A 57,671-nucleotide genomic window follows, 5' to 3' on the forward strand; every position below is an offset into this window, starting at 1 on the left:
CGCGTTGTCGGCGCGGACCTCCTGCACCACCCCGACAGTGGTGTTGAACAGGACGACCACGCCGATGATGACCGCGTCGGCGTAGTCCGCGGTGGCGAGAGTGAGTGCCACCGCGGCCAGCAGCACGACGACCAGCGGGTCGCGGAGCTGCGCAAAGACCCGGGACCACAGGGAGATCGCGGGGGGCGGGGCGAGCGCGTTGGGGCCGTACTCGGCCAGGAGCCCGGCTGCCTGCTCCCGGCTCAGGCCCTCTTCACGGGTCGGTTCGGGGCGAAGACCGGACGATACGGGCATGGCGGCTCCGGCTGCTCTGGTTCGGCGTCACGGTTCCGTGACGTGGTGCGGTGTCCCCTGGCGACGGGCGGGGACGCGGAATCCGCGTCCTCGTCGGTTTCCGGGCCTCAGCCGGCCCAGGTCCAGTCGCTGACCTCGGGGAGATCGGTACCGTGTTCGCGGATCCAGGCGTGGTGGCGCAGGCGGACGTCCGCCATCTCCTGGCGGATCGTGGCCGCGCGGACGGCGAGGCCCGGGACACGGTCGATGACATCCATGACCAGCCGGTAGCGGTCCAGGTCGTTGCGCACCACCATGTCGAAGGGAGTGGTCGTGGTGCCCTCCTCCTTGTATCCACGCACGTGCAGGTTCGCGTGTCCGGTGCGCCGGTAGGTGAGGCGGTGGATGAGCCACGGGTAGCCGTGGTAGGCGAAGATGACGGGCTTGTCGGGTGTGAACAGGGCGTCGAAGTCCGCGTCCGTCATGCCGTGCGGGTGCTCCTCCCCCGGCAGCAGACGGGCGAGGTCGACCACATTGACGACCCGGACGGCGAGGTCGGGCAGGTCACGCCGCAGGAGCTGGACGGCGGCCATCACTTCCAGGGTGGGTACGTCCCCCGCGCACCCGAGTACGACGTCGGGCTCTCCGGTGTGGTTTCCGCTGCCGGCCCAGTCCCAGATTCCCGCACCGCGGGCGCAGTGGCCCCGGGCCTCCTCGAGTGTCAGCCAGTCGAAACAGGGCTGCTTACCGGCCACGACGACGTTGACGTAGTCACGGGAGCGCAGCACATGGTCCGCCACGGCCAGCAGCGTGTTGGCGTCCGGCGGCAGATACACCCGTACGACCTCAGGGGACTTGTTGAGGACGTGATCGATGAAACCGGGGTCCTGGTGGGAGAAGCCGTTGCTGTCCTGCCGCCACACATGTGAGGTGAGCAGGTAGTTCAGCGAGGCGATGGGACGCCTCCAGGGCAGGCGGCGGGAGGTACGCAACCACTTGATGTGCTGGTTGACCATGGAGTCGACGATGTGGACGAACGCCTCGTAGCAGGAGAAGAGACCGTGCCGGCCGGTGAGGAGATAGCCCTCCAGCCACCCCTGGCAGGTGTGTTCCGAGAGGATCTCCATCACCCGGCCGTGCGGGTCCAGGTACTCGTCGGTCTCCAGGGTCTGTGCCTGCCATGCCTTGCCGGTCGCCCCGTACACGGCCTGGAGCCGGTTGGAAGCGGTCTCGTCCGGTCCCACCAGCCGGAAATCACGCCGCTGCGCAGTGTGCTCCATCACCCCTTCGAGCAGATCACCCAGGATGCGGGTGGGCTCGTGCAGGGTGGTGCCGGGTTTGTCGACGACGACTGCGTACCGTTCCAGCGGCGGGATCGGCAGGTCGCGGACGAGCAGTCCTCCGTTGGTGTGCGGGCTCGCGCCCAGCCGCCGTGCACCGGCGGGCACGCACTCCAGCACGGCCTCCACCGGCCGCCCGGCCGAGTCGAAGAGCTCCTCGGGCCGGTACGAGCGCAGCCACTGCTCCAACTGGCGCAGGTGGTCGGGGTTCTCACGCACGCCGGTCAGCGGGACCTGGTGGGCGCGCCACGTTCCCTCGACCGGCAGACCGTCGACCTCGGCCGGTCCGGTCCACCCCTTGGGTGTCCGCAGGACGATCATCGGCCAGCGGATGCGTCCGGTCACGCCTTCCTCGCGGGCCTTGTGCTGGGCGGTTTCGATCCGGTCGAGCGCGATGTCCATCGCGTGCGCCATGGCGCTGTGCACCTGCAGCGGGTCGTCGCCCTCGACGTGGAGGGGGTCATGCCCCACGCCGCGCAGGAAGGCGTCGAGTTCCTCCCGGGGCAGACGTGCTAGCACGGTCGGGTTGGCGATCTTGTAGCCGTTGAGGTGCAGGATCGGCAGGACGGCTCCGTCGTGGAGGGGGTCGAGGAACTTGTTGGAGTGCCACGAGGCCGCCAGTGGCCCGGTCTCCGCCTCACCGTCACCGATCACACACGCGACGAGGAGATCCGGATTGTCCAGGGCCGCACCGTAGGCATGGGCCAGGGAGTACCCGAGCTCGCCCCCCTCGTGGATGGAGCCCGGCGTCTCCGGCGCCACGTGGCTGGGCACGCCGCCGGGGAAGGAGAACTGGCCGAAGAGCCGGGCCATGCCGTCGGCGTCCCGGCCGACATCGGGATAGGTCTCGGAGTACGTGCCCTCGATCCAGGAATTCGCCAGGACGGCCGGACCGCCGTGGCCGGGCCCCCAGATGCAGACAGAGTCCTGGTCGCGTTCTCGCGCTGCGCGGTTGAGGTGGGTGTACACCAGGTTCAGGCCGGGTGAGGTTCCCCAGTGTCCCAGCAGGCGCGGCTTGATGTGCTCGGGCCGCAGCGGCTGATCGAGCAGCGGGTTGGACATCAGGTAGATCTGGCCGACGGCCAGATAGTTCGCAGCCCTCCAGTGCGCGTCCAAGGACGCGAGTGCGGCGTCGTCGAGGTAGTGGTCGTCCGACCGGACAAGGGTGGGCATATCTGGCTCCTTGACTGAGACCGAGCCGAGCCGGCCCTACGTTCCGCACGCCGGTGTCTCAACAGCCGCCGCACGGCGACAAGCGTCGCCCCGCCGAAACTTCCAGCCGTGGTGACCGTCGGCGGCGGCCTCGGGCTGTTCGCCATCGTTGTCGCATCGGCGAGCGGGAGGAGAGGGGCCGGTCGGCCCTGTGCGGGAGCCGGGCGACCCCTCTTTCGTCGCGGCTGCCGCTGCGAGGCTTGAACTCGTTGAGCCACGACCTCGATCTGTTCAGATGAGCGTCCACACGCCCTGTATCGCACCTTTCTGTTGAGGAACACCCCGGAGAAGGGTTCGCTCCGAGCGTGCTCCTCGATGCGTCGGTCCTCGATGCGTCGGCCGACGGGGCACTCCTGGTCCTCGGACCGAGGAGTCGCGGCGGGTCCGCCGGCTACCTCGCGGGATCGATCGCGCTGTACCTCACCACCCGGTCCACCATCCCGGTCGTCCTCGTAGGAGCAGGAGAACTGGGCGAAGACGCGCACCAGTTGGACGCGGAGAGCCGCAGCTCGACGGAGACCCCGTACCGGAACATCGTGCTCGGGGGGATCGACCTGGCACACCCTGCGACGAGGCCGTCGCCTTCGAGTCGGCCCGGCCACGAAACGCCCCCTGCCTGTCCTCCATGGCTACTGCTCCTCGCCGATCGCGGCGGCGGTATCCGGGGCCGTGGTCGACTCCGAGGTGGCCGCGGAGCACGAGGCGGGCGCGACCGGCTCCGGTCACGACCGCGCACCGGGCCTGTGACCCAGGCTGCCGTGCATCACGCCCGGTGCCCGGCAGCCGTGGTGCCACATGCCCGAACCGGCCGTCGGCGTCTTACCGACCTACGGAGTACCGCGCTCCGCGGGCTCCCGCCCGGCGCGGACCGCACACGATCCGCTCCACCGAAAGGGACCGGGTCCGGACCACACCGACCGGAGAGGGGGGCGAGCCGGTTGGGGGCCACCCTTCGGCCGTCTCCCAACCGGCTCGCCAAGCAGGGACCTTCGGCACCGTTCGAGGACCGACAGGACCGGTGCCAGCGCCTGCCCCGGCGGACAGCCTGGACGGGCACACGCATTCACGCGTGGCATGAGCGAGGGCGAGAAACCATGGCGCTGCAACAGAACCCCCGCCCCGTCACAGGGACCCACTCCTCTGCCTCACACAGAGGCACGGCGGAGCGAGCGGCCGCCGGCGGAACGGCCCCCCGCGACGAAACGACCGGCATCACTCTCCTGCGTACCGCCGCTGTGCTCCGCATCCTCACTGCGTTCACCTTCCTGTGGGCGTTCTTCGACAAGGCTTTCGGCTGGGGCTACGCGACCGGATCCGGTAAGGGGTGGGTGGACGGCGGCTCACCGACCATGGGCTTCCTGAGCGGCGTCTCGGCCGGACCGATGGAGAGCACCTTCCATGCCTGGGCCGGCGACACCTGGGCGGACTGGGCCTTCATGCTGGGACTGCTGGGCATCGGCGGGGCGCTGCTGGGCGGGATCGCGCTACGGCCTGCCGCACTCGCCGGCACGGCCATGATGGCGCTGATGTGGGCGGCGGAATGGCCTCCGGCCCGGCACCTGTCCGACGGTTCGCCCAGCATGTCGACGAATCCGATCATCGACTACCACGTGCTCTACGCCGCCGTCCTCGTCCTGCTCGCCGTGGCACTCGCCGGGCGCGCCTGGGGCCTGGGCCAGGCATGGGCTCGCCTCCCCCTCGTACGCGAGAACCGCTGGCTCCTCTGAGCCGATGCCGACGCCTGCCGTCAGCGCCCCCGGGGTCCTCGCGTCACCACCTCGTTCGCGTGTCCGCTCGGGGCCGTCCGCGTCCGCCCACCCTGCAGGACGCGACAGCCGTCGTATGCGACACCGACGGCGTCATCACCGACTCCGCCGGAATCCACGCGGGAAGCGGCGCGCAGGCTCACGACCCCCGTCGAGCGCATCGCCGTGATCGAGGATGCCCTGGGGATCGAGGCAGGGCATCGCGGCGGTTTCGGCCTCGTAGTCGGTGTGGACCGCACCGCGGGCCCGGGCACCGACGGCGCGCTACTGCACCACGGCGCCGACCTCGTGGTCAGGGGCCTGGCCGAGTTGACCGGCAGTGACAGCCGGGGCCGTTCGGGGGCGTCCATGGGACCAACGGCCCCTGCTGAGCGGCCTCATGGCCGAGGGAGAGTGGGGGCATCCCGTAAACGACCCCTCAACAGGAGGCTTGCATGCCCTGTACCGTGACCGCAGGCGCCGACAATTCGCGCGAGAGTCTGGCGGCAGTGGAATGGGCCGCCGGTGAGGCATCGCTGCGAGGGCTGCCGCTTCGGCTGCTCCACGTCCGGGAAGCCTCACCGGCGATGAGCGCCTCGCTCGCCGGATCCGCGAGGGCCGATTGGCCCTACGGCAGTCCGCAGTTGGCGGTCGAGGCCCTCCGAGCTCGCCATCCGCGCCTCGAAGTGGCAACCGACGACGTTCTCGGCAAGCCGGCCGATGTCCTCTGCACGGCGGCGAAGGACCAGGAACTCCTCGTACTCGGCTCGCGAGGGCTTGGCCGGCTTACGGGCTTCCTCCTCGGCTCCGTCTCGCTGGCGGTCATCGCCCGCAGCACCACACCGGTCGTCCTCGTGCGTGCGGAGGACACTTCGTCCGCACGGGAGTGGCAGACGTCCGGCGACGTCGTCGTCGGTGTGGACACCTCCCAGCCGTGCGACGCCGTGCTGGAGTTCGCTTTCGCCCACGCGGAGCGGCACGGTATCGCGTTGCGGGCGCTGCACAGCTGGCGGCTGCCGCCCTTGTACACCGGCGATCCGACAGGAGCGATGCTGACAGTCCGGACCGAACTGGACACGTTGACGAACGAGTCCCTGACGGACGCTCTCGCGCCCTGGCGGGAGAAGTTCCCCACCGTCCGCGTCACCGAGCGATGCCGGCCGGGCCAACCCGCACACGACCTCGTGGAAGCATCGCACGATGCCGGTCTTCTCGTCGTGGGCCGCAGGGAGCGCGGGTCGGCCCCCGGCATCCACATCGGTTCCGTCGCGCACGCGGTGCTGCACCACTCCAAGACGGCGGTCGCCGTAGTACCTCACGCCTGACCAGGCGCCATCTCGCGCGAACCCGAACGGCCGACGCCAACTCGAATGCCGCACGGGGAAGATACATCGCTCCACCTCACCGAAGCAGCGCCTCATGCCAACGAAAGGCAGGCTGCCCCATGCCGCACACATCAGCACTCGGTCCCCCCTCCACCGCGTCCCACCTCCGGCAAGGAGACCTGGGCCGACGCCTCACCATGCGTCGAGAGCAACTCGGACTCTCTCACCAGGAAGTCGCAGCGCGATGCCGCTCGGCGGCCGGGTACATCAGCTACTTGGAAGAACAACCGGTCACCTCACCGAGCGCCGGGTTCATGATCTGCCTCGCCAACGCACTGGAGACAACGGTGGCCGAACTGACGGGAGGCAGCGCCGCCCTCCCGCCGGGAAGGGGGAGGGCGGCCCACCATCCGCAGTTCACCGAGCTGGGTGCCGGAGAGTGCCGTCGGCTGCTGGGCACGCACGGCGTCGGGCGGGTGGGCATCTCCACACCCGAAGGGCCCCTCATCCTGCCGGTCAACTACACCTTCCTGGAAAGCGCGATCGCCTTCCGCACAGCCCCGAACGCCCCACCCGCGGCAGCCGCGGGAAACCGGATCGCCTTCGAGGTGGACCGCATGGACGACGCCCTCAGCCAGGGCTGGAGCGTCCTACTGGTGGGCGTGGCACGAGCGGTCACCGACATCGTCCAGGTCAGTCTGCTCGACGAGAAGGCGCTCTCCCTGCCGTGGGCAGGCGGCGACCGCAGCCTGTGGATCACGGTCGTGCCCACCCGGATCACCGGCCGCCGGATCGCTGCGCGCGACACCCATTTCTCGTCCACCGTCACGGCGCCCGAACTGCAGTGACCGGCTCACATATCGGGCCGTGGTGGAGCGCAGGACGTGCCCGGACATCTGGCACACGCTGGTCACCCGCCTGCCGCCGGTCCGCTCCTCCTCGAGGGGGCGGGACGGGACTCCGGTCCCTAACATCCCAGCGCGGGAACACGCCACACCAGGAGTGTTCCGCCCCCCTCCGGTGAGGACAGCTCCATTGTGCCGCCGCATTCTTCGGCACGGTCCGTCAGGTTCCGCAGGCCGCTGCGGCGGCTGCCCGCGCCGATTCCGACGCCGTTGTCGGCGACGGTCAGGGTCACCTGACGGCCGTCGGTCTGAAGGATGACGTCCACCCGCGTCGCATGTGCGTGGCGGGCGACGTTCGTCAGGCTCTCACCGAGGACGGCCAGGACATGGTCGGCGACGGGCCGGGAGACCTGCGTGTCGAGCAGGCCCTCCTTGCGCAGAGACGGCGAGAAGCCGAGGGCCGCGGCCGCGCCGGCGACGGCCCGCACGGTACGGGCCCGCAGACTCTCGCCATCTCCGCTCACGTCCGATCGGAGACCGAAGATCGTGGATCGGATGATCTTGATGGTTTCGTCCAGGTCGTCGACCGCGCGCTCCACCCGTTCCGACGCCTCGGGATGGTCGATGAAGCGCCCGGCACTCTGCAACGTCATCCCCGTCGCGAACAGCCGTTGAATCGCCAGGTCGTGCAGGTCCCGGGCGATACGGTCACGTTCCTCCAGGAGCACCATCTGCTCGGCGTCCCTACGACGTTCGGCCAGCTCCATGGCCACAGCGGCCGTACCGGCGAAACCGAGGACGGGGCTGGTCTCCTCGGCGGTGAAGGGCTCACTCCCCTCGGTGCGGACAAGCAGCAGAACACCGCGTACTCCGGTGCCGGTGCCGATGGGGACCGCCACGGCCGGCCCGAGATCGACCGGCCAGGCCGGGTCTGCCGCGACCCACAGGGCGTCCGCGTCCTCACTGGTGACTGCTACGGCCCGGGCGAACGCCTTACCGATCAATCCGCCGGTCATCACGGGGCGCGGGCCTTGGAAGGTTTCGGCCTCCAGCCCGCTGGCCAGTTCCACGACGAAGTAATCCCGCTCGGCCGTGGGCAACGCCACCACGACCAGGTCCGCACCGGCGATCTCACGCGCCCGGTCGGCGATGAGAGCGAGCACCGCGGCGCGCGGGCTCCCGGAGAGCAGACTGTGCGTGACCTCGGCCGTCGCCTGAACCCACAATTCCCTCTGCTGTGACCTCTCGTACAGACGAGCATTGTCGATGGCCACCCCGGCCGCCACGGCGAGCGTGGTCAGGATCGACTCGTCCTCGGCATCGAACTGGGCGCCGCCCAGCTTCTCTGTGAGGTACAGGTTGCCGAATACCTGGCCGCGTATCCGGATCGGCACTCCCAGAAAGCTGTCCATCGGGGGATGACCCGCGGGAAATCCGTACGAGGATTCGTGCTCCGAGAGCTTCCCCAGACGGAGGGGTTCAGGGTGCGCGATCAGCTCGCCAAGAATGCCGTGGCCCGACGGCGACGACCCGATCGAGGCGACATCCTCGTCGTCCATACCGACGGTCAGGAACTGGACGAGTTTCTCGTGATCGGGTCCGATGACACCGAGCGCGCCGTACCGCGCCCGGACCAACGTCGTAGCCGCCTTCACCACGTGCCGCAGTACCTGTTCCAGATCCAGGTCGCGGCCGACGGACATCACCACTTCCATCAGGTCCTGGACCCGGTCACGGGTGCTGTGCGCCGCGTCCAGCCGATGCTGTAGGAGGGCGAGTCGCTCCGCGCAGTCCTTCAGGTCATCCTGCGTGCAGCCGTCCTGGGTGTGCGACACCGAAAACACTCCTCGGGCTGCGGTAGAAAACTCATCATCGGGACTGCGGGGCCCCGAAAGCGCTCAAAGGCTGCTCGGCTACGGGACGAGAGAACCGACAGGTCAGCGGTACCGCTCGGCCCCCGCCATGGCTAAGCCTCTCTGGGTCGGCTCTCGCCGTGGCGTACCTCGCCATCCGCCCCCCTGGGTACCTGGGCAGCTATGACAGCTGCCTGCACCCGTCGTTCCACCCCGAGCTTCGCCAAGAGGCGAGAAATGTGATTCTTGACCGTCTTCTCGGCGAGATAGAGCCGCAAACCGATCTCACGGTTGGTCAGGCCCTCGCCGATCAGCGCGAGGACGTCACGTTCCCGGTCGGTGAGACCGTACAGCGCATCCCCTTCGGACTTCACGCGGTCGTCACCCCGTAGCCGCGACATCAACCGGGCGGCGGCGCTGGGGTCCAGCATGGACCGGCCGGATCCCACCGTACGCACCGCAGCCACAAGGTCACCACCCTGGATCAGCTTGAGCACATACCCGGACGCCCCGGCCATGACGGCGTCCAACAGGGCTTCCTCGTCGTCGAAGGACGTCAGCATCAGGCAAGCAAGGTCAGGCATGCGCGAGCGCAGTTCGCGACAGACATCCACGCCGTTGCCGTCGGGAAGCCGTACGTCGAGCACCGCCACGTCCGGGCGCAGAGCGGGGACTCGCATCAGCGCCTGTTCCGCAGTCCCCGCTTCCCCTACGACGCTGATGTCGGGTTCGTCACCGAGAAGATCACGTACACCCCGTCGGACCACTTCGTGATCGTCGAGAAGGAAAACCCGGATCGGATTCTCAGCACTGCGTGAACCGCTGTCCGGCATGGACCGCTCCCAGCGAATGTCGGTCGCGCAGTCTGCGGGGCCAAATGCCTCCGCAGAGTCAATAGTGCAGTATTCATGACTCCACGGCCAGGGCCTCTCGTCCCTGACTGCGAGCTTCCGGAAGCCCAGGGGCCGGGTAGCACCACGATCGAGCGTCAAGCATGCCCGCCCCGACCGGAAACGGTCACTGTCGCCGGCCCTGCCGACGGGTGAAGGCCAGGTCGGGCCGCTCCCGCAGCTATGCCGCCCGCTCGACCTGTTGCTTACGTGGAGACAGGGCTTGCACATCGTCAAGCTCCGAAGATCCGGTCAGGCGCCCTTTGTTGCAGGTTCCGGCATCGCCACGCACCCGACGTGGGAAGTCATCGGCAACACGTGAAGCCCCGCAGTCGGTCTCGCCGCTCCGGTCCGTGAGGGCTCCATCCCCTGAGGTATGGCTTGAGTTCCTCCGGCGTGGGTCCGTGTGTGCGGCATCTCTGCGAGCCTCCTCAAGGGGTCGATCGACCTCACGTACCCCCTTGCCCATTGCAGCCGGCGTCGGGCCGAGTCCAGAGCCGCCTCGTCCACAGCACCTTCCAACTCGCCGATACGGCGTTCCAATGCCGTGCGGTACGCACTGAGCACAGCGGCCTCTGGCCAGCTCCCGGCCTGTTCACGAAGTACCTGGGAAAGTTGTTCGCGAACAGCCTGTGCCCCAGCTACGTCCATGACCACCTGCCAGCGGACTTCACGTTCGGCCCTGGCCTGCTGTTCATCCTGCCTGCGCCGAGCGCCCTCCCCCGCTCGTGCCTCGATCTCTTCAAGGATCACGCCCAGGGCTTCTTCAAGGTCCGGGTCTTTCGATCCCGCCGGCGACCGGGCCGATCAGACAGGCGATGGGCGGTCTCTACGACGAGCCGAGCGGAGCGTCATCAGGGCCCTTCGATCCCGCAAGGCATCGGCTGAGCGCCAGTACTGCCATATAGATGCGAAAGACGCCCGTCAGCAGTGGGAGTCCCCCCTGGAACTTTTCTGGGACTTCCATGCTCATCAACCGGCACGAGCGTGAGAGAGCCGAAAGGTCATTCGCGCCGGCCAGCGTCCATCACACGCCCATCACAGCAGGTCACCGCCTACGGCGCCCCCATCGGTGGCCACGCTGCGAATGCTCAAGGAAACGTACCCCCCGGAACAACCGAGGCGCTTTGCGTCATGACCAGACGAGTCGCCCTTCGTCGACCTCGCAGACCGGATGGTTTCCCTCGGCGATCCTCGTCAGCATCTCCGCCACGGAGTCGAAATAGTGAGCCAGTGATTCGTACTCGCCCGTTTTCGTGATCTCACCCACGAACCAACTGCCGATACGCCCGTCCCGCGCGTCGATGAACATTCCCGTCCAGCCGTCCAGGTCCGACAGGAACGGGATCCACTCATTACGCCAGAACGGATTATCCGGCTGGTCCGGAGGGTCGAATCCACCGGGCCTGGAGCGGTTCGCATAGAGGTTCTCCATCGCCCGGATGCCCAGAAAGAAGCTGCCCTCATCGGGGAACCCGGCGAAGCCGCAACATGCCACGTCGTCGTCCACATCTTCCTCAGGGCGATCCAGATTGTTCTGCAGCAGCCACGCCCGCAGATCCTGAGGGAGGGGGATACCCATCCTTTTCTCGGCGGCCGCGAGCATCTGTTCCGTAGCGGGCCCAGGCAGATCCGCGTGTTCGGCCGGGGCGTGCTGCTCAAGGAGACTCATCACGCGGGACCAGCTTTTCCCCACAGTCATTCCCCTCTCCCCTCTGCGCGGATGCCTCATACGACTGCGCCACTGCGGGGACTACCGTTCGAAGGGTCGATGCCGGGCGCCGTAGTCCCGAAGCGTGTGCACAAAAGCCATGTTGGTGGGCGCCGACCGGAAAACCTCGCACGGATGGTACTCCGAGCAAGCCTCCCGCCCCACCCCACGCCCACGCCCACGCCCACGCCCACAACCATTTGGCACCTTCCGGCCCGAAGTGCAGGACCGGCCGCTCGGCGAGGCGACCGCCCGCCAACTCCTCCCGGACACGGCCGCTGTTCCTCGGCGGACCCGGCCGAGAAACCTGCGCGCATGCGGGCACCGCCGTCCCGTGAGCATGGTGGGCAGGTGAGAAGAACGGTGCGCGCCGTGGGCGCGGCAAGCGCGGAGACGGTCTGGCAGCGGTACGTACGGACGGCGGCCTGGCCCCTGTGGGCTCCGCAGATCCGGGCCGTGGAGGCGGAGGCCGAGCTGCGAGCGGGCATGCGCGGCCGGGTGGTGCCCGTGGTGGGGCCACGCGTCGCCTTCGTCGTCGAGGCCGTCGACCATCAGGCCCGCACCTGGCGGTGGCGGGTCCGGGCGGGCCCGGTTCGGATGCGCCTGTGGCACGCCGTCCGGACCCGCACCCCGGCTGCCACGGAGACCGAGCTGTGCATCGACGGCCCCACCCTGGTCGTGGTGGCGTACGCGCCGCTGGCCCGGCGCGCGCTACGCCGTCTGGTCCACGACTGAGACGACGGCATCACCCTTGGGAGGGATCTCCCTGGGATCTCGTAGGGGCTTCTCCCGGGCCTCTTCCCCCGGGCCTCCGGCCGGAGGCCCGGGGCGGGCAGGAAGGCGCCGAAGGTCCTTCCTGCCGATCGGATCCACGTCCCTCCTGACGACCGCACGACGTGGCGGGATCCCGAGCTCCGTCGGCCCCGGCCTGACCGTCCTCGCTTGTTTGCGCCTCCCTGGGGTAGCAGCGGTACACCGTACGAGGAGAGGAGCTTGTGGTGTCCGAAGCGCGTGACGTGGTGGCCGTGATTCTCGAGGACCATCGCACCATGGAGGAGCAGCTGCGGAGGATGCGGAGTGTCGAGGAGGACCGGGAGGCAGCTCTCCGGGACTTCGCCGCGCTTCTGATCGCCCACGGGGAGGCGGAGGAGGCCGAGGTGTACCCCGCGCTCAAGCGGTTCCGGAACGTGGACAACGAGGAAGTCGAGCACGGGGAGGAGGAGCACCATGAGGGCAACGAGGCGCTCCTCGCCCTCATGGAAGTGGACGAGGTCGGCTCCGACGAGTGGGACGAGAAGCTGGAGGAGCTCGCGACGGCCGTCACGCACCACATCGACGAGGAGGAACGCACGATCCTCAACGGCGCCCGGGAGAACGTGCCGGACGCGCGCCGCGCCGAACTCGGTGCGGTCTTCCTCCGCGACCGGGAGAAGCACCTGCGGGCCGACTGCGGGAGCATCGACAGTGTCCGCGCGGTCGTCCGGGCGCACTGAATCCACAGTCACGTACGTCACAGCAGGTCACAGCTGTATAGGTCACAGCAGCGACGCGGGCACCCATCCGGACATGCCGGACGGGTGCCCGTCGGCTGACCCCCGGCCTTCCGTCGGTGCCCGCCGGGGGAGCCCCGGCCGAGGAGGAACAGCACGCAGCCGGCCGGCCGGACCGAGGTCCCCGGGACCGCTCGGCTCCTGCTCACGCTCCCCGTGCCGTCAGCCTGCATTGACGCGTGTTGACTTCCGCGCCTAGTGCAGATTCACTAGACCGACACTGATGTCCTCGCACTACGAGGCTAGTGATGCGGAAGCTGGCAACGAGGGGCCCCTCCACGGAAAGGGGCCGCGGAACCGTACTGCCCGGACACGGCAGTACGTGAGCACGGAGAGGTGCGGGACGCTGTGACCGTCTACCCGTTCACATCGCATGCCGTGGTTCATTCGGGCGTCGCGCGAGTGACTCTCGCCGGCGAACTCGACCTGGACACCGCTTCCTACGTCCGGGAGGCGGTCACGGCTTCCCTCGAAGAGCGGCCGACGGGTCTCTGCCTCGATCTGACCGGTGTCTCCTTCTGCGACTGCGCCGGCCTGAGCGCGTTGCTCAGGGCACGCTCGTCCGTTCTCCGGGCAGGCGTGGAGTTCGTCGTGGAAGGGGTCGGACCGCAGCTGGAGCGGCTGCTCTCCCTGATCGGGGCGGCCGGCCTCTTCACCGGGACGAACACGCCGGCGAACGCGGAGCCTGCTCGCCGCGCCCCGGGCACGGTCACCATCCTCCTCGGCACAGAGGCGGCGGCCACCGCGGACTCACCGCTCCCGGACCTTCTGGCATGATCGTGCGGTCCGCCACCTGCAAGGATGCACCGATGCCTTCCTCTTCCCCGCCCAGTCGACCGGTCAGGATCCTGTTGGTCGAGGACCACGACATGGTGGCCGAGGCGATCTGCCTTGCCCTGGAGCGCTCACCCGATCTGCAGATCGTGGGGCGCGCGGCGTCGGTGGCATCGGCGCTGGCCGACACGGAGCGACATACGCCGGATGTCGTACTGATGGACCGGCGCCTGCCGGACGGTGACGGGGTGAACGCCATCGGCGATCTGCTGGCGCTCGTGCCGGGCGTGCGCGTACTCATCCTGGCGGGCGAGGGCAGCGGGTCGGTAGCCGCACGCGTCGCGGAGAGCGGCGGAGCCGGCCTGATCCTGAAGGCCAGCGGTCTGCGCGAACTGGAGGACGCCGTGCGCAGGGTGGCAGCGGGTGATGTGGTGTTCGGCCAGGACTTCCTGGGCGACGTGCTGGGGCGGCTGACCGGCAGGACGCCGGGGCTCGGCACGAACCTGACGCCGCGGGAACGGGAGGCGCTTCACCTGCTGGGGGAAGGCCGCACCACCGCGGAGATCAGTGATCAGCTGGGGGTCGCCCTCAACACGGGGCGCAACCACGTCCAGCGGGTGCTGGAAAAACTGGGAGCGCGTTCCCAGCTGGAAGCCGTGACGATCGCGCGACGGGAAGGGCTCCTCACGTGACACCGGAGCCAGGACAGCCGCCGAGGCTGCGCAAGCAGGCTGCTCCGTTGTCCGAAGCGGCCTTCACCCTGCTGGTCCAGGGAGTGCTGGACTACGGCATCTTCATGCTCGATCCGCAGGGCTACATCATCAGCTGGAACGCGGGCGCGCAACGGATCAAGGGATACAGCGCCACGGACATCGTCGGACAGCACTTCTCGGTCTTCTACCCGCCCGAGGACCAGTCCTCGGGCAAACCGCAGTGGGAGCTGGAGACCGCCGTGGCCGAAGGCAGACTCGAGGACGAGGGTTGGCGCGTCCGCAAGGACGGCTCCCGGTTCTGGGCGAACGTGGTCATCACCGCCTTGTGGGACGACAAGGGCGTACTGCAGGGGTTCGGCAAGGTCACCCGCGACATGTCCGAGCGGCGGGCAGCACAACATGCCCTCAGCGAGCGACGACGGTTGTTCGATCATCTGGTCCAGGCGCAGGAGACGGAACGGCGCCGCATCGCATGGGACGTACACGACGACTCCATCCAGGCCATGGTCGCTGTCGGGATGCGGCTCGAACTGCTGGCGGAGCGGGTACCGGAGCCGTACTCCGCGGAACTGCAGCGTCTGGACGCATCGGTGCGCGAAGCCATCGGCCGCCTGCGCAGCCTGACCTTCCGGCTGCATCCGCCCGGGATCGACAGGCACGGCCTGGTCGAAGCGCTCTCCAGCCACTTGGAGGACGTCGTGGGCACCTCCTGGGGGATGGCCTACTCGTTCGGACACCAGCTGGACCGCGAGCCCACGCCCGAGACGGCCATCACGGTCTTCCGCATCGTCCAGGAGGCGTTGCTGAACGTGTACAAGCACGCACGCGGGAGCAGGGTCGACGTCCGGATCGAGTCGGCGGACGGGGGCCTCCTGACGCGCGTCGCGGACGACGGAACGGGTGCACCGATGTCCAAGGACGGAACCCACGAGCACTTCGGCGTCATCGAGATGCGGGAGAGAGCCGAGACGGCAGGAGGATGGTGGTCCATGCACAGCCGGCCCGGGACGGGGACGACGGTGGAGTTCTGGGTGCCGAACCCTCTTCCGCTTGCGGCGACGGCGCAGACGGACGACGCACCGTGACCGCGGCGGTCCCGGAGGGTCCCCGCGGCGCACCTCTGAGCGTGCTCCTGTGCGACGACAACGTGTTGCTGCTGGAAAGCATGAGCGAGCTCGTGCGGGCGCAGCCCGACCTGGAGCTCGTGGGCACCGCGTGCGACGGCGAGCAGGCGCTCCGGCTCGCATCCCGGCACCGGCCGGACCTCGTGGTCCTGGACGTCCGCTTCCCCGGCGGCGGCCACACGGTCGCCAGGGACCTGGGGCGGTGTTCACCGGGCACCCGGATCGTGGCGTTCTCCGCGTACGACGACAAGGGTTCCGTCGAGCAGATGATGGCCGCCGGCGTCTCCGACTACGTACTCAAAGGTGCGAGCAACCGGGAACTGCTCGCGGCTCTGCGCCGGGCGGCGGAACCTCGGTGAACGTCTGCCGTGGAGGGTTCGGTACCTTGCGGGGACTCCCCCGGCTCACTCCCTCCCCATGTGGAGTCGCAGGACGAGACCGCGCGCTGCCGCTCGGATCTCCACCAGATCGCACAGCTGATGCATGATCCACACGCCTCGGCCGCCGGTCGCGGCCCGAGGATCGGGCCGACGGCGGCCCGTGAGGGGATCGGCCAGCAGCCCTTGGTCGCTGATCTCCGCGACGAGCTCCCCGTCGGCACACCACATGCGCAGAGTCCCGCGGCCACCGCCGTGGCGCACCGAGTTGCTGGTCGCCTCACCGATGGCCAGGAGCCAGTCCGTGCGGCGGGCATGTGACAGACCGGCGGCGGCGGCCCAGCGATCGGCCTCGTCGCGCACGGACGCCAGGCCCTGCTCGCCGAAGGGGACGACGACGGCGTCCGGCGGCTCGGGCAGCGGGGTGTCGCAGTCGCGACAGACGTCGTGGGGATCGGTGTAGTGGGAGCTGACGCTGTAGGCCATGGGATCACCGACGACCGGGTGGGTGCGGTAGGCCTGTGCCAGCACCTCCGCGGGCAACGCCGTGTCGTAGGGACAGAGAATGCTGACCCGGCGCCCGGTGAAGGCGAGGTTGATCAGCGCTTCGTGGCGAGTCGCTTCCCACGCCTCCGCCGGCGTACGCCCGATCCAGATCGGCTCTCCCACGATCGACACGTGGGTGTGCGCGTCCTCCGTACGGTCGGCGAACTCCTGGAGCATCGACAGGATGCGTCCCGGATTGCGCCCCGCCCGGTACATGTCCACCCATGTGACGTGCTCGCGGTTGTCGTCGACGAGGTCCTGCAGAAGCTGAAGGCGCGGGCCGGGCACAGCCACCAGTACGGGACGCTCGCGGTTCACGGCGTCCTGGACGAACGTCCCGACTCCGTCGAGGTACTCGTCCTGGGTGCCGTAGAACAGCGCCGGGTGGTGGAAGGCGGCCTGCCGGCCGACACCGGCCGAGGCCGGCTCGTAGGTCGTCATCGGTCCACGACCTCCACCATTGATTCGAGCTCCGGAAACAGTTGCAGCAGTCGCCGCAGGGGCGAAGGGGGCTGCCGGACCAGCAGCGGCATGCCACCCGGCCGCCCGGCTGCGGCTTCGGTCAGCACGGCCAGCGATGCCGCGTCCAGGTGGCGCAGGGCCGCGAGGTCCAGGTCCGTCCGCGACGCCGTCCCGCTCGAGATGACGGCAGCCGCGGCGGCGACTGCGTCGCGTGTGTCGTATCCGGCCGACCCGGACATCAGCAGGCCGGGCCGGTCCGCCAGCGGAGCGACCCGCAGGCGGGGGGCTACGTGCGGCTCCCCCCTGTGCGTCAGGTGGGCACTCGCCATGACGCCCACGTACTCGTCCGCCATCAGGCGACGGTCGTAGAAGCACCACGCCGTCAGCGGCAGCCGTTCGAGAACCTCGTGGTGTATGCGGAGTTCGTACTCCAGCAGCCGGTCGGCGCCGGTGACGTCCCTCGCACCCCAGGACATCTCACCGATCGTCCGTACTCCTCGGTATCCCGAGGCCCAGGCCCCTTCCACCGCGTCGTGCCACAGCCCGATCATCGTGTCCGGATCGAACCCGGAACCGGCCAGGTACGTCTGCGCGGCCACCGAAACGGACAGCTGTCCGCTCGTCACGGCGCCCGCGGCGTCGATGCCGGCATCGGTGAGCGCGCGCAGCACGCGTTCGGGAGGGGTGGTGTCGGCGAAATACTGCACCTGTTGGCCCTTCGCCAGTCCGCTGCGCACGAAGGCGCCGAGATGCCCGGCCCACTGCCGGTCGTCGGAGAAAACCACGCTGGTGTGGCATCCCGCCACCGACTCCTGCTCAGGGGGTGCCGTCGCCCTTCGCACCATCGCCACGCTGCGCACCCCTCGACCCGTCCGATGCAGCTTCCTTGAATATGGAAACACACGGCTGGGACACTTCTGCTTCCGACGGTGTCCCGCCTACGGGCGCACGGGGCGCCCTCGCCGGGCGTCCGCTCCTGCGAACGTCTCCGTGTGGCGGCCTTCCGCCGGGGCGATGACACTGGGCTGGGCAGTGTCCCGAGGCGAGGTGGATCATGCGTACCGTCGAGGAGACGATCGAGGTGTCGGTCCCGGTGGGCACCGCGTACAACCAGTGGACCCAGTTCAAGATCTTTCCGCGGTTCATGTCGATGGTGAAGCGGGTCGACCAGATCAGGCCCACCGTCACGGTGTGGACCATCGGCTTCGGACCGGTCCGCCGCGAGTACGCGGTCGAGACGACCGATCAGGTGCCGGACTCCCATCTGGTCTGGCGGAGTCTCGAGCGGCACCCCTGCCGTCAGGGTGACGTGACGTTCCGCCCCACCGCCGCCGGCAGTACCGCGGTCACCGTGCGGATGCGGTTCGCGCCACGCGGCCCCTTGGGGACGCTCACCACGAGCCCCTGGGCGACCGGCCGTGTCGTACGGTCCGAGCTCGGGCACTTCAAGAAGTTCGTCGAGGGCCTGGGGGAAGAGAGCGGGGCCTGGCGGGGGACCATCCGCAACGGACACGTACGGCCCACGGAACCGGAACCGCCCAGGAGCCGGGTGCCCTGCTGGCCCGTCGGCTGATCCGCGTGCGCCACCAGGGCCAGTGAGAGGCAACCCAGTGAAGAAGCCGCCCAGCGACGAGCCGAACGACGAGCTCACGGTGACCCCGCCCAAGAAATGGGCAGCGGGAGTGCCCGCGGTCGCGCACGCTCTCGAGTACTCCCTGGAACAGACGTCGCCGCAGACGGCGGGGGTGACGCTGCTGCACATGAACCAGGTGGGCGGCATCGACTGTCCGGGCTGCGCCTGGCCGGATCCGTCCCCCGGCCGGAGGCACCGCAACGAGTACTGCGAGAACGGCGCCAAGCACATCAACGACGAGGCGACGACGAGGCGGGTGACCGCCGGCTTCTTCCGCCGCCACCCGGTCTCCGACCTGGGCCGGCGCTCCGACATGTGGCTGAACCAGCAGGGGCGGCTCACCGAGCCGATGGTGAAGCGGCCCGGCTCCGACCACTACGAGCCGATCAGCTGGAAGGACGCCTTCGGGCTGATGGCGGCGGAGCTGACCTCCCTCGGCTCCCCCGACGAGGCGGTCTTCTACACCTCGGGCCGGGCCGGCAACGAGGCCGCGTTCCTCCTGCAGCTCTTCGCCAGGGCCTTCGGCACCAACAACCTGCCCGACTGCAGCAACATGTGCCACGAGTCCAGCGGCCTCGCCCTGCACGAGACGCTCGGCACGGGCAAGGGGACGGTCGGCCTGCACGATCTGCACCACACCGATCTGATCTTCCTGGTGGGCCAGAATCCCGGTAGCAACCACCCACGCCAGCTATCGGCGCTGGAGGAGGCCAAGCGGAACGGCGCCCGCGTCATCGCGGTGAACCCGCTGCCCGAAGCCGGACTGCTGCGGTTCAGGAATCCGCAGCAGGTGGGCGGGGTCATCGGCTCCGGCACCCGGATCGCCGACCGGTTCCTGCACATCCGGCCCGGCGGTGACCTGGCCCTCTTCCAGGGGCTGAACCAGTTGCTGCTCGAGGCCGAGGACGCGCGGCCGGGCGAGGTGCTGGACCACGACTTCATCCACTCCAGCACGAGTGGCTTCGAGGCTTTCGCCCGGCACAACCGCACCATCGGCCGGCAGGACATCCTCACGGCCACCGGCCTCACCCACGAGGAGATCGAGAAGGTCCGCGACGACGTCCTCGCCAGCCGGCGTGTCATCGTCTGCTGGGCGATGGGCATCACGCAGCACAAGCACGCCGTCCCCACCATCCGGGAGATGGTGAACTTCCTGATGCTGCGCGGGAACCTCGGCAAGGCAGGCGCCGGCGTCTGTCCGGTGCGTGGGCACAGCAATGTGCAGGGCGACCGGACGATGGGGATCTGGGAGCAGATGCCGGACTCCTTCCTGGATGCGCTGCAGCAGGAGTTCGCCTTCGACCCGCCTCGCGCTCATGGACTTGACTCGGTGAACTCGATCAGGGCGATGCGCGAGGGCCGCGTCGCCTTCTTCCTCGCCCTGGCCGGCAACTTCGTGCGGGCCGCTCCGGACAGCACGGTCACGGAGAACGCCATGCGCACGTGCCGCATGACCGTCCACATCTCGACCAAGCTGAACAGGTCCCACACCGTCTGCGGCCGGACGGCGCTCATCCTGCCCACCCTGGGCCGCACCGAACGGGACCAGCAGGCCTGCGGGGAGCAGTTCGTCACCGTGGAGAACTCGATGAGCGAGGTGCACACCTCCCGCGGACGCCTGAAGCCCGCTTCCCCGCTCCTGCTCAGCGAGGTCGCCATCCTGTGCCGGCTCGCCCGGCACACCCTCGACGGTGCGGCGGACATCCCTTGGAAGCTGTTCGAAGCGGACTACGGGACGATCCGTGACCGGATCTCCCGCATCGTGCCAGGGCTGCACGACTTCAACCGGCGAGTGACGCGGCCCGGCGGCATCCAGCTGCCGAACCCGGTCAACGAGGGGGTGTTCGCCACTCCCTCGGGCAAGGCGCTCTTCACCTGTAACGCCGGGGAGCCACCGCACACCCCCGCGGGGCACCTGCTGCTGCAGACTCTGCGCTCCCACGACCAGTGGAACACCGTCCCCTACACGTCCGACGACCGCTATCGCGGCATCCACGGGAACCGCCGGGTGGTCCTCGTCAACCCCTCGGACGTGCGCGAACTCGGTCTCGCGGAGGGCGCGCACGTCGACCTGGTCAGCGTGTGGGCCGACGACACCGAGCGTCGCGCCGAGGACTTCGAGGTGGTCCCGTACCCGACCGTGCGCGGTTCCGCCGCCGCCTACTACCCCGAGACCAACGTCCTCGTGCCACTGGACAGTGTGGCCGAGGGCAGTAACCAGCCGACGTCCAAGGCCGTCGTCGTCCGGCTGGAACCCGCGGCGGTTCGGCCGGCCGCGTCACCGAGCTGACCGAGGGGGCGGCGGGCGGGCGGCCTCCGGCCACCGCTCACCGCCGGCCGGACGAGCCCGCCCGGCTCACCGAACCACCACCGGCGCGGGCGGGGAGTAGATGGCGAGCATCCCCTGGTCGTCCGCGTGCCTGCCGCCCGCGTGCCGTTCGGCGTCGGCGGCGAGCGCGCTCAGGAGGAGGCCGGGGTCCTCCGCGAGGTGGGCGCCGTGCCGCGTCAGCAGACGGGGCAGGCGTGCGACCGCATCGTAGAACTGGCCCCGGGCGTTGCGCGCTTCGGTCAGTCCGTCCGTGCAGCAGATCAGGGTGGAGCCCGGGGGCAGGGGGAAGGTGTCCGTGGAGGCGTCGAAACGCCCCAGCGCGAGGAGCCCGAGTGGTGGTGCCTCCTGTGAGGGTGTGAGCTCACGCACCGTACCGTCGGGCGCGAGGACCAGGGGCGCTGGCAAACCCCGGTTGAGTACGCGCACGCGGTGGCGACCGGCGTCCAGCTCGACGAGGACGGCCGCGGTGAAGCCCTCGGACTGTTCGAGGCCGCCCCGGCGCTCCCCCTCGCGCTGAAGCTGCCGGTCGAGCCGTTCGGCCACTTCCGCCAGGTCGGAGGCGTCGTCGGCGAGGGCGTTGAAGGCCCCGACGATCACGTTGGCCGCCTGGACGGCCGCCAGTCCCTTGCCCCTCACGTCCCCGACGAGCGCACGGACGGAGCCGGCCGAGGCCCGAACCGCGTAGAAGTCGCCACCCACGAGGATCTCCTCGTCCGCGGGGGCGTAGTGCGTCGCGATCCTCAGACCGGCGATGTCCTCGGGGGGATCCGGCAGGAGCGCCCGCTGGGCGATCTCCGCCACCCGCTGGGCCCGGCCGGCCGCCGCCTCGTGGCGCTCGATCGTACGACGCAGCAGCACCGCCAGGACGATCACGCAGACAAGTGTCAACTGCCGTGCGATGCCGAGGCGCCATCCGAAGGTGCCGTCCAGCGCCACCAGCCCGGCGTGGACGACCATGGCGGCCAGGCCGACGACGACGATGGAGCGCGCCCTCATGAAAGGGGCGGCGGCGACGGGCGCCACGGCGAGCAAGGGGGCGCTGCTCACCTCACGGGGCGTGGCCAGGTCGACGACGACCGCGAACACGATGACCCCCCACGGGATCATCCACCTGGTGCGACTCCATCGGCGACCCCTCGCAGCAGACACCCTCCATCCCTACCGCATGGCCGGTGGCCTCACCTGCTGCGACCCGCGGGGGCCGTCGTCGGGGGCCGCGCCCCGGGCGAGGACGAGGTGCACCTCGGAGCCGGGGGAAGGGCTCCTGTGTCCAGTTGGTCAGGCCGGAACCCGGAAGGCGGTCGCTGACAGCCCGTCATCAGCGTTGGTGGGGGGCGGTGTCCACACCCGCCGTCCGGCAGAGGCGAACGCCTGCCGTCGACGTGGTACAGGCGTCGCGGTCACGGTGTACAACCATCCGGGCCGCTCGAGGGTCACTACAAGTGGGAGCAAACCACTCCCCAAGGCATATGGGGGAAATATGCGAACAGCACGTAACATCGCGGCCGCCGGGGCACTCACCGCTCTGGTGGTGGGCGCCACGGCCGGGTTCAGCGCGACCGCCTCCGCCGCACCCAACGTCACACCACAGGGTGTCTGCGGCAGCGCCTACAAGACCGTGAACTCGGCGGCGATCGGCTCGCTGGGCACGGTCTACCTGACGTACAACTCGTCCAACGGGAAGAACTGCGTCGCAACCATCCGCGCCAACCCGGGCACGGCCAAGGACATGTCCACCTACATCTACGTCGCCGACACCGACGCGTGGGCCGGTGACTCCGGGTCCTACACGTCGTACGCCGGGCCGGGCTACGTCTACGGCAAGGGTCACTGCGTGAGCTGGGGCGGCCACATCGCCAACGTGTACGTGTCGGTGGAGAACTCCAACTGCGCCGCACTGAGGGAGCACCGGGTCACCGACATCCGCTGACCGGGTCCGTACGGGGGCGTTCCCGTCCCGGCCCTCCCGGGCCGGACCGCGACTGCGGGACTTCTCACCCGGGCCGACGGGTGCGGGGCGGAGGAGGTGGACCACTCCTCCGCCCCGCACCCGTCCTTCGCCCCCCCACCCCTCGCACCGTCCCCTGATGCGTCCACCGGCGACGGCACCGCACGCGCCGGCACCTACCGGCCGTACGCGACCGGACCCCCTCCCGCACGACTGCGCGCCCGCCGCACCGGAGCGGAAGGAGCGATTCCCGCTCCCTGTCTTGTTCGGGACCCCTCCTCCCCCGTCACTCTTGACACCCCTCCTCCCGCGTCACTACCGTCTCGGCACGTTCTCGAACGCTGAACGAAATATCGAACGTCATGAAGGGCCAACCTCCCGCGCGCAGACGCAAGGAGCCGCATCACGATGACGACCAGCCGGGGTACCAAGGACGGCGGCGAGTGCCGTCGGGCCGGCACACAGGGCCACCGGGGCAGATCCGGGCCCTGAAGCCCGCGTCCGACGGGCCGGCACAACAGCCCATCGGCTCATCACCCCGTCAGCTCGTCGGCTGGTCGGCTGATCGGCTGGTCGGCTGGTCGGCTGGTCGGCTGGTCGGCCCATCAGCTCATGGGCCTATCGCCCCGTCGGCTTGTCGGCCTATCAGCTCATCGAGCCATCGCCCCTTCAGCACGTCGGCCCATCAGCTCATGGACCCATCGTCCCGTCAGCTCGTCGGCTGGTCGGCTGGTCGGCTGGTCGGCTGGTCGGCTGGTCGGCCCATCAGCTCATGGACCCATCGTCCCGTCAGCTCATCGGACCGTCAGCTCATCGAGCACATCGGACAGAACACGACCCACCCACGTGCCGCACACCGCACCGGCCCACGCAGCACGGTCACCCCTGGGAGTCCCCCGTCATGCAGCACCCGCCTGTCCCCGATCAGCCGGCCCGCCTCCACCGGGGCGTCAGCCGCCGTCGGCTTCTGGAGGGCGGGGCCGCCGGCTTCGGCGCGCTCGCCCTCTCCGCCCTCCCCGCCGCCCTGCCCGAAGGCGTGGCCGCACGCGCCGAGGCCGGGCCCGGTGCCTGGGAGCCCCCGGCCAACGGCTACCCGGAGTGGAACAACAACATCACGGTCTTCGACGTCGGCTCCGAGCCACCGCACACCACGCTCATGCCGTACGCGGACGTCGGTCAGGCCCTCGCCGGTGACCGCACGCACTCGCCGTGGCGGCTCGACCTCGACGGGACCTGGAAGTTCGCCTACTCCGACCGCCCCGGCGACCGCGACCCGGACTTCCACCGCACCGACCTCGACGACCGGTCCTGGGACACCATTCCCGTACCGTCCTGCTGGCAGCTGCACGGCTACGACTTCCCGATCTACTCCAACATCACCTACCCCTGGTCCGGTGCCAACGGTCTGGGCGAAGAGGCGCGGCCGCCCTTCGCGCCGACCCGCTACAACCCCGTGGGCCAGTACCGCCGCACCTTCACCGTCCCGCGCCAGTGGGACGGACGACGGGTGTTCCTGCACTTCGAGGGAGTGAAGTCCGCACACTACGTGTGGATCAACGGCGAGCCGGTGGGCTACCGCGAGGACTCCTACACCTCCGCCGAATACGACATCACCCCCCATCTGAAACCCGGCCGCAACCAGATCGCGGTGGAGGTCTACCGCTTCTCCGACGGCGACTGGATGGAGGACCAGGACATGATCCGGCTGAGCGGGATCTTCCGCTCGGTCCACCTCTTCTCCACCCCCGCCGTCCACCTGCGGGACTTCAAACTCGAGACCCCGCTCGGTGACGACTGCACCACGGCCGGCCTGTCCGTCACCGCCTCCGTGCGTGCCTACGGCGACAGCCGCGCCTCCACGACGGGGACGTACACCGTCGAGACCCAGCTCTACGACGCCGGTGGGCATCCGGTCTGGCCCCGCCCCCTGCGGCAGACCGCCGATCCGGGCTCCGTCCCGGCCGGTGAGGATGTGACCGTGCGGGCGGCCAGGGCCGTCCCGAAGCCGAAACTGTGGTCCGCCGAGCACCCCTACCTCTACACCGCCGTCCTGCGACTGCGCGACCCGGCGGGCAAGGTGACCGAGACGCTGTCGCACCGGGTGGGCCTCCGCGAGTTCGCGATCGTGGACGGGCTGATGCGCATCAACGGCAAGCCGGCCTCCCTGCGCGGCACGAACCGGCACGAGATGCACCCCGAGCGGGGCATGGCCCTGACCCGTGCGGACATGGTCACGGACATCGGGATCATCAAGCGGCTGAACATGAACAGCGTCCGCACCTCCCACTATCCGAACAACCCGCTGTGGCTGGAACTGGCCGACGAGTACGGCCTGTACCTGGTGGGCGAGACCAATCTCGAGACCCACGGCATCCGCGACGCCTACCCCGGTGACCACGCCGACTGGACCGAGGCGTGCGTGGCCCGTGCCAGGAACATGGTCCACCGGGACAAGAACCACGCCTCGGCCGTGATCTGGTCGCTCGGCAACGAGGCGGGCACGGGCTCCGCCTTCGTCGCCATGCACGACTGGATCCGGTCCTACGACGCCACCCGCGTCATCCAGTACGAGGGCGACGACCGCCCCGGGATCAGTGACATCCGCTCGGAGATGTACACCAAGCCCGCCCAGGTCGAACAGCGCGCGAAGGACACCACCGACACCCGGCCGTTCGTCCTGATCGAGTACAGCCACGCCATGGGCAACTCCAGCGGTAACTTCAAGAAGTACTGGGACGTCATCCGCCGTTTCAACGTGCTGCAGGGCGGCTGGATCTGGGATTTCGCCGACCAGGCCCTCAACTGGCCCACGCCGACGCGCAAGCTGTTCACCGAGGCCGGGCCCGGTGCGGTGAGCGGCGAGGTCCTCGCCGCCGCCGGCGCCTTCGACCGCGACAAGGGTGTCCGCGGCGGCACTGTCTTCGCCCGGAACGCGGGCCTCGACATCACCGGTTCGCTGACCCTGGAGGCATGGGTCACGCAACGGGTGAGCGGCTTCCACCAACCCGTCCTCGCCAAGGGTGACACGCAGTACGCGCTGAAACAGACCGACGGCAGCCTGGAGTTCTTCATCCACTCCGGTGGCCGGTGGACCACCGCGAGCTGGACGCTGCCGCGGGACTGGACCGGCACCGAGCACCACATCGCGGGCGTCTACGACGCCGCCGCGGCCACGCTGACCCTCTACGTCGACGGCGAGGTCAAGGCCACGAGGGCCGCCACCCGGCCGCCCGGCAGCAACACGGCGCCGCTCACCCTCGCCACCGACGCGGAACACTGGACCCGGGAGTTCAGCGGCACGGTCCGGCGGGCGCGCGTCTACGCCCGCGCCCTGACCGCGGCCGAACTCGCTTCCACCTCCCGCGGTCCCGGTGACGAGGGAGTGCGGTTCTGGTTCGACGCCGCCACCGTCGGATTCGAGGAACGACGCCCCTCCGAGCGGACGTTCCTCGCCTACGGGGGTGACTGGGGCGACAACCCCAACGACGGCAACTTCAGCGGCGACGGCATCGTCACCGCCGGCCGCGGGCACACCGGCAAGGCCACGGAGATCAAGCGGATCCACCAGGCGATCGACGTGGTGGCCGGCGGTGACGGCGCGGCCTCCGGGCGGATCACCGTCACCAACGAGTACCTGTTCACCAACCTCCGCGAGTTCGGCGGAAGCTGGACCGTGATCGCGGACGGCAGGGCGGTGCAGCGCGGGGAGCTCACCCGCGCACAGCTCGACATCGCGCCCCTGACCGGCAAGGTGGTCACCGTCCCCTTCAGGCTGCCGGACGACCCCGCGCCGGGAGCGGAGTACTTCCTCCAGCTGTCGTTCACCACCAGGGAGCCCACGAAGTGGGCCGAGGCCGGCTTCGAGGTGGCCAGGCACCAGCTCCCCCTCGACGCGGGCAGCCCTGCCGTGACACCACGGCCGCTGGACTCCGTGCCGGCACTGAGCCACGAGGAGACGGCCGGTTCCGTGACGGTGACCGGCGAGGACTTCTCCGTCACTGTCGACAAGGGCAGCGGCGTCATCACGTCGTACGAGGCGGGCGGCACGCCGCTGATCGTCTCCGGGCCGGCGCCGAACTTCTGGCGCGCCCCGACCGACAACGACGTCGGCAACGGCCAGCCGGGACGGAACGCCACCTGGCGCTACGCGGGCAGCGACCGGAAGGTGACGGGGGTCCGGGTGCGCGGGCTGCGGGACCGGGCCGTCGAGATCACCGTCAGCGGCACCCTGCCGACCTCGACGGAGTCCACGTACACCACGACGTACACCGTCTTCGGCAACGGTGAGATCAAGGTCGGCAACACCTTGCACCCGGGTGCGGCCGGCCTGCCGTACATCCCCGAGGTCGGCACGATGCTCCTCCTGCCCGGCCGGCTGCGGCACGTGCGCCACTACGGCCGCGGCCCGGACGAGAACCACTGGGACCGCAACGACGGCACCGACGTGGGTCTCCACTCCGGCACCGTTCCCGAGAAGCGCACCCCCTACCTCCGCCCCCAGGAGAACGGCAACAGGACGGACGTGCGGTGGGTGGCCCTGACGGACGGCCACGGCAGGGGGCTGCTCGCCTGCGGCGAACCGCTGCTCGAGTTCAACGCCTCGCACTTCACCCCGGAAGACCTGTCGGAGGGTGCCCGCCACGACTACCAGCTGACTCCGCGGGAGGAAGTCGTCCTGCGGCTGAACCACCGGCAGATGGGCGTCGGTGGTGACGACAGCTGGGGCGCTCACACGCACGACGAGTACAAGCTGTTCGCGGACAGGGACTACGCGTACACCTACCGGCTGCGTCCGCTGAACGACCCGGACGACGCGATGGCGGCGTCGCGTCGTCCTACGGCGACGTAGTCCCCCGCCGTACCGGCCGGCGCGGGCGTCCTCCATCCGGTGGACGGAGGACGGCCGTGCGGTCCGCCCACGGTCCGGCTCCTCGCGGGGGGGGGTGCCGGACGCCCGTTTCGTCAGGCGACCGCCAGCAGCGCCCCCAAGGCCCCGGCCGTCCCGGGGTGGCGTGCGACGAGCACCGCGCCGCCCGGCGGCGGAGCGGCGGCCTCCTCCCACGTGCCGTCGCAGCCCAGCAGCTGCGCGACGCTGTCGCACGTCGCCGGGTGGGCGGCGAGCAGCACGGCACGGCGGCCCGGGCCGCCACCGGCCACCGGCGGGGCGGCCGGAGTTTCCGGGGCGGCCTGCCACGGGGGAACCCAGGTGTCCAGCGCCGCGAGCCGGCCGGGGAAGATGCGCCCCGCCTCCCGGATCAGCAGTGGTGCCAGGTCCGCGCCGTCGGAGCGCAGGGTGCCGATGAGGGTCGGCAGCCACGGCAGCAGTACCGGGTCGGGCAGCCGCGCGAAGGCGTTCGACACGGCCTCCACGACGAAGTCGGCCAGTTGCGGCACCGGCTCGAGCGCGTGCAGGAAGCCGCTGAGGTAACGCGGATAGGCCGGCACCGCCAGGGGATCGGCCAGCAGCGCGTCACACCGGTCCCGGAGGCCGGCCCGGGAGAGCTGCCCGAGCTGCACCTGAGCCGCCCACAGCAGCGCCCTCCGCGACGGATCCCGCGGATGCGACTGTGCGAAGGCCAGCTCCAGCTGCGTACGGTCGCAGCCGAGCGACAGCGCCAGGTTCTCCATGCTGAACAGGAACCCGAGCATGGCCGCCACCTGCCGGACGGTGGCGTCCTCGTCGGTGAACGCCGTCGGCAGCAGGGTGCAGTAGTGCGCGTACCCCGTCTTGGCGAAGGACTCGATCCACGCGGGCAGCGCCGGCCGGCTGATCCGGTAGTGGGCCAGCAGCCGGCGCACCCGCCTCAGCACCTCCGGCGCACCGTCGACGCTGCGCTCGGTGGCCAGCACCTCCAGGGCACGGGTGCCGAGTTCGTCGGCGAGGCGGTCGCTGCGCAGGTGGAGGACCGCGTCCTCGACGGCTTCCAGGACGGTGGCGGCTGTGGCGTTCGCGGCGTACGCCGTGCGGCGCAGGCGCTGCTCCAGGACCTGCTCGATGCTGACGCCCTCGTAGCCGAGTTCGATCAGCGCCCGCTGGTGGGTGCCCAGGGCGAGGTCCCAGGACTCCTGGATCGACCGTTTGCCGAGCCCCCGCTCGCCCATGATCGGCCGGGCCGCACCGTGCGGCATCAGGTGGCGCAGCATCCACAGGACGTCGGACACCTGCTCGAGCTCCGGCCGGGAGGCCATGTCCAGCAACGCGCGCCGCACGCCGCGCTGCTGGAGCTTGAGGTTCAGCGGGGCCAGCCGGTCGTGCACGTCGCGGGCCAGGGGCGGCAGGGCGTCGTACCCGACCTGGCCGACCCGGTCGCCGCCCATGAGGATCTCCACGAGGCGGCGCACGTCGCGCCGGCCGGGCACGGTCTCCTTCTCGATGCAGGTGACCGCGGCGTCCTGGAAGTCGTACGGGGTGGGCTTGGCCCGGTCCCGCATCCCGGCGAGCAGGATCGACGTCTCGAAGACGGCGATGGCGTCGGCGGTGGAGGCGAGGTAGTTGTTCCGGCGTGCGGAGCGCACGATCTCCACCGACCAGCCGAGCAGTTCCGCCTCGTCCAGGCGGTCGAGGGCGGGCGGGCTCTGCAGGAATCCGGAGAGCTTGTCCGGGAGCGTGTCCCCCACGGCGGTGGGTGCCGCGGCCGATGCGGTCCTGCGGGGCCCGGCCGCCTTCTTGGCGCCGGCCTGGCCCGCGAGCCGGAACGGCTGCACCCGGGTGCGCCTGAGGTTCTTCGACCACTGGGTGGCAGCGATCGACACGGAGCCCGCGGCGAGGCCGAACTGTGCCTCGATCGCCGTGTGGCTGGACGGGATCAGGCCGTGCTGCCAGGTGCTCCCGCTCGGCGGGGTGATCTCGAAGGTGTCGCTGCCGTGGACACCGAACTCCGGGACACGGCTGGACGCGTGGAACGCGCCGCAGACGTAGAGGCAGTCCTCCGGATCGGTGCCGGACGCGGCGAGGTGTGCCCGCATCCGGGTCCACATGTGGCGCTCGCGGTCCTCGTCCGCCCTGACCCGGTCCCGGTCGCCGGGTGCCAGCCGGCGGAACAGGCTGCCGATCAGCAGCATGACCTGCCGGTAGGTGTCGTGGTCGCTGTCGCCGAGCGGCAGCTCGACGTACTGGTGCCACCACTCGGACCAGTGCCGCACCTTGCCGTGGTTCAGCAGGTGTTCCTCCAGCTCGGCGAAGCGGGGCCGCAGGTCGCCGATCTCCACGCCGACCGCGTCGCCGTGCAGGGCCGCCTCCTCGTCGGCCGGCGGTGCGTCCGGGCCGGCGGGCCCGGCGGCCGGTGTGCCGCCCGCCCGCCACTGGAACACATGGTCCGAGGAGCGGTCGACGAGGACGAGCTCGACGTCCGGTGTGTCCAGTGCGTAGGCGATGGCCTGGTACTCGGCGGACGCCTCGGTGATCGGTGCGACGACCGACAGCGGCGCCCATTCGGCGGGAAAGCCCTTGACCTCGCTCGCGAACGCCTGCACGGCCACCGGGAGCCTGCAGTTGCGCAGCTCGGACAGGAGCGGCGCCATGTCCTCGCACAGTTCGAGGTAGACGACCTTCGGCTGCTTCTCGCGCAGCCGCCGTGCCATCGCGACGGCCGAGGCCGGCGAGTGGTGGCAGACGGGGAAGATCTCGAGCGGTTCGCGCACTGCCCGGTCGACGTCGTCGACGATGCCGAGGAGGATGCCCTCCAGCGCGTCTGGCCCGTCGGCGAACTCGGTGGCAGCCTGCTGCAACTGGCCGCGCAGCGCCTCGAAGCTCGTCGCCGCGCCCACGGACTTCCCGGGGTCCACGGAGTGCGGGCTCACGACAGGGTGGCGATCGCGTCGCGGCCGCCCTCCAGGAACTCCGGCCAGGAGCCGCCCTCTTCCCTGCTGCGCGGTTCGACGACGCCGTGCAGGTACTTGTTGAGGATGGCGAGGTCCTCGGGTTCGCGGCGCGCCAGCGAACCGACGAGCGAGGAGGCGAGCGTGCGGGCCGTCAGCTCCCGTTCTCCGAAGAAGTTGCTGTGCAGGATGGCGTCCTCGAGCACGCCGATCTGCTCGGCGCTGGACAGCGCGGACTCCAGCTTCTCGTCGTCGCTGCCTGCCGCGGCCGAGGAGGCGCGCAGGTCGGCGAAGCTCTGCAGCAGCACGTCCAGCAGGGTCGGCGGCACGTCCAGCTCGATGCGGTGGCGGCGCAGCAGCTCCTCGGTGCGGAAGCGGACGATCTCCGCCTCGCTCTTCTTGTTCGTCACGACGGGGATGCGGACGAAGTTGAAGCGGCGCTTGAGCGCGGACGAGAGGTCGTTGACTCCCCGGTCGCGGCTGTTGGCCGTGGCGATGACGGAGAACCCGGGCTTGGCGAAGACGATGTTGTCGCTGTCCATCTCCGGGACCGAGATGTACTTCTCCGACAGGATCGAGATCAGTGCGTCCTGGACGTCGCTGGTGGAGCGGGTGAGCTCCTCGAAGCGGCCGATCGCGCCGGTCTCCATGGCGGTCATGATCGGCGAGGGGATCATCGACTCACGCGACTGGCCCTTGGAGATCACCATGGACACGTTCCACGAGTACTTGATGTGGTCCTCGGTGGTGCCGGCCGTGCCCTGCACCACCAGGGTGGAGTTGCGGGAGATCGCGGCGGACAGCAGTTCCGCCAGCCAGCTCTTGCCCGTCCCCGGGTCACCGATCAGCAGCAGGCCGCGGTCGGAGGCCAGGGTGACGATGGAACGCTCGACGAAGCTGCGGTCCCCGTACCACTTCTGGGGGATCTCCCGGTCGAGGCCGTCGGAGCGCTCGGACCCCAGGACGAACAGCCGGACCATCTTCGGCGACAGGCGCCAGGAGAACGGCTTGGGGCCGTCGTCGACCGACTCGAGCCAGTCCAGCTCTTCGGCGTACTTGATCTCGGCGGGGGCGCGCAACAGGCCGGACATATCGGTGCCTCTCTCAGTCATGGATGCGGTGCGGGTTCCGGAGGAAGACGTCAGGTGAGAAATGTCTTGAGCTCGTGGACGAGCTTGCGAATGTGGCCGGAGAGCACCGGGGTCCCCTGGTCCTTGAAGCGCTCCCGGAACCACGGGTTGACGCTTGCGCGGCCGGAGCTGGTCACCGAGCCGACCGGGATGAACTTGGCCCCTGAGCGGTGGATGGCGGCCATGCTCTCGAAGAGCGGCTCGCTCTGCCATTCGTAGAAGTCCGAGATCCACACCACGGCGGTGTTGCGGGGTTCGGCGATCTTCGGCTGGGCCAGGGCCATGGCGACCGTGCCGTCGGTGCCGCCTCCGAGGTTGGTGCGCAGCAGGGTCTCGAAGGGGTCGTGCACCCACGGCGTGAGGTCGAGGGCCTGGGTGTCGTACGCGATCAGGTGGACGTCGACCTTGGGCAGGCCCGCGAAGATGGAGGCCAGGATGGTGCAGTTGACCATGGAGTCGACCATGGAGCCGGACTGGTCGACGACCACGACCAGCCGCTGGGGCGTCGTCTTCCTGGCGGTGTGGCGGTAGAAGAGGCGGTCGACGTAGAGCCGTTCCTCCTCGGGGCTCCAGTTGGTGAGGTTCTTCCAGATCGTGCGGTCGAGGTCCAGATTCCTGAACACCCGCTTCGGCGGGACCGACCGGTCCAGGGCTCCGACGCCCGACTTCTCCACCTGGGTCCGCAGTACCTCGGCGACCTCGTCGACGAAGCGGCGGATGAGGGCCTTGGCGTTGGCGAGGGCGACGCCGGACAGATTGTCCTTGTCACGCAGCAACTGTTCGATCAGCGACATGCTCGGGGTCAGCTGCCCGGCGAGCTTCGGGTCGGCCAGCACCTCGCGCAGACGCATCCGCCCGACGAGGTCGGCCTCGATGGAACCGAGCGCGGGACCGATCTCCGGGATCAGCCGGCCGAGGCCGGGTGTCCGGCCGCCACCGCCCGTGCCCGCCGGGCTGACGCCGGGGCGTGCCGCGCGGCCGCCGCGCAGCTCCCCCGGCGTGCAGCCGAGCGCGCGCTCCAGCCAGCCCGCGTCGGACTGCCAGCGCGACAGCTGTCCGGCGGTGACGGCACCCCGGCCCTGGTGGAAGACGTTGAGGAGGACCTTCGACACGAGAGCGGCACGCCGTACTTCGGCGGCCCGGTCGCGGCTGTCGCCGCCGGCGTCGTGCGCGGTGTCCTCGTCCGGCACCATCAAGCCGTCGAACGCGGCGGCCAGTGCGGGGTGGCGTTGCACGACCGAGTCGACCGAGGCCTGCGGGTCCAGCAGCGCGGGCGGCAGCCCGATGTCCTCGACGACGGCGAGGCTCGCCGATTCGAGTGTGGCCTGCTCCTCGGGGTCGAAGAGCCGGGCGAGCAGGCGCCAGTACAGGACCTGCCGGCGGTTGTCGTGGGAGGTCGCGTGGGTCGCCTCGTGACCCTGCTGTCCGGTCATTTCCGCAGCAGCTTTCCGGCGCGCTCGGCGAGCACCCGCACGGTGTCGGTGGCGGCCTTCTCCCCCTTGGCCCCGGCCTTGTCCGCCGTGCCTCCGGCCCACGCACCCGCGTGGACCGCGGCCACCTTCCTGCGCACCGTGGTCTCCACGGCGAGCGGCTGGACGGCGAACGTCCCGGCGTCCCAGCGGAGCAGGCCTATGCAGGCGTTCGACGTCGCGACCGCCCCCGGGGTCAGCGGACCCGCGACGGGAATGCGGTCGGTGTCGACGGCCAGCGCCGTGCCGGCGACGGTGAACGTCACCTCGTCGTCGTCCGTCCCGACGGAGTAGCCCTCCAGGAGGACCGGGACGGCGATGTGCGCCGGATGCCGGTCCAGCGGCGCGGTCGTGGGGCAGGCCGCGGTGGGCAGGGCCACGCGTGCGGTGACGAAGGCGTCGGCCGGCTCGCCCGGGCGTGCGTGCCCGTCGCTCCACACGAGATCGCCCCCCGGCGGTGACGGGCATGTCGGTGAGCTCCATCGAGCGGCCCTCACCGGCGGCCGTCAGAAGTGACATGTGCGGCCGGAGCAGCTGCCAGACGCCGGCTCCGACGACCGTGTCGGGCTTGGGCGCCGACACACTTGCGCGTACGAGCCGGGGCGTGGAGCCGTCGGCGGGCTCGAACACGGCGTGCACCTGCGCCTGTGCGGCGGTCGCGTGCTCCTGTACGTCGACGCCGAGGGGCAGCAGGCGGCCGGTGGCCGTCCCGGTGGGGGGCCGGCCCGCCGCGCCGGGCACGGTCAGCAGCACCGCACGCGACCAGAGGTCGCCCCAGCGGCGCACCGGAACGCGTTCCAACGTGGCGCCGGGGCAGGACGCGGCCAGTTCGGCGGCGAAGCCGTCGAGGAGCGTCGCCAGGCGGCGCAGGGCGGGGTCGGGAAGCATCGCGGAGACGACCTCCGCCGCCCCGGAGACCACCTCGTGGTCGATGCCCTGCCAGCCGCAGCGTGCCAGGTCGGACAGCCAGGCGCGGGCGGCCGCGAGCAGATTCGCCGCCTGCGGTGGGGCTGCCGCTTCCGGTGCCCCGTCGTCGTGGGGCCGGCCGGTCGCCTCGTGGACGCGGGACAGCAGCGCGTCGTGGACGGAGCCGAGCAGTGCGGTACGGGCGGCGGCCAGGGCGACGAAGTGGTCCTCGCCCGCCGCCCCTGCCGCGGCCTTCTCGGCCGCTTCGGTGACCAGGGCGGCCAGCGGGGTCCCCGCGACAGCCTCGGCGAGTGCGGCCGGACCTGCGGCACCGCCGGCGCGGGGTCGCAGCAGCCCGGTGACGAGGGCGTCGTCGAAGGCGTCGACGACGGCGAGGGCGTCGTCGAGCCCGTCGACGGTCCCGGTCAGCAGGTCGGTGCGCATCACGCCACCGCCCGGGTCGGCGGGAAGAAGTGCATCTCGGGCAACGGCGTCGTGGCGGGGGCGAGTTCCAGGTAGGCGAGGTGCCGCAGGAACCGGCTGAAGACGGCTGCGGCGGCCTTGGCCGCGTCCGGCGAGGGCCGCGTGGCGGTCATGGCCCGGCGCAGCCGCTCCGCGTCACGCTCCTCTTGCGGGACGTCGACCTTCAGGTAGCGGGCGACGCGCTCGGGGCCGTACTGCAGGACCGCCTGGTCGACCAGGGCCCCGATGTGGTTGCAGAACGATCCGCGCGCACCGCCGCAGGGCCGGTTGTTGTTGGTGCTGCACGCGAACGCGTAGCTCCCGGCCGCGACGGACGACACGTACACCCGCCCGATGTCGGACCCGCTGGACACCACTCCCTGCAGACGCCCGTCGGCCAGCTCGACGAACGGCACCTTGGCGAGCTTGCGCGGCCGTGCGGGTGGTACCACCCGCGCCGTGCTCGACCTCTCCCAGACCGACAACGCGTCATCTCCTCCGCAGCAGGGGGTCGTTCACGCCACCTCGGCGGGAACACGACTGAACCTACGTGCGAGCACTGACAACGCCGGCCGAGCGGGACGGGCCGGCCGGTCTCCCCGCGGCCCGGGCGGGGTCCGGCCCTGGAAGCCGTCTGTGTCAGTCGGGCAGCGGCACCCGGATGACGGGATCGAACGGGCGCTTGTTGAACCCGGTGCGCAGGTTGCGGCACTCCGGCGCCTTGCACATGAAGAACTCCTCGACGGCCTTACGGCCCGTGCGGTCCTTGAGCCACGCCTTCTCACCGGGGGTGAGCGACCGGTGTTCCTCGTCGGAATCGCAGGTGGAGCAGTACATAGGACGTGATGCCATGAAATCTCCCGAATCAGACGGACAGGCAGACAGGAGCATACGGAGATCGGCACGCCCCTGTCAGGGGCGCGCGCTGCCGGTCCGTGCGCCCGGCGCGAGCCGGGTGACTCGGCCCGCCCGTACACGGTCGTGTGGCGGCGACGGGGTGGACGGCCTCCCGCACCCAGGCGCTGAAGCTCGTACGCCTACCGAAAGCCACCAGATCCGAACAGCCGTCCACAGTTCCGGAGATCGTTCCGGAACGCCCCAGGACCGGACCCGTCCACAGCGCCTGAACTTCACGGGAACTCCAGCGAAATGGCACGTGTGTGGATATCGTGCACCGAGCGAGGGCGCATCCGTCAGTCCATGGGATCGGCGGATGCGTCCCGTTTGTGGGGATGCGACTGTGGCTGGGGGGTTCATGGGGCATGTCGAATTACCTGAATGGGACATATCAGGGCCTGTGGGTGTCGCGGGAGCTCCGCGACCGCGACACCCACAGGCCCTGAACCGCACGGCGGCGCTCGAGCAGTCATGGAGAGCCCCGGCCGTTCGGCGCGACCACGCCGAACGGCCGCACACCAGGAAGAGACCGCCGAGGCGCCTGCCGCTCCTCGTCCTGACCGACCTTCTGGGACTGGGGGTTCCCGCCTGGGTCGTTCTGCACACCGGAGACCAGCCGAGACCGCTGCTCGCCGGGACGTCGGCCGCACTCGTGTGGGCCGGGGTGCGTGCGGTGCGCGGCCGGTACACGGACCGCCTTCCGGGCGCGTCAGGCACCGGGGCCTCGCACCACTTCGCGGGTGACTGGCTGGTGCTCCTCGGGATACTCGCCGTGCTGGCGGCCCTCACGGGCATGTCTCCCGATCCGGCGACAGCCGTCGCGGCACTGGTGCCCGGCCCGATCGTGGCCGCCCTCGCCCTGGCGGCGGACCGGTGGCGGGCCACCAGGCAAGGACGTGCGGTGCGCCGGGTGCTGGTCGTCGGCGAGGCGGCAGGCCTGGACCGCGCCGTAGGGCTGCTCAACTCCCGTTCGGGGCGGGGATACACGGCTGTCGCCGCCATACCGGTGGGGCCGGCGGTACCCGGCTGCGAGGCGCCGGTGCCCGGCCGGCTCGCTCCGGATCCGGCCGACGACGACGTGTCCACGGTGCTCGGCGGCGCCTTCGCCCATGACGCCGATCTGGTCCTCATCGCACCGGGCCCGCAGCTCGACGAGGACCGGCTGCGCCGGCTGTCGTGGGGCCTGCACGACAGTGGACTGGCGCTCTGCGTGCTGTCGGAACTCTCAGGGGTCGCCGCCGGCCGGGTGCGCCCGGCCTCCACCGCCGGCCTCACACTGCTGCACGTCGCGCCGCCGCTGCGGCACGGCCCGCAAGTGGCACTCAAGTCCCTCGTGGACCGGTCCGGCGCCGCACTGGGGCTGCTGGTCCTCGCCCCGCTGTTCCTGGCGGTCGCGCTGGCGGTGCGGCTCTCGTCGCCGGGGCCGGTGTTCCACCGCCAGACCCGGCACGGGCGGCACAACAGACCTTTCACCATGTGGAAGTTCCGCACGATGGTCGCGGACGCGGAAGCTCTCAGGGAGCAGCTCTCACCGGTGAACGAGAGCGAGGGCCCGATGTTCAAGATGCGCCGCGATCCGCGGGTGACCCGCATCGGCCAGGCCCTGCGCCGTACGTCCGTGGACGAACTCCCCCAGCTGCTGAACGTGTTGCGGGGTGACATGTCCCTGGTAGGTCCGCGGCCTCCATTGCCGGAGGAGGTGTCCCGCTACGACGAGCGGGAGCTGCGGCGGCTGGCGGTGAGGCCGGGACTGACCGGCCTGTGGCAGGTCAGCGGCCGTTCGGACCTGTCCTGGCAGGAGACGGTGTCGCTGGATCTCTGGTACGTCGACAACTGGTCGGTGGCCACGGACGTGGGACTCCTCGCCCGTACGGTGCGTGCCGTCACCGACGGCCGCGGGGCCTACTGAGTGGAAGGGCGACGGATGCGAAGAGCCCCGGCGGGGCACACCGGGAAGTCACGGTGCGCCCCGGCCCGGCCGGCCGGGAGGTCAGCCTCTCGGCGCCGACCGGCCGAGCCACCAGGCGTAGGTACGGGCGATGCCGTCCCGCAGGGGGATGCGCGGGGTGAAGCCGAGGGAGGACAGCCGGGACACGTCGAGGAGCTTGCGCGGGGTGCCGTCCGGCTTCGAGGTGTCCCAGGCGATCCGCCCTCGGTACTCGGTCACCTCGCGGACCGTCTCGGCGAGTTCGCGGATCGTGAGGTCCTCGCCGCAGCCGACGTTGACCGGCTCGTCCCCGTCGTACGCCTCCAGCAGCCGTACACAGGCGGCGGCCAGATCGTCGACGTGGAGGAACTCGCGGCGCGGGCTGCCGGACCCCCACAGCGTGATTTCCGGCGCCCGGTCGCGCTTCGCCTCGTGGAACCGGCGGATCAGGGCCGGCAGCACGTGCGAGGTCTCCAGGTCGAAGTTGTCGCCGGGGCCGTAGAGATTGGTGGGCATGGCGCTGATGTACGAGGCGCCGTACTGCCGGCGGTACGCCTGGGTCTGCGCGATTCCGGCGATCTTCGCCAGCGCGTACGCCTCGTTGGTCGGCTCCAGCGGGCCGGTGAGCAGCGAGTCCTCCCGGATCGGCTGCGGGGCGTGCTTGGGGTAGATGCAGGACGAGCCGAGGAAGAGCAGCCGCCGGACCCCGGCGGCGTGCGCGCCCGCGATGACGCTGAGCTGGATGCGCAGGTTGTCCTCCAGGAACTGCACCGGGTAGGTGCTGTTGGCCATGATCCCGCCCACCTTGGCGGCGGCCAGGACGACGACGTCCGGCCGTACGTCGCGCAGGAACGCCTCGGTCGGTGCCGCGTCGCGCAGGTCGAGGTCGTCGCGGCCGCGGGTGAGCACCTCGTGGCCGTCGGCAGTGAGGCGGCGCACCAGCGCGGAGCCCACGAGGCCGCGGTGGCCCGCGACGAATATGCGCGAGCCGGGACCGAGCAGGGGGCGTGCCGGTTCCTGGGGAGGGCCGGGGAGGTCAGTCGTCATGGCTCGGATTGTGCCAGCAGCACCCCGCCTTGGTGATGTTTTGCTGCAATACGCTCAGATCATGATATTTCGGTGCACCAACCGCCCGTAGGGCGACCACAGAAGGGGGGAGTCATGGCGAAGTCCGCGCTCATCACCGGCGTGACCGGCCAGGACGGTTCGTACCTGGCGGAGCTGCTGCTCGAGAAGGGCTACACCGTCCACGGCCTGATACGCCGTTCGTCCAGCTTCAACACGGAGCGGATCGACCACATCTATCAGGGCCCCGAGGAAGCGGACCGCTCCTTCGTCCTGCATCACGCCGATCTCTCAGACGGCGTCGCCCTGGTGAACCTCCTCCGTGAGATCCAGCCCGACGAGGTGTACAACCTGGGGGCGCAGTCCCACGTCCGGGTGTCCTTCGACGCGCCGCTGTACACGGGTGACGTCACGGGCCTGGGAACCATCAGGCTGCTGGAGGCGGTGCGCGCCAGCGGCATCGAGACACGGATCTACCAGGCGTCCTCGTCCGAGATGTTCGGCGCGACCCCGCCCCCGCAGAACGAGGGCACCGCCTTCCACCCGCGCAGCCCGTACAGCGTCGCCAAGGTGTACGCGTACTGGGCGACGGTCAACTACCGCGAGGCTTACGGCATGTTCGCGGTCAACGGCATCCTCTTCAACCACGAGTCGCCCCGGCGCGGCGAGACCTTCGTGACCCGCAAGATCACCCGCGGGGTGGCCCGGATCAAGGCGGGCCTGCAGGACCGGCTGCATCTGGGCAACCTCGATGCCGTACGGGACTGGGGGTACGCCCCCGAGTACGTGGACGCGATGTGGCGGATGCTGCAGTGCGACACCCCGGACGACTACGTGGTGGCCACCGGGGAGGGCGTCAGCGTCCGGCAGTTCGTGGAGTACGCCTTCGAGCACGCGGGCCTCGACTGGGCGGAGCACGTCCGCTACGACCCCAAGTACGAGCGTCCCAGTGAGGTCGACGCCCTGATCGGGGACGCCTCCAAGGCCGAGGAACTGCTCGGCTGGAAGCCCGGGGTGAAGTCGCAGGAGCTGGCCAGGATCATGGTGGACGCGGACATCCGGCTGCTGGCCGACCAGCTCACGGGAGCGGCCGTGCGGGTGGATCGATGAGACGCCGTCACCTCGGCGGGCAGGTATGACGACGGCGCCTGGCACCATGCCGTCGCCGGGTCCGTCCGGCATGGTGCTGTACGTCGACGGGGCCGCCGTCCGCACGTACCCGGCCACCGCCGGCCGCTCGTACAACGGCTACCGGCGGGTGGGCGGTGACGCCATGAGCACCGCGTGGCCGAAGCCGCCCTCGAGCACCTACGTCGCCGGGCAGGCCGACGAGACCGCGGTCCACCCGTCGGCACCGACCGCCGCGCAGGTGGTGGCGCACCACGACCCGGCGGACACCCCGCCCGGCCCCGGCGACAGCACCGTCACAGTCGCTCCTGACGACGACGCGTACGTCGACGGCGTCGCGCGGAACACGAACTACGACGACGGCCGGCCCGCCTCGCGCGGCTCCACCGCGTACACGGGCCATCTGCGCTTCACCCTGCCCGAGGCTCCGGCCGGCCAGGTGCTCACGGGTGCCCGGCTCGCCTTCCGCACGTCGTCGGAACCGTCGGCGGGGTCGGCCGAGAGCCACAGCATCGTGCCGGTGACCGGCACGTGGACCGAATCGGCGGTCACCTACAACACCCGGCCGGCGCTCGCCGCGCCCGCGCCGGGGACCATCACCGACGCGACCTCCGTCTCCACCGGCTACTCGGTGGACCGGAACGCGTCCGCACCGGCCGGGGCCCTCGGCTCCGTCCACTCACTCGCCCTGACCGGCAGCGGGACGGACAGTCCGCGCATCTGGCCGAGCGAGACAACCGCGGCCTACCGGCCGCAGCTCGTTCTCACCTTCGGAGCTGAACAATGAACGCACGTACGGGGCGGAGACTCGGGGGACACGGCCGTGTGCGGGCCGCCTCCGCCGCGCTCTGCCTGTTCGCCGGCGCCCTGACCGCGACCGCGGCCGGGACGTCACCGGCGGCGGCGCTGACACCTCCGGTGTCACTCACCGCGGACGACCTCACCACCTGGCAGACCAACGGCATCGTCTGGTCCATGGCCGCGACGGACGGCGTCGTGTACGCCGGCGGCACCTTCTCGTCCCTTCGGCCCCCGGACGCCCCCGCCGGCACCGGGGAACAGCCCGCGGCCAACTTCGCGGCCTTCGACGCCGCGACGGGGGCGCCCACGGGCTGCAACCTGTCCTTCACCCAGTCCTCCGGCACGGCCACCGTCCGCGCGCTGGCGCTCTCACCCGACGGACAGACCCTGTACGCGGGCGGCCAGTTCGGAGCGGTGAACGGGGAGGGGGTCAGCAACATCGCGGCCGTCGACACCGCGACCTGCACCCCGCGCCAGGACTTCAAGATCTCCGTGTCGGCGACGGTACGGGCCCTGGACGTCACCGCGGACACCGTCTACCTGGGCGGCGACTTCAACAGCGTGGGCGGCCAGACCAGGAACAAGTTCGCCGCCGTCACCACCGGCGCCGACCTGCTGCCCTGGACCGCCGACGCCGACGAGGTGGCACGTGCCGTCCAGGTGACGCCGGACGGGCAGCACGTGGCGCTCGGCGGGGACTTCTTCACCGTCAACGGGACCACATCGCACGCCCTGGCCGTGGTGGACGCCACCACGGGCGCGCTCACCACGAGCTACCCGGGCTTCATCCCCAGCACCTCCACGGTGCAGGACCTCACCACGGACGCGACCGGCCTGTACACCGCGAACGAGGGCACCGGAGGCGGTGTCTTCGACGGCCGGATCGCCATCGACCTGGACGACTACCAGCAGCGCTGGCGAGACACGTGCCTGGGCGCCACCCAGGCCGTCCTGGTCCATTCGGGCGTGCTCTACAGCGGCAGCCACGCCCATGACTGCGCCAGCATGGGCGAGTTCCCCGACCAGCCGCGCAAGCACCTGCTGGCCCAGTCCGTGGACGATCCGGCGCTGCTGCCCTGGTTCCCGGACACCAACGACGGCATCGGCGAGCCGGTCGGGCCCCGGGTGATGGCCCAGACCGACCGGAGCGGCCACCACTACCTCTGGGTCGGCGGGGAGTTCACCACCGTCAACGGCTCCGCCCAGCAGGGGCTCACCCGGTTCGCCGACGGGCCGGACACCGGGGCGCCCTGGGTGCCCAACGTCAGCCTCTCCACGGTCACCCCCGGAAAGATCGACGTCAACTGGCAGACCAGTTACGACGCGGACGACGGGGAGTTGACCTACCGGATCTACAAGGACGGGGCGAGCACACCCGTGCACACCACGACCGGATCCTCTCTGTTCTGGGACAGGCCGCAGCTGAGGTGGACGGACACCGACGTGGCTCCGGGCGAGACGCACTCGTACCGCGTCACCGCCGGTGACGGCACCAACACCAGCGTGAAGTCTCCCACCCAGTCCGCCACCGTCGCGGCCACCGCGGAGAGATACCCGGCCCGGGTACTCTCCGACGGAGCCTCGCTGTACTGGCGGTACGACGAGGGGGCCTCCACCTTCGCTGCCGACACCGGGAACGGCCTGAACAACGGCTTCCTGCGCAACGCACCCGCCTACCGGCAGACGCCGGCCGCCGTCGCGGGGGATTCGACCGCCATCGGCTTCGACGGGGCGAGCGAGTACGCGTACAGCAACACGCTCTTCCCGCAGCCCACCCGGTTCTCCGTGGAGACGTGGATCAAAACGACCACGACCCGGGGCGGAAAGATCATCGGGTTCGGCAATCTGACCATGCAGAACAGCACCCGTTACGACAAGCACGTCTACATGCGCAACGACGGGCGCCTCGTCTTCGGTGTCAACAGCGGCACCACGCGGACCGTCACCACATCCGCCGCCTACAACGACGGCGCCTGGCACCACGTCGTCGCCACCCAGGGCACCGGAGGTATGGCGCTGTACGTCGACGGGCAGCTGCGCACGTTCAACTTCCTGTACACCGGCAACGAGAGCTATCCCGGTTACTGGCGGGTCGGCGGGGACAACCTGGGCAACTGGCCCAACCGTCCGACGAGCAATTTCTTCGCCGGGCAGATCGACGAGACCGCCGTCTACCCGACCGCGCTGAGCGCTTCCCAGGTCAGCGCGCACTACGCCCTGAGGACGGGCTGATGAGGTATCCGTTCCTGGCCGGCGCCGCCGTCGTCATCGCGACGGCGGCGCTGGCCGCCTGCGGCTCGTCCGCCGACGGCGGCAAGGAGGCCGCGGCGGGCAGCAAGCCGTCCACGGCCACCACCACCCACTCCTCCGCCGCCGCCGCCGGACCCTCTGTCGCCGGACCCCCTGCCGGCCCGTCCGGCGACGCACAGGCCGAGAAGTCCGGCCGCCCGCCGAAGGTGCCCGCCGGGGAGATCACCCCGGCCACGGGCACCTTCTCCGAGAAACAGAAGGAGTACCTGACCGACCGCGTCCCCCAGGGCATGGACCCCGCCGCGGTCCTGCAGACCGGCCAGGAGACCTGCGACCGGCTCCGCTACCTCGTCAAGGCCGACCGGGGCATCGCCGTCGCCGCGATCGTCACCGGCGAGGTGGCTGACGCCGAGCCGGCCGTGGCCCACCTGTGTCCCCAGCACCAGGACCTGGTGGACGAGGCCGCGCTCGGCTACGCCGACGGAACGCACACGGGCGCGAAGCTCCGGCCCGGCCGCTACCGCGCCCCCTCCCCCACCGCGCACTGCAGCTGGCAGGTGGAGGGCGCGAACGGCAAGGCCCTGACGTCGGGCTCCTCCGACACCGGCGAGCCGGTGTCGGTCACCGTCGCGGGGCCGGCCCGCACCTTCACCTCCACAGGCTGCTACGCCTGGCTGCCCGAAGGAGACAAGAGTTGAGCAAGCTGCCCATCGCCGTGGCGATCCCCACGAAGAACGAGGGCCTGAACATCGCCGAGGCCGTGAAGTCGGTGCTCGGGCACTTCGAGGCGGTCGTCGTGGTCGACTCCCACAGCACGGACGACACCGCGAAGATCGCCGAGGAGTGCGGGGCCGAGGTCGTCACGTACACCTGGGACGGGGGGCATCCGCGCAAGAAGCAGTGGTGCCTGGAGAACGTCCGCACCGACCTGGACTGGATCCTGCTGCTGGACGGCGACGAGCGGCTCAGCCCCGGGCTGCTGGCGGAGCTGCGGCGCACGTTCGCCGATCCGGACTCGCCCAAGCCCGCCGCGTACGACATCCCGCTGGGCTACTGGTTCTCGGGGAAGCGGCTGCGGCACGGCTACACGATCCGCAAGCGGTCCCTGACCGACCGCACCCGCTGCCACTACCCGGAGGTCGGGGACCTGGCGGCGCCCGGGATCGGCGAGGTCGAGGGGCACTACCAGCCGGTCGCGCCGACCGTGGGCGCGCTGCACAACCCCATCGAGCACCAGGACCTGGACCCGGTCACCGCCTGGTTCGAGCGGCACAACCGCTACTCGGACTGGGAGGCCTGGCTCGAACACCACCCGGACGTCAAGGAGCAGGTGCGGAAGGTGAAGTCCCGGCAGGGACAGCTCTTCCACAAGGCGCCGTTCAAGCCGCTGGTCTCCTTCGCGTACATGTACGTCTACCGGCGCGGCTTCCTCGACGGGCGTGCCGGGCTGGACTTCGCGCTGGCGATGAGCTTCTACCGATGGCAGATCGCCCTCAAGTCCCGCGAGAAGCCCGCACGTTGACGGGCCGAGCCCTCATCCTCGCCTCCGGCGGACCACGTCCTCGTAGGTCCGCCGGAGGGTGGCGGTGACGGCCTCGATGGTGAACTGGTCGTTGACCAGCTGCCAGGCGGCCTTGCCCGCCTGCTCGGCGGTCTCCGGCTCCAGCAGCTCCAGGATCGCGTCGGCGACCTTACGGGCGTTGGCCGCGTCCTCGCCGACCCGGCTGTCGATGACCCGGCCCGCACCGGCCCCCGACACGTCGGGGCCCTGCCCGCAGGTGCGGGTGATGACGACCGGAGTGCCGACCGACATCGCCTCCAGGACCGAGACCGGGAACGGCTCCTCGATCGCCGGCAGCACGTACACATCGGCCTCTCGCCCGGCGGCGAGGACCTCGTCGTGCTCCAGCGGGCCCACGTGATCGAGGGAGTCCGTGACGCCCAGCTTCCGGGCGAGGGCGAGGGTGCCCGCCAGCGCGCCGGTGTCCGGGCCGGCCAGCACGAAGCGGGCGTCCGGGTGGTGGGCGAGGACGTGCGGCATCGCGGCGATGAAGTCCTCGGGCCGCTTGCGCTCCTGGATGCGGGCGAGGTACAGCACGGTCGGCGGGCGGCCGGGGTCGCGGGCCGGCTTGCGCTCCTGTGGGCGGACACCGTTGACCAGCCGTACGGTACGGGTGAGCGGTACGGGAGCTGCGACGGCGTTCACATCGACCCGCTCCATCTCGGTGAGGTGCAGGACGGCGTCGGCCTCGCGCAGCACCTTGCGGACCCCGAGGACGTCGGTGAGCTGAGCGACCTTCTTCTCGGTGGGGTCGATCATGCCGTGGGTCTGGACGACCAGGGGTGTGCGGGTCGCGAGCGCGAGCAGCGCCGCCGGCAGGGTCACCAGGTCCCGCATCAGATGGACGTGTACGAGGTCGGCGCCGCGCATCATGCGGCGTGCGGTGCGCAGCAGCGCGGCGGAGGTGATGCCACTGACCTCGAACATCGGGAGCAGGTGCCGTGCCTGGAAGAGGTGGACGGGAACTCCTTCCACGTGGCTGGGCAGTTCGTCGCCGGGGAAGCCGTCGCCGAGGGCCATGACGCGTGCGTCGTCGCCGTTCGCCCGCTGGACCTTGGAGAGGTTGAACGCCACCCGGGTCGGTCCGCCGAAGGCATGGTCCGGGGTATGGAGCGTGACAACGTGCAGGACTTTCACCAGAGTTCCCCTCGACTGCGGCCAATAATTCACAGGGTAGTCATCGCGTCCGCACAAGTAGGGCCGATTCGTTAGAGTGTTCAGCGGTCCATCGATCCCGGGGGGGCGCATGACGTCGGTGCACACATCGGCGCAGGAGCAGGCCGCCCGCGCGGTCGCGCGTCCGGAGTGGGCACGGGCCCGGGGCGGCGTCCCGGAGCCGCCCGAGCAGCCGATCGTCTGGTCGATGCTGTCGCGGGCCCTGTCCATGCCGCTCATCCTCGGCCTGGTGTGCTTCCTGCCCGCGGTGATCGCGGCCCAGCCCGGCAGCGGGGTCCGGGACACCGCGTACTGGCTCCAGTTGGTGCTGACCTGCTATGCGGGGGCCCGGCTGGCGACGATGATCCTCTCCACTCGGCGGCGGCTGCTCCAGGGCGTCTTCTGGATGTTCGTGTACATCGCCATGGGCGTGGCGCCGTTCGCCCAGGTGGTGATCGGGCAGACGCCGACGCCGATGGTGGGGCCGCGCCAGGACCTGGTCACGGCCATCGCGATGGTCCTGGTGGGGTGTGCCGCCTTCGACCTGGGGGCGCTGCTGGCCTCGCGGCGCCCGCTGCGGCGCCGTACGCCCTCCACGCGGAGCCCGGGCGCGGGACCGGCCGTGGCGCATCCGCTGCGGCTGCGACTGCTGGTGCTGCTGGCGTTCGCGGCGAGCGCGTTCTACGTGCTGAAGCTGGGCGGGCCCTCGGTCTTCTTCTCCAGCCGGCAGGAGATCAACGAGACCGTCGCGGCGAGCGGGGTGGTCTCGGAAGGGTCCAATGTCGGCTCGGCGTTCATCAAGGGCTTCGGCCAGGTCCCGGCGCTGCTGGCGCTGCTCTTCTACACCCGTCGTCTGGCAACCGACTACCGGGCCCGGCGCACCCCGTCGACGGCACTGGTGTGGGTGGCGCTGGTGGCGCTGAACCTTGTGGTGAACAACCCGGTCTCCAACGCCCGTTACTGGTTCCTGACGGTGCTGCTGGCCTTCGTGTTCACCGCGTTCCCGAGCAGTGCGGCGATCTACCGCATGGTGCTGGCGACGGGGGTGGTGGGGGCACTGGTGGTGTTCCCGTACGCCGACAAGTTCCGGTACGACGACGAAGGACAGCGGCCCGCGCAGTCGGCCTCGGTCTTCGAGCCGCTGGTGATCAAGGACTACGACCAGATGGTGATGTTCGCCAACACCATCTCGTGGGTCGACACCCGGGGCCACACCTACGGACGCCAACTGACGGGCTCTGCGCTGTTCTTCGTGCCGCGCGCGGTGTGGAGCGGGAAGCCGGAGGACACCGGGGTCCGGGTCGGGCAGTGGATGGGGCTGCGGATGACCAACCTCTCGGCCCCGCTGTGGACCGAGTTCTGGGTCGACTTCGGCGCCTCCGGGGTGATCGGCGGGCTCGCACTGATCGGTTACGCGGTGGCACGCACCGACCGCCGGTACGCGCTGGCCGTCACCCGGGCGGGGCCCGGCCCCGGGAGTGTGCTGGCCATCGCCGCGCCGCTGATCGCCGGATACACCTTCATCCTGCTGCGCGGCCCGCTCCTGCAGGCGGCGGGGAAGCTGGCCATCGCCGCGCTGTGTCTGCTGCTGATCAGCACGTTCAAGGAGCAGAGGGCAGCGCGTCGGCGGTGACGGCCTCGTCGGGCGCCGGCTTCCGCCGCCGGATCCGGGCCACCCTGGTCCAGGTGGCGGCGGCCTTGCAGAGCGATCCGAGGCACAGGCCCCAGGCGGCTCCGGGGACGCCTCCGAGGGCGTAGCCCCCCGCCATGAGCGCCACGGCGGCGAGCGAGAACACCACCTGGATGCTCAGGGTGGTGCGCGGGTCGAGCATCCGCAGGGCGAGCAGTCCGCAGGTGCCGACGGCCATCGCCGCGTACTGGCTGCCGGTCGCGGGCAGCAGGGCGGCGGCTGTCGGCCAGGTGTCGCCGAGGAGTTCACGCCCCACCCGGCCGGGCAGCACGGCGAGCACGGTGGCCCAGAGGGCGGCGGTGGCCGCGAGGACGGCGGCGAGCCCCGCCGTCACCCGTACCCGGCGCCGCTCGTCGCCGATGCGGCCGAGGAGCGGGGGGCCGAAGGAGGTGGCGGAGGTGAAGAGCACGTTGAGCGGACCGAACAGCGTGGTCGCCCCGCGGAGCGCGCCGACGAGCAGCGGGTTGCCGACGGCCCCGAGGCCGAGGACGGAGAGCTGGCTGCTCGCGTTGCCGACGCCGAATTCGACGACGAAGCGCCGGCCGAGGTGACCGCGCCGCAGCATCGGCCGCAGCTGCGGCGGGGCCTTCGCGGTGGAGCGGTGCAGCAGTGCGGCCGACAGCAGGAGCGCGGGGAGCGCGGAGAGGCCCCAGGCCACGATCAGCCGGGCCGGGGAGGCACCGTACTCCAGGGCGGACAGGGCGCCCAGCACGCACCCCAGCCGCACCAGGTCGGATCCGAGGGCGAGGTGGGGCTGCTGGAGGGTGGAGAAGGCGTAGCGCAGGGCGTCCTGCCCCAGCACCACCGGCAGGACGAGGCCGAGCATCACCAGGGCGCGGGCGGTGTCCCCGGGGACGAGCAGGCAGACGGCGGCGAGCAGCGCACCGAACGCCGCCGAGGCGAGAAGGGTGAGCAGGACGGCCGAGCGGCAGGCGCCCCGGACGGTCTCGCCCTCACCGCGCCTGAGGACCAGGGGCTGTCCGGTGTGTGCGCCGGAGATGCCCAGCAGCACGGTGAAGACGAGGTAGACGGCGGAGAAGCGGGCGAAGTCGGAGACGGTGGAGAGCCGGGCGGCGGCCACGAGCACCAGGATGTTGGTGAGGGCCGCCACGCCCTGGTCCGCGACCGAGCAGAGGATCGCGGTGCGGGCTCTCACCGCCGGGCGCCGGGGAGGGTGACGGAGCGCAGCCCGAGTGTTTCGGTGGGGTCTCCCGTGATCTCCGGTGCGTCCGGTTCGCCGACCGCACCGCCCGGCCCGCCCGGCCCGCCCGGTCCGCCCGGCCCGCCCGGTCCGCCTCCGGTGCGGCGCCGGGAGGACTTGGGGCGTCGCTCCGCGCGGCGCAGCCCGCGACGGCCGGGATGCAGCAGGGCGCCGAGCACCGTACCGCCCGAGGCGCCGATGATCTCGCGGATGCGTTCCAGGTCGCTCCGGTGGACCTCACGGGGGTCGCAGACGATCATGACGCCCTCGACGCGGTCCACCAGGGCGACCGCGTCGGCGTACGACAGGACGGGCGGGGCCAGCACGACGACGACGGCACCGGGCCGGTCGGCCTCCGCGAGAATCCGTCCGACGGGCGGGGAGGTCAGGGCGCGCGGCACGTTGTCCGCAGTCGCCCCGGCCACCAGGGCGAAGGCTCCGGAGCCGGGCACGTCCACGTTGGAGCGGGCGCCGGTGGGCCAGGTGCCGTCGCCTGCCTCGGCGGCCCAGCGCGGCGGCCGGACCTCGTGGGCCGACGGGCCCAGGTCCCGGGCCAGTGACGGCGTGCGCAGATCGGCCTCGACGAGCAGTACGTCGCGGCCCATCTCGGCGAACGCGGCGGCCAGGTTGACCGCGGCGGCGGCCGCCGCCGCGTTGTCGCCCCGCGGCGCGGTGACCAGGAGGCGGCGCCGCTCGGCGAACGACGGGTCGTAGGCGAGCCGGAAGGCGACCGCCCGGTACTCCTCGGCGAGCCGGGAGCCGCTGCGCCCGATGGCGAGCAGGGTGCCGGCGGCCGCGCGCTCCCGGGGCAGTGTGCCGAGCAGTGGGGCGCCGAGTGAGCGTACGAGCTCGCGGGGGGAGCGTACGGCGGGGTCGAAGACGAGCCGTACCCAGGACAGGAGCAGCCCGAGGGCGAGACCGACCACGGCGCCGAGCCCGAGCAGCATCGGCAGGCCGGCACCGGTGGGGGCGGTGGGCGCGACGGGCTTCTTGTTGAGGTAACCGGGAGTGGTGTCGAGGGCCTTGAGCTCGGAGATCTTCCGGCTCAGCTCGGAGATGGAGACGATGATGTTGGCACGGGCGCTGCTGACGTCGTCCGTCGCACCGGCCTGGTCCTCCAGCAGGTCGCGCTTGTCCTCCAGCGGTCCGAGCTGGGCACGGTAGCCGTTGGCCATGTTCTCGATGCTGTCCTCGGTACGCGCCTTGCGGTGGGCCAGGTAGGCGCCCGCGAGGGCCTCTGCGCGGGCGCGGGCCTGCTCGGGCGTGGCTCCGGTGTAGGAGAAGCGGAGCGTCAGGGTGTTGGGCGGGTTGGTGACCTGGAGCCCCGCGAGAAGCTTGCGGGCGGTGACGTCGTCACCCGCCTTGAGCAGGGTGCCGGCGGCCAGGGTGCCCACGGTGTCGCTGACGGCGGTCTGCCGTTCGGAACCGATGTTGATGCCCTTGTCGGCCGAGGCGCCGGTGGCGAACGGGTCGGCGGTGGCGGAACGCACCTGCACCTCACCGGTCGCGGTGTAGGTGTCCTCGCCGCTGAGCGCGAGGTACCCACCGCCGAGGAGCCCCACGACGACGCCGATGGCCAGGAGCGCCCGGTAGCGCAGGAGCTGGCGGAACTGGTCCCTGAGCAGGGCCGGTTCGTCGTGGTCGTCGAGGGGACGGATCGGATGCGTCATCGGCGTGGTCTCCCTTGTGCGTCCCTCGATGCGTCACTCCGTGCGTCCGGCCGCGCTTCGCCGAGGGCCTCCGCGAGCAGGGCGTCGAAGCGTGCCAGGCCCGCTTCCCGGCTCAGGTGGCGGGCGACGTACCGAGGCCCGTGCGCGCCCAGCGCGTCCGCCGCGGCGGGGTCCCCGGCCAGCTCGCGGACCGCGGCGAGGAGCGCGGCGGGGTCCTCCGGGGCGACGAGTGTTCCCGCACCCGAGCGGCGCACCTCCTCGGCCGTGCCCCCTTCGCCGGCCACGGAGGCGACGACCGGGCGGCCGGAGACGAAGTACGAGGTGAGCTTGGACGGCACGCTCATGTCGAGGACCGAGGCGCGCTGGGTCACCGCCAGGACGTCGGCGGCGGCCAGCACGTCGGTGAAGTCCGCGGCGTCGGCGGGCGGGGAGAAGTCGATGTTGGTCAGGGCGCCGGCCAGCTCGCGCAGGGTGCCCCGCTGGTTGCCGTCGCCCATGAGCACGACGCGGATGTCCGGGGCCATCCGGGCGAGTTCCACCAGCACGTCGAGGCCCTGCTTGAGGCCCATGTTCCCCGAGTGCAGCAGCACCGGGGTGTCCTCGCGCCAGCCGAGCCGGGCCCGGGTGGCGGCCCGGTCGGCCGTGGGGCGCTCGACGTGGGTCCAGTTGGGGACCAGCCGGATACGGCCGGGGTCCACGCCGAGTGCCGTGACGCCCGGTACGAAACTCTCGTGGATGACGCCGACGAGGGTCGCTCCGCGCAGTGCGTACCGCTCGGCCGCCGCGGCGACGGCCGCCGCCCTGCCCCCGCCCCGGATACCGCTCTGCGCGGCCGCGGCGCCCATCAGGTCCTGGACGACGGGTATGTGGGGGACGCGGTGGCGGCGTGCGACGCGGGCGGCTATGACGCCGCCGGCCAGGCTCGGCATCTGTGAGATCACCGCGTCGGGGCGCCCCGGCGGCGGGGCGAGGAGACCGTGGGTGAGGACCGACGCCTCGAACAAGGCTCGCCTGACGGCACTCTGACGGGGCGGCACGTAGTGACGCCGGCGGTGCACGCTCACTCCTTCCCGGGTCTCCCGCATGCGCCAGACGCCTCGGTAGCGCTCGTCGACGCGCCAGGCGGGATAGTGCGGCATCCCGGTCAGAACCTGTGTCCTGGCGCCCGCCCCGGCCCAGTGCTCGGCCAGCTGGGTGGCGTAGGGGCCGATGCCCGTCACTTCCGGCGCGTAGTTGGTGGAGACCACGAGAAGTCTGCGGTCGTCGAACGGTCTGTGGTGCTCAGCAGCGGACATCGGACGATCGCCTTCCCCCCGGAACAGCCTCTTCACCGAGCTTATCCGTTCACGCGATGCACAAGTGTTCTTCACAGTAAGGTCGTTGGACCAGTTCCACCGTGGGGGGAGAGAACGGATGGTGCAGCACAGAGTCGGTTACGCGCCGGGGGTGTACGACCTGTTCCACGTCGGCCACCTGAACATCCTGCGGCACGCCCGCAGCCAGTGCGACTACCTGGTGGCCGGGGTCGTCTCCGACGAGATGGCCGCACTCGCGAAGGGCCACAAGCCGGTGATCCCGCTGCCCGAGAGGCTGGAGATCGTCCGCAGCGTGCGGTACGTGGACGCGGCCTTCGTGGAGACCGTTCCTGACAAGGTCGAGACATGGCAGCAGGTCCGTTTCGACGTGATCTTCAAGGGCGACGACTGGAGGGGCACGGAGAAGGGCGAGCGCCTGGAGCGCGCCTTCGCGGAGGTCGGGGTGGAGGTCGTCTACTTCCCGTACACCGTGCACACCTCCAGCACCCAGCTGCGCCGGGCACTGGACGTGCTCGTCAGCCGGCCCGGAGCGCTTTCAGCTCCCTGAACCACTTGGCCAGGAACGCCACCAGGAAGAGGGCGTGCACGGCCGCGAGCACGGCGTACCCGGCCCGGAAGACCGCGGGGGCTCCTAGCAGCAGGAAGACCAGGCAGAACACCCCGTAGTCCGCCGGCAGCAGTGCCACGGCCCGCACCCGGGACACCGGAGCCGTGGCGCCGGCGGGCGCCGGCGCCTCGCGGGCCGCCGCCTTGCCGAGCTGCTCCCGCAGCAGCCCCGCGCAGAAGGTGAGCACCGCGACGAAGAGGAACCCGAGCGGCAGCAGGAGCCACGCGTCGCCGGACAGCCCGCCGAAGCGGTGGAACGAGATGAGTACGGCGGTGTGGACGAGGATCATCTTCGCGCAGTCCACGACATGGTCGAGCCACTCGCCGTCCGGCCCGCCCCGCCCGGTCAGCCGGGCGAGTTGCCCGTCGGCGGAGTCGAAGGCGAACCCGACGGCCAGACCGGCGTACACGGCGGCCGCGAGCCACCAGGACGGCTCCGCCAGCGCCACCCCGGCGACGGCCGTGAACGTGAAAGCCGCACTGACGAGCGTGACCTGATTGGGCGTCAGTCCCACCCGGTACGCGCCCGCAGCGATCAGGCGGCCGGCCGGCCGGTTCAGGTACCGCGAGTAGAGCGAGACACCCTTGGACGACTTCTGTGCGCCGCGCAGTTCGCGCAGCACCGTACCCGTGCTTCCCATACGCCCCCCAGCGCCCGGCCCGATATCGCTGCATCATGACAGAGACGCGGAGCCGGAGGTGGCGTACGGCAGCATTACCCGGCAGGTAATCGACGCCCCGGCCGCCCCGGGACAAGCTGGTCCCACCGCAGCGGAACACCGCGGCGGTCACCCGCAGCACCGGGAAGGGACACCACCATGACCGTTCACCAGGACGCCGTCCGGCGCTACTTCGCCGCCTGGAACGCGAACACCGGCGAGGAGCTCGAGAAGGCGGTGGCCGCCGCCTTCACCGAGGACGCCACCTACACCGACCCGCTGGCCGCCGTGAGCGGCCACGACGGGCTGACCGCGGCGATCAGCGGTGCGCGGCAGCAGTTCCCCGGCTTCGACTTCGTCGCCACCGGCACCCCCGACGCCCATCACGACCTCGTACGTTTCACCTGGGACCTGGTCTCGCGGGCCGACGGCTCGGCGCCGGCAGCGGGGTTCGACGTGATCACGTTGGCCGAGGACGGCCGGATCAGCTCGGTCAGCGGTTTCCTGGACCGGCTGCCGGGGGCGTGAGAGCGGTTCAGCCCCGCCCGGGGCCGGGGGCCGGGCCCGGACCGCTGTCCCGGCCGCCCGGTTCCTGCTCCCGCCCCGGCTCCTGGGCCTCGTCCGGCTCGGTGAGCTGGGCGTCCAGGTCGTCGAAGAGCAGCTCGCCCCGCTCGATCTGGCCCGTCCGGTAGGCGGACCGCGCGACCAGGTGGGCGGCCACCGGGCCGGTCATCAGCTGGAAGAAGCCGATGAGGCCGAGTGTCGCCAGGTCCATGCCGCCGCGCAGCCTCAGCGCGACCCCGGCCAGCACCAGCAGCAGCCCGAGCGTCTGCGGCTTGGTCGCGGCGTGGCTGCGCGAGAGGACGTCGGGCAGCTTCAGCATGCCGACCACCCCGAGAAGACAGATCGCGGCGCCGAGGAACACCAGGACCGCTCCCGCCGTGTCCGCGACCTGCAGCCAGACGTTCACTTCTCCCCCTCCTTGCCGGCGGGCCTGCGCTGCGAGGACAGCGGCCGGTCGCGCACCGCGATGAAGCGGGCGATGCCCACCGACCCGGTGAAGCCGAGGAACGCGAGCACCAGCATGATCGGGAAGTAGAAGGAATCCCGGGCGAACGCGGACTTGGCGCCGAGCCCCGCGATGATCAGGGCCGCGCAGACGTCGAGCGCGATGGCCCGGTCCAGCATGGAGGGACCTCGGCTGATCCGGACGAGCAGCAGCGCTCCCGCGACGACGATGACCACGACGGCGGCGGTCATCAGTACCCGGTCGACGGTCTCCGGCCCGCTCATGCCCCCTCCCCCCGGCCGCCGGGCTCCTCGGTCGAGGGGGGAGGCTCGGCCACCCGGCCGATCTCGTCCGGGGTGCCGAACGCGCGTACGGTCAGCTCCTCCAGCCTCCAGACGGAGCGCCGGGCCGCGTCGAGCTCCTCGCTCCGGTCCGCGTCCAGGACGTGCAGGAAGAGGGTGGCGGTGGCCCGGCGCACCTCGACGACCGAACCGCCCGGCACGTTGGACACGGTGACGGCGGTCGCCGCGAGCATCAGGTCGCTGCGGCAGCGCAGGGGTACGGCGATGACGGCCGCCCGGTGCGGGCGGTCGGCGAAGATCTGCCGGGTGACCTTCACTCCCGAGGTGTACATGTCGTAGAGCAGGTAGCCGGCGAGCAGCAGGATGCCCCAGGGGTGCAGCCGCAGCCCGTAGTCGACCCTCGGCAGCGGGAACGCCAGGCAGACGACCACCGCGACGACCACCCCGGTGACGACGTTGGCCCAGGTCAGGGTGGACCACAGCAGGACCCAGATCAGGGTGAGCCAGGCGATCAGTGGCAGGTCGAGTACCCGGCGCCGGCGCCCGGCGAACTCGCAGCTGTACGGGGGCAGGTCGGGATTGCGGTACGACAGGGTGATCAGGCGCCTCACCGGCCGAGCACCTCCTCCACATAGGGGCGGCGAGCGATGAGTTCGGCTGCCGAACGGTCGGTGAAGGCCGTCAGCGGCCCGGCCAGCACGGTGAAGGCGAGGCCGAGCGCGACGGCGCACGCCGTGGCCGCGGTCATGGGCCGGGGCGGGTGGATGGTGGTGATGACGGCCCGCCCGTGCAGGGTGGCGGCCACGGTCGCCCCGGCCGGGGCGTGTGCCGAAGTGATCCCCTCGTCCCCGGTGCCGGGGATGCGGTCCGGCCCGCTGTCGGCGTCGTCGTCCTCGCTGTCGTCCGGGGACTCCAGGACGGTCCCGTAGGCGGCCTGGCCGGGCGGCTCCGCGCGCCAGAAGGCCAGGTTCCAGACCTTCGCCATCACGTAGAGGGTGAGCAGACTGGTCACGGTGGCGCCCGCGACGAGGATCCAGGCCCAGAGGCTGCCGTCCGCGACGCCGGCCCGCATGAGGCCGAACTTCCCGATGAAGCCGGACAGCGGGGGGATCCCGGCGAAGTTCATCGCCGGCACGAAGAAGAGGACGGCGAGCAGGGGCGCCGATCTGGCCAGTCCGCCGAGCCGGGTGAGCTCGTTGGTGCCGCCCCGGCGTTCGATGAGTCCCGCGACGAGGAAGAGGGAGGTCTGGACGGTGATGTGGTGGGCGACGTAGAAGATCGCACCGCCGTACGCCTCGCGGGTGGCGAGGCCGATCCCGAAGACCATGTACCCGATGTGGCTGATGAGGGTGAAGGAGAAGAGCCGCTTCAGGTCGGTCTGGGCGACCGCCCCGAGGATGCCCACGATCATCGAGGCGAGGGCGAGGGCCATGAGCAGGTCGCCGAGACGGTTGCCGGGGAAGAGCAGGGTCTCGGTCCGCAGCATGCAGTAGATGCCGACCTTCGTCAGCAGGCCGGCGAAGACGGCTGTGACGGGCGCGGGCGCGGTCGGGTAGGAGTCGGGGAGCCAGGCCGCGAGGGGGAAGACGGCGGCCTTGATGGCGAAGACGGTGAGCAGCATCGCCTGGATCAGCGTCTGGACGCCGAGCCCGAGGTCGGGCAGGCGGAGGGCCAGCTGGGCGAAGTTGGCCGTCCCGGTGGCGGCGTACGTCATGGCGATGGCGGTCAGGAAGAGCATCGAGGAGAACAGCGAGATGATCACGTACGTGGAGCCGGCCCTGATGCGGGGGCCCGTCCCGCCCAGGGTGAGCAGGACGAAGCTGGAGACCAGCATGATCTCGAAGCCGACGTAGAGGTTGACGAGGTCGCCCGCGAGGAAGGTGAGTGACACCCCGGCGACCAGGATGAGGTAGGCGGGGTGGAAGACGGCTACGGGTGTCTCCTTGTCCCGGTCGGCCATGCCCTGGCCGAGCGAGTAGACCAGGACGGAGAGCGTGACCGCCGAGGAGACGGTCAGCATCAGCCCGGACAGCCGGTCGGCGACCAGGGTGATGCCGAGCGGCGGGGCGAAGTCGCCGAGGTGGACCGAGAGGGGCCCCTGCCGGTCGGCGGCGATCATCAGAGAGACCGAGAGGCCGAGTACGGCGGTCAGGACGGCGACGCTGATGAAGCGCTGGAAGCGCGCGAGCCGGGTCCCGAAGGCGAGGCTCAGCCCGGTGGCGCAGAGGGGCAGCAGCACCGGCAGCGGCACGAGTGCGTTCATCCGGCGGCTCCTCGGTCGTCGTCCTCGTGGTTCACGTAGTCCTCCGGGTCGGCGCCCAGCACGTCGTGCCACAGGTCGCCGCCGGCGTCGCGGCCCCGGGCCTGCAGGGCGCGGTCGGCGCGCAGCCGGGAGCGCAGCCGGTGGCGTTCCGCGCGGTAGCGGGCGCGGTCCGTGCGCGTACGGCCGGACTCCGACCGGTACTCCTCACGCAGTTCGTCCCTCTCGCCCAGCACCTCGGCGCGCAGGAAGATACGCCGGTCCTCCAGGTCGTCGTGGACCTCGTCCGTGCCGGTCAGCTGGTGGCTGCGGTAGGCCATGGCGAGCAGGAAGGCGGTGGTGGCGAGGGTGATGACGATGGCGGTGAGGGCGATCGCCTGGGGCAGGGGATCGGTGACCCCGCGCAGCGGCACCCCGTAGAGCAGGGGGGCGGCTCCCGCCGAGCCGGTGGCGGAGAGCACCAGCAGGTTGATGCCGTTGCCCGCGATGACCGCCCCGAGCAGGATGCGGGTGAGGGGACGGGTGAGCATGAGGATGCCGCCGACCGCGCAGAGCACCACGGCGGTGGCGAGGAGCGAGACGCTCATGGTCATCGGTCGGCGGCCCCCGCCCCGGTGTCCGCCGCCGGGGTCAGCGCGCCCGCCGCCCGTTCGATCTGCCGGTCGACCTTGGCGCCCAGCGCCCGCACGATGTCCAGGACCACACCCAGGACCAGCAGGTAGACCCCGAAGTCGAAGAGGACCGACGTGCTCAGGTGGTAGTCACCGAACACGGGCAGGTGCCCGTGGTGGGTCCAGGCATGCAGCACCGTCCCCTCCGCGAGACCGGCCAGGGCCACCCCGGTGGACACGAACAGTCCGAGGCCGGTGAAGAGTCCGGGCTGCAGCGGTGCGGCCTCCGCGAGTTCGAACCGGCCGCCCGCCAGGTAGCGCGTGATGAGCCCGAGCCCTGCGACGAGTCCGGCGACGAAGCCGCCGCCGGGCATGTTCTCCGCGCAGAACAGCAGGTACAGGGAGAGCACCAGGATCGGGTGGAACAGCAGCCGGGCCACCACCTCGAAGACGACGGACCGGTGTTCGGGGGCGAGCGTGGAGCCGGCGGCCAGCCAGCTGCGTTCGGGCGCGGTGTCGTCGCCGTGCGGCAGTCCGTTCAGCCGGCGGCCCGACAGGGCCCAGGCCGTCTCGCCCGTCAGCTCCTCCCTGTTCATGGACGTCTCGCTGCGGCGGTGCAGATACATGAGGCTGGTCACCCCGATCGCCGCCGCGGCGAGTACGGCGGACTCCCCCATCGTGTCCCAGGCCCGCAGGTCGACCAGGATGGTGGCCACCACGTCCTTGAGTCCGTGGTGGGAGACCTCCTCGACCATCGCCGCGCCGGCGGGATCGGCGATGCGCGCCGCTCCGGCCACCCAGACGGCCACACCGACGGTCGCCGCGGCGCCCAGCGCCACCGGGATCCGCAGCGCCCGCCGCCAGGTGCCGATCGACTCCTCGAAGCGCACCGGCATCCGGCGCAGGACCAGCACGAACACGATCATGGACACGGTCTCGACGCAGAACTGGGTGAGCGCCAGGTCGGGCGCGCCCTGGATGACGAAGAGCAGCGCGGTCCCGTACCCGGTCAGTCCCGCCAGGACCACGGCCTTCATGCGGCGGCTGACGGTCAGGCAGGAGAGCGCGGCCGCGCAGGTCAGCACGGCCACCGCCCCCTGCAGCGGCACGTCCCACACCCGGGGGGCG

Annotated in this window: 47 protein-coding genes and 1 pseudogene (2 of these 48 running past the window's edge); 22 read left to right on the plus strand and 26 right to left on the minus strand. The window is 70.9% G+C overall.

Features of this window, described 5'->3' with window-relative positions:
• Together QFZ58_RS09045 and QFZ58_RS09050 are read right to left on the minus strand one after the other, a co-directional pair.
• Positions 1 to 294, minus strand: the 5' portion of a protein-coding gene (locus QFZ58_RS09045; RefSeq protein ID WP_307124405.1) for a cation-translocating P-type ATPase. 2,352 nt of this gene lie to the left of the window's left edge; the window shows 294 of its 2,646 coding nt (coding positions 1-294); it begins with the start codon at positions 292 to 294; its stop codon lies beyond the left edge, outside the window.
• Positions 295 to 401: 107 nt separating this feature from the next.
• Positions 402 to 2,786 carry a phosphoketolase gene (locus QFZ58_RS09050; RefSeq protein ID WP_307124406.1) on the minus strand — a complete coding sequence of 795 codons (2,385 nt, stop codon included), beginning with the start codon at positions 2,784 to 2,786 and terminating at the stop codon, positions 402 to 404.
• 1,133 nt (positions 2,787 to 3,919) lie between these two features.
• Between QFZ58_RS09050 and QFZ58_RS09055 the strand changes: the two genes are divergently transcribed.
• The 3 genes from QFZ58_RS09055 (at position 3,920) to QFZ58_RS09070 (ending at position 6,743) form a co-directional block, all read left to right on the plus strand.
• Positions 3,920 to 4,552 (plus strand): hypothetical protein, encoded by a 633-nt coding sequence (locus QFZ58_RS09055; RefSeq protein WP_307124407.1) that lies wholly within the window; start codon positions 3,920 to 3,922, stop codon positions 4,550 to 4,552.
• A gap of 473 nt (positions 4,553 to 5,025) precedes the next feature.
• The gene (locus QFZ58_RS09065) at positions 5,026 to 5,895 is read left to right on the plus strand and encodes a universal stress protein (protein ID WP_307124408.1); all 870 of its coding nucleotides are present in this window, start codon (positions 5,026 to 5,028) and stop codon (positions 5,893 to 5,895) included.
• Positions 5,896 to 6,014: 119 nt separating this feature from the next.
• Positions 6,015 to 6,743: a pyridoxamine 5'-phosphate oxidase family protein gene (locus QFZ58_RS09070; RefSeq protein ID WP_307124409.1), complete on the plus strand. Its 729-nt coding sequence runs from the start codon at positions 6,015 to 6,017 to the stop codon at positions 6,741 to 6,743.
• 119 nt (positions 6,744 to 6,862) lie between these two features.
• Here the strand turns inward: QFZ58_RS09070 and QFZ58_RS09075 are convergent, their stop codons facing one another.
• From QFZ58_RS09075 to QFZ58_RS09085, 3 genes are all read right to left on the minus strand, one after another.
• Positions 6,863 to 8,575: a GAF domain-containing protein gene (locus QFZ58_RS09075; RefSeq protein ID WP_373428536.1), complete on the minus strand. Its 1,713-nt coding sequence runs from the start codon at positions 8,573 to 8,575 to the stop codon at positions 6,863 to 6,865.
• 131 nt (positions 8,576 to 8,706) lie between these two features.
• Positions 8,707 to 9,426 carry a response regulator transcription factor gene (locus tag QFZ58_RS09080; protein WP_307124410.1) on the minus strand — a complete coding sequence of 240 codons (720 nt, stop codon included), beginning with the start codon at positions 9,424 to 9,426 and terminating at the stop codon, positions 8,707 to 8,709.
• Between the two features lie 1,189 nt (positions 9,427 to 10,615).
• The gene (locus tag QFZ58_RS09085) at positions 10,616 to 11,185 is read right to left on the minus strand and encodes an SMI1/KNR4 family protein (RefSeq protein WP_307124411.1); all 570 of its coding nucleotides are present in this window, start codon (positions 11,183 to 11,185) and stop codon (positions 10,616 to 10,618) included.
• 381 nt (positions 11,186 to 11,566) lie between these two features.
• On the opposite strand from QFZ58_RS09085, the gene QFZ58_RS09090 reads away from it, so the two are divergent.
• The 6 genes from QFZ58_RS09090 (at position 11,567) to QFZ58_RS09115 (ending at position 15,714) form a co-directional block, all read left to right on the plus strand.
• On the plus strand, positions 11,567 to 11,929 hold the full coding sequence (locus QFZ58_RS09090) for an SRPBCC family protein (protein WP_307124412.1): 363 nt from the start codon (positions 11,567 to 11,569) through the stop codon (positions 11,927 to 11,929).
• Positions 11,930 to 12,192: 263 nt separating this feature from the next.
• Positions 12,193 to 12,687, plus strand: a complete 495-nt coding sequence (locus tag QFZ58_RS09095) for a hemerythrin domain-containing protein (protein ID WP_307124413.1) — start codon at positions 12,193 to 12,195, stop codon at positions 12,685 to 12,687.
• A gap of 435 nt (positions 12,688 to 13,122) precedes the next feature.
• On the plus strand, positions 13,123 to 13,521 hold the full coding sequence (locus tag QFZ58_RS09100) for an STAS domain-containing protein (protein ID WP_307128807.1): 399 nt from the start codon (positions 13,123 to 13,125) through the stop codon (positions 13,519 to 13,521).
• A 32-nt stretch (positions 13,522 to 13,553) separates the two neighbouring features.
• Entirely contained in the window at positions 13,554 to 14,210 is a 657-nt protein-coding gene (locus tag QFZ58_RS09105; RefSeq protein WP_307124414.1) for a response regulator, read from the plus strand.
• Positions 14,207 to 15,316: a PAS domain S-box protein gene (locus tag QFZ58_RS09110; protein ID WP_307124415.1), complete on the plus strand. Its 1,110-nt coding sequence runs from the start codon at positions 14,207 to 14,209 to the stop codon at positions 15,314 to 15,316. The genes QFZ58_RS09105 and QFZ58_RS09110 overlap by 4 nt, the downstream gene beginning before the upstream one ends.
• Positions 15,313 to 15,714 carry a response regulator transcription factor gene (locus tag QFZ58_RS09115; RefSeq protein ID WP_307124416.1) on the plus strand — a complete coding sequence of 134 codons (402 nt, stop codon included), beginning with the start codon at positions 15,313 to 15,315 and terminating at the stop codon, positions 15,712 to 15,714. Before QFZ58_RS09110 ends, QFZ58_RS09115 begins: the two co-directional genes overlap by 4 nt.
• Positions 15,715 to 15,759: 45 nt before the next feature.
• Here the strand turns inward: QFZ58_RS09115 and QFZ58_RS09120 are convergent, their stop codons facing one another.
• Positions 15,760 to 16,719: a sensor histidine kinase gene (locus tag QFZ58_RS09120; protein WP_307124417.1), complete on the minus strand. Its 960-nt coding sequence runs from the start codon at positions 16,717 to 16,719 to the stop codon at positions 15,760 to 15,762.
• Positions 16,716 to 17,585, minus strand: coding sequence for an MEDS domain-containing protein (locus QFZ58_RS09125; RefSeq protein ID WP_307128808.1), 870 nt, complete (start codon positions 17,583 to 17,585; stop codon positions 16,716 to 16,718). Before QFZ58_RS09125 ends, QFZ58_RS09120 begins: the two co-directional genes overlap by 4 nt.
• Before the next feature lie 209 nt (positions 17,586 to 17,794).
• On the opposite strand from QFZ58_RS09125, the gene QFZ58_RS09130 reads away from it, so the two are divergent.
• Complete coding sequence (locus QFZ58_RS09130) at positions 17,795 to 18,313, plus strand: SRPBCC family protein (protein ID WP_307124418.1); 519 nt, start codon at positions 17,795 to 17,797, stop codon at positions 18,311 to 18,313.
• 37 nt (positions 18,314 to 18,350) lie between these two features.
• On the plus strand, positions 18,351 to 20,663 hold the full coding sequence (locus QFZ58_RS09135; protein WP_307124419.1) for an FdhF/YdeP family oxidoreductase: 2,313 nt from the start codon (positions 18,351 to 18,353) through the stop codon (positions 20,661 to 20,663).
• Positions 20,664 to 20,729: 66 nt separating this feature from the next.
• Here the strand turns inward: QFZ58_RS09135 and QFZ58_RS09140 are convergent, their stop codons facing one another.
• Positions 20,730 to 21,809, minus strand: coding sequence for a PP2C family protein-serine/threonine phosphatase (locus QFZ58_RS09140; protein WP_307124420.1), 1,080 nt, complete (start codon positions 21,807 to 21,809; stop codon positions 20,730 to 20,732).
• 373 nt (positions 21,810 to 22,182) lie between these two features.
• Between QFZ58_RS09140 and QFZ58_RS09145 the strand changes: the two genes are divergently transcribed.
• The gene (locus QFZ58_RS09145; RefSeq protein WP_307124421.1) at positions 22,183 to 22,632 is read left to right on the plus strand and encodes a spore-associated protein; all 450 of its coding nucleotides are present in this window, start codon (positions 22,183 to 22,185) and stop codon (positions 22,630 to 22,632) included.
• A gap of 919 nt (positions 22,633 to 23,551) precedes the next feature.
• Complete coding sequence (locus tag QFZ58_RS09150) at positions 23,552 to 27,499, plus strand: glycoside hydrolase family 2 TIM barrel-domain containing protein (RefSeq protein ID WP_307124422.1); 3,948 nt, start codon at positions 23,552 to 23,554, stop codon at positions 27,497 to 27,499.
• A gap of 113 nt (positions 27,500 to 27,612) precedes the next feature.
• On the opposite strand, the gene QFZ58_RS09155 is transcribed toward QFZ58_RS09150, so the two are convergent.
• The 6 genes and pseudogenes from QFZ58_RS09155 to QFZ58_RS09180 all read right to left on the minus strand — a co-directional run bounded on the left by QFZ58_RS09155 (position 27,613) and on the right by QFZ58_RS09180 (position 35,287).
• The gene (locus QFZ58_RS09155; RefSeq protein ID WP_307124423.1) at positions 27,613 to 30,450 is read right to left on the minus strand and encodes a DUF5682 family protein; all 2,838 of its coding nucleotides are present in this window, start codon (positions 30,448 to 30,450) and stop codon (positions 27,613 to 27,615) included.
• Complete coding sequence (locus tag QFZ58_RS09160) at positions 30,447 to 31,559, minus strand: AAA family ATPase (RefSeq protein WP_307128809.1); 1,113 nt, start codon at positions 31,557 to 31,559, stop codon at positions 30,447 to 30,449. Before QFZ58_RS09160 ends, QFZ58_RS09155 begins: the two co-directional genes overlap by 4 nt.
• A 50-nt stretch (positions 31,560 to 31,609) precedes the next feature.
• Positions 31,610 to 33,031, minus strand: coding sequence for a VWA domain-containing protein (locus tag QFZ58_RS09165; protein ID WP_307124424.1), 1,422 nt, complete (start codon positions 33,029 to 33,031; stop codon positions 31,610 to 31,612).
• A pseudogene (locus QFZ58_RS09170) lies at positions 33,028 to 34,417 on the minus strand (hypothetical protein). The gene QFZ58_RS09165 and the pseudogene QFZ58_RS09170 overlap by 4 nt, the downstream one beginning before the upstream one ends.
• The gene (locus QFZ58_RS09175) at positions 34,417 to 34,920 is read right to left on the minus strand and encodes a hypothetical protein (protein ID WP_307124425.1); all 504 of its coding nucleotides are present in this window, start codon (positions 34,918 to 34,920) and stop codon (positions 34,417 to 34,419) included. Before QFZ58_RS09175 ends, QFZ58_RS09170 begins: the two are co-directional and overlap by 1 nt.
• A gap of 154 nt (positions 34,921 to 35,074) precedes the next feature.
• Positions 35,075 to 35,287, minus strand: coding sequence for a hypothetical protein (locus QFZ58_RS09180; RefSeq protein WP_307124426.1), 213 nt, complete (start codon positions 35,285 to 35,287; stop codon positions 35,075 to 35,077).
• A 445-nt stretch (positions 35,288 to 35,732) separates the two neighbouring features.
• On the opposite strand from QFZ58_RS09180, the gene QFZ58_RS09185 reads away from it, so the two are divergent.
• Positions 35,733 to 37,241, plus strand: coding sequence for a sugar transferase (locus tag QFZ58_RS09185; RefSeq protein WP_373428537.1), 1,509 nt, complete (start codon positions 35,733 to 35,735; stop codon positions 37,239 to 37,241).
• 81 nt (positions 37,242 to 37,322) lie between these two features.
• Here the strand turns inward: QFZ58_RS09185 and QFZ58_RS09190 are convergent, their stop codons facing one another.
• Positions 37,323 to 38,306 (minus strand): GDP-L-fucose synthase, encoded by a 984-nt coding sequence (locus QFZ58_RS09190; RefSeq protein WP_307124428.1) that lies wholly within the window; start codon positions 38,304 to 38,306, stop codon positions 37,323 to 37,325.
• A gap of 114 nt (positions 38,307 to 38,420) precedes the next feature.
• Between QFZ58_RS09190 and gmd the strand changes: the two genes are divergently transcribed.
• The 5 genes from gmd to QFZ58_RS09215 are packed head-to-tail and all read left to right on the plus strand — an operon-like array spanning position 38,421 to position 44,025.
• Complete coding sequence (gene gmd, locus QFZ58_RS09195; RefSeq protein WP_307124429.1) at positions 38,421 to 39,434, plus strand: GDP-mannose 4,6-dehydratase; 1,014 nt, start codon at positions 38,421 to 38,423, stop codon at positions 39,432 to 39,434.
• Positions 39,435 to 39,459: 25 nt separating this feature from the next.
• On the plus strand, positions 39,460 to 40,239 hold the full coding sequence (locus tag QFZ58_RS09200) for a DNRLRE domain-containing protein (RefSeq protein WP_307124430.1): 780 nt from the start codon (positions 39,460 to 39,462) through the stop codon (positions 40,237 to 40,239).
• Positions 40,236 to 42,485, plus strand: coding sequence for a LamG domain-containing protein (locus tag QFZ58_RS09205; RefSeq protein WP_307124431.1), 2,250 nt, complete (start codon positions 40,236 to 40,238; stop codon positions 42,483 to 42,485). Before QFZ58_RS09200 ends, QFZ58_RS09205 begins: the two co-directional genes overlap by 4 nt.
• Positions 42,485 to 43,201 (plus strand): hypothetical protein, encoded by a 717-nt coding sequence (locus tag QFZ58_RS09210; RefSeq protein WP_307124432.1) that lies wholly within the window; start codon positions 42,485 to 42,487, stop codon positions 43,199 to 43,201. The genes QFZ58_RS09205 and QFZ58_RS09210 overlap by 1 nt, the downstream gene beginning before the upstream one ends.
• Complete coding sequence (locus QFZ58_RS09215; RefSeq protein ID WP_307124433.1) at positions 43,198 to 44,025, plus strand: glycosyltransferase family 2 protein; 828 nt, start codon at positions 43,198 to 43,200, stop codon at positions 44,023 to 44,025. The genes QFZ58_RS09210 and QFZ58_RS09215 overlap by 4 nt, the downstream gene beginning before the upstream one ends.
• A 12-nt stretch (positions 44,026 to 44,037) precedes the next feature.
• Here QFZ58_RS09215 and QFZ58_RS09220 read toward each other — a convergent pair whose 3' ends face one another.
• Positions 44,038 to 45,201 (minus strand): glycosyltransferase, encoded by a 1,164-nt coding sequence (locus QFZ58_RS09220; protein WP_307124434.1) that lies wholly within the window; start codon positions 45,199 to 45,201, stop codon positions 44,038 to 44,040.
• Between the two features lie 109 nt (positions 45,202 to 45,310).
• Between QFZ58_RS09220 and QFZ58_RS09225 the strand changes: the two genes are divergently transcribed.
• Entirely contained in the window at positions 45,311 to 46,852 is a 1,542-nt protein-coding gene (locus QFZ58_RS09225; protein ID WP_307124435.1) for a hypothetical protein, read from the plus strand.
• Here the strand turns inward: QFZ58_RS09225 and QFZ58_RS09230 are convergent.
• The 3 genes from QFZ58_RS09230 to QFZ58_RS09240 are packed head-to-tail and all read right to left on the minus strand — an operon-like array spanning position 46,821 to position 51,075.
• The gene (locus tag QFZ58_RS09230) at positions 46,821 to 48,065 is read right to left on the minus strand and encodes a hypothetical protein (RefSeq protein WP_307124436.1); all 1,245 of its coding nucleotides are present in this window, start codon (positions 48,063 to 48,065) and stop codon (positions 46,821 to 46,823) included. The genes QFZ58_RS09225 and QFZ58_RS09230 overlap by 32 nt on opposite strands.
• Entirely contained in the window at positions 48,062 to 49,780 is a 1,719-nt protein-coding gene (locus QFZ58_RS09235) for a lipopolysaccharide biosynthesis protein (protein ID WP_307124437.1), read from the minus strand. The genes QFZ58_RS09230 and QFZ58_RS09235 overlap by 4 nt, the downstream gene beginning before the upstream one ends.
• Entirely contained in the window at positions 49,777 to 51,075 is a 1,299-nt protein-coding gene (locus QFZ58_RS09240; RefSeq protein WP_307124438.1) for a glycosyltransferase, read from the minus strand. Before QFZ58_RS09240 ends, QFZ58_RS09235 begins: the two co-directional genes overlap by 4 nt.
• Positions 51,076 to 51,193: 118 nt before the next feature.
• Here QFZ58_RS09240 and QFZ58_RS09245 point away from each other — a divergent pair, with 118 nt between their 5' ends.
• Positions 51,194 to 51,643, plus strand: a complete 450-nt coding sequence (locus QFZ58_RS09245; RefSeq protein WP_307124439.1) for an adenylyltransferase/cytidyltransferase family protein — start codon at positions 51,194 to 51,196, stop codon at positions 51,641 to 51,643.
• On the opposite strand, the gene QFZ58_RS09250 is transcribed toward QFZ58_RS09245, so the two are convergent.
• The gene (locus QFZ58_RS09250) at positions 51,612 to 52,343 is read right to left on the minus strand and encodes a CDP-alcohol phosphatidyltransferase family protein (RefSeq protein ID WP_307124440.1); all 732 of its coding nucleotides are present in this window, start codon (positions 52,341 to 52,343) and stop codon (positions 51,612 to 51,614) included. The genes QFZ58_RS09245 and QFZ58_RS09250 overlap by 32 nt on opposite strands.
• Before the next feature lie 177 nt (positions 52,344 to 52,520).
• Between QFZ58_RS09250 and QFZ58_RS09255 the strand changes: the two genes are divergently transcribed.
• Complete coding sequence (locus QFZ58_RS09255) at positions 52,521 to 52,889, plus strand: nuclear transport factor 2 family protein (protein WP_307124441.1); 369 nt, start codon at positions 52,521 to 52,523, stop codon at positions 52,887 to 52,889.
• Between the two features lie 7 nt (positions 52,890 to 52,896).
• Here QFZ58_RS09255 and mnhG read toward each other — a convergent pair whose 3' ends face one another.
• The 6 genes in view from mnhG to QFZ58_RS09285 are tightly spaced (each overlapping or abutting the next) and all read right to left on the minus strand, a layout consistent with a single transcriptional unit that may run on beyond the window.
• Positions 52,897 to 53,331, minus strand: coding sequence for a monovalent cation/H(+) antiporter subunit G (gene mnhG, locus QFZ58_RS09260; protein ID WP_307124442.1), 435 nt, complete (start codon positions 53,329 to 53,331; stop codon positions 52,897 to 52,899).
• A complete protein-coding gene (locus tag QFZ58_RS09265; protein ID WP_307124443.1) occupies positions 53,328 to 53,654 on the minus strand; it encodes a monovalent cation/H+ antiporter complex subunit F in 327 nt (108 codons plus the stop codon). Before QFZ58_RS09265 ends, mnhG begins: the two co-directional genes overlap by 4 nt.
• Positions 53,651 to 54,283: a Na+/H+ antiporter subunit E gene (locus tag QFZ58_RS09270; protein ID WP_307124444.1), complete on the minus strand. Its 633-nt coding sequence runs from the start codon at positions 54,281 to 54,283 to the stop codon at positions 53,651 to 53,653. Before QFZ58_RS09270 ends, QFZ58_RS09265 begins: the two co-directional genes overlap by 4 nt.
• The gene (locus tag QFZ58_RS09275) at positions 54,280 to 55,935 is read right to left on the minus strand and encodes a Na+/H+ antiporter subunit D (protein WP_307124445.1); all 1,656 of its coding nucleotides are present in this window, start codon (positions 55,933 to 55,935) and stop codon (positions 54,280 to 54,282) included. The genes QFZ58_RS09270 and QFZ58_RS09275 overlap by 4 nt, the downstream gene beginning before the upstream one ends.
• Entirely contained in the window at positions 55,932 to 56,525 is a 594-nt protein-coding gene (locus QFZ58_RS09280; RefSeq protein ID WP_307124446.1) for a Na(+)/H(+) antiporter subunit C, read from the minus strand. The genes QFZ58_RS09275 and QFZ58_RS09280 overlap by 4 nt, the downstream gene beginning before the upstream one ends.
• A protein-coding gene (locus QFZ58_RS09285) for a Na+/H+ antiporter subunit A (protein ID WP_307124447.1) crosses the window boundary here: on the minus strand, positions 56,522 to 57,671 show its 3' end. 1,754 nt of this gene lie beyond the right edge of the window; only the last 1,150 of its 2,904 coding nucleotides appear in the window; its start codon lies off the right edge, out of view — the gene reads right to left on this strand; it ends in the stop codon at positions 56,522 to 56,524. The genes QFZ58_RS09280 and QFZ58_RS09285 overlap by 4 nt, the downstream gene beginning before the upstream one ends.

It is taken from the genome of Streptomyces sp. B1I3 (genome assembly GCF_030816615.1).
Lineage (GTDB): Bacteria > Actinomycetota > Actinomycetes > Streptomycetales > Streptomycetaceae > Streptomyces.

Coding starts and splice junctions, on each gene's coding strand:
- QFZ58_RS09050 (WP_307124406.1), bottom strand. CDS start 2,786: ATGCCCACCCTTGTCCGGTCGGACGACCACTACCTCGACGACGCCGCA.
- QFZ58_RS09055 (WP_307124407.1), top strand. CDS start 3,920: ATGGCGCTGCAACAGAACCCCCGCCCCGTCACAGGGACCCACTCCTCT.
- QFZ58_RS09065 (WP_307124408.1), top strand. CDS start 5,026: ATGCCCTGTACCGTGACCGCAGGCGCCGACAATTCGCGCGAGAGTCTG.
- QFZ58_RS09070 (WP_307124409.1), top strand. CDS start 6,015: ATGCCGCACACATCAGCACTCGGTCCCCCCTCCACCGCGTCCCACCTC.
- QFZ58_RS09080 (WP_307124410.1), bottom strand. CDS start 9,426: ATGCCGGACAGCGGTTCACGCAGTGCTGAGAATCCGATCCGGGTTTTC.
- QFZ58_RS09085 (WP_307124411.1), bottom strand. CDS start 11,185: ATGACTGTGGGGAAAAGCTGGTCCCGCGTGATGAGTCTCCTTGAGCAG.
- QFZ58_RS09105 (WP_307124414.1), top strand. CDS start 13,554: ATGCCTTCCTCTTCCCCGCCCAGTCGACCGGTCAGGATCCTGTTGGTC.
- QFZ58_RS09120 (WP_307124417.1), bottom strand. CDS start 16,719: ATGACGACCTACGAGCCGGCCTCGGCCGGTGTCGGCCGGCAGGCCGCC.
- QFZ58_RS09125 (WP_307128808.1), bottom strand. CDS start 17,585: ATGGTGCGAAGGGCGACGGCACCCCCTGAGCAGGAGTCGGTGGCGGGA.
- QFZ58_RS09130 (WP_307124418.1), top strand. CDS start 17,795: ATGCGTACCGTCGAGGAGACGATCGAGGTGTCGGTCCCGGTGGGCACC.
- QFZ58_RS09140 (WP_307124420.1), bottom strand. CDS start 21,809: ATGATCCCGTGGGGGGTCATCGTGTTCGCGGTCGTCGTCGACCTGGCC.
- QFZ58_RS09145 (WP_307124421.1), top strand. CDS start 22,183: ATGCGAACAGCACGTAACATCGCGGCCGCCGGGGCACTCACCGCTCTG.
- QFZ58_RS09150 (WP_307124422.1), top strand. CDS start 23,552: ATGCAGCACCCGCCTGTCCCCGATCAGCCGGCCCGCCTCCACCGGGGC.
- QFZ58_RS09160 (WP_307128809.1), bottom strand. CDS start 31,559: ATGTCCGGCCTGTTGCGCGCCCCCGCCGAGATCAAGTACGCCGAAGAG.
- QFZ58_RS09165 (WP_307124424.1), bottom strand. CDS start 33,031: ATGACCGGACAGCAGGGTCACGAGGCGACCCACGCGACCTCCCACGAC.
- QFZ58_RS09180 (WP_307124426.1), bottom strand. CDS start 35,287: ATGGCATCACGTCCTATGTACTGCTCCACCTGCGATTCCGACGAGGAA.
- QFZ58_RS09190 (WP_307124428.1), bottom strand. CDS start 38,306: ATGACGACTGACCTCCCCGGCCCTCCCCAGGAACCGGCACGCCCCCTG.
- gmd (WP_307124429.1), top strand. CDS start 38,421: ATGGCGAAGTCCGCGCTCATCACCGGCGTGACCGGCCAGGACGGTTCG.
- QFZ58_RS09200 (WP_307124430.1), top strand. CDS start 39,460: ATGACGACGGCGCCTGGCACCATGCCGTCGCCGGGTCCGTCCGGCATG.
- QFZ58_RS09205 (WP_307124431.1), top strand. CDS start 40,236: ATGAACGCACGTACGGGGCGGAGACTCGGGGGACACGGCCGTGTGCGG.
- QFZ58_RS09210 (WP_307124432.1), top strand. CDS start 42,485: ATGAGGTATCCGTTCCTGGCCGGCGCCGCCGTCGTCATCGCGACGGCG.
- QFZ58_RS09225 (WP_307124435.1), top strand. CDS start 45,311: ATGACGTCGGTGCACACATCGGCGCAGGAGCAGGCCGCCCGCGCGGTC.
- QFZ58_RS09235 (WP_307124437.1), bottom strand. CDS start 49,780: ATGACGCATCCGATCCGTCCCCTCGACGACCACGACGAACCGGCCCTG.
- QFZ58_RS09240 (WP_307124438.1), bottom strand. CDS start 51,075: ATGTCCGCTGCTGAGCACCACAGACCGTTCGACGACCGCAGACTTCTC.
- QFZ58_RS09245 (WP_307124439.1), top strand. CDS start 51,194: ATGGTGCAGCACAGAGTCGGTTACGCGCCGGGGGTGTACGACCTGTTC.
- QFZ58_RS09250 (WP_307124440.1), bottom strand. CDS start 52,343: ATGGGAAGCACGGGTACGGTGCTGCGCGAACTGCGCGGCGCACAGAAG.
- QFZ58_RS09255 (WP_307124441.1), top strand. CDS start 52,521: ATGACCGTTCACCAGGACGCCGTCCGGCGCTACTTCGCCGCCTGGAAC.
- QFZ58_RS09265 (WP_307124443.1), bottom strand. CDS start 53,654: ATGAGCGGGCCGGAGACCGTCGACCGGGTACTGATGACCGCCGCCGTC.
- QFZ58_RS09275 (WP_307124445.1), bottom strand. CDS start 55,935: ATGAACGCACTCGTGCCGCTGCCGGTGCTGCTGCCCCTCTGCGCCACC.
- QFZ58_RS09280 (WP_307124446.1), bottom strand. CDS start 56,525: ATGACCATGAGCGTCTCGCTCCTCGCCACCGCCGTGGTGCTCTGCGCG.